The sequence below is a fragment of the Ensifer sp. 22521 genome, from assembly GCF_052044795.1.
Lineage (GTDB): Bacteria > Pseudomonadota > Alphaproteobacteria > Rhizobiales > Rhizobiaceae > Ensifer.
Genome location: NZ_JBQENM010000013.1, coordinates 162,308 through 208,013, shown reverse-complemented (window position 1 = coordinate 208,013; position 45,706 = coordinate 162,308). Strand labels below are relative to the sequence as shown.

The window sequence follows — 45,706 nt, the reverse complement described above, 5'->3', positions numbered from 1 at the left end:
GACGCCGATATCCTTGCAGGTGGCTTCGGCACAATTTCGCGGACAGCCGGAGACCGCCATCTTCAGCTTGGCCGGCGTCCACGAGCCCCACATGAACTTTTCGATGCGGATGCCGAGCCCCGTCGAATCCTGGGTACCGAAGCGGCACCAGTCGGAGCCGACGCAGGTCTTCACCGTGCGCAGCCCCTTGGCATAGGCCTGGCCGGAGACGAAGCCGGCCTTGCCGAGATCCGCCCAGACCGCCGGCAGGTCTTCCTTCTCGATGCCGAGCAGGTCGATGCGCTGGCCTCCCGTCACCTTGACCAGGGGGATATCGAACTTGTCGACCACGTCGGCGATCGCCCGCAATTCCCCGGAATTGGTGACGCCGCCCCACATGCGCGGCACCACCGAATAGGTGCCGTCCTTCTGGATATTGGCGTGGACGCGCTCGTTGATGAAGCGCGACTGGTAATCGTCGGCATATTCGTCCGGCCAGTCGCAGACGAGATAGTAGTTGAGCGCCGGGCGGCACTTGGCGCAGCCGCAGGAGGTCTTCCACTCCAGCTCCTGCATCACGGCGGGAATGGTCTTCAGCCCCTTGGCCTTGATCAGCCGGCGCACGTCGTCATGGCCGAGCTCGGTGCAGGTGCACATCGGCTGGACGGCAGCGGGATTGTAGGTGTCTCCGAGCGTCAGCGACATCAGTTGCTCGACGAGGCCGGTACAGGAGCCGCATGAGGCGGACGCCTTGGTATGGGCGCGCACGTCGTCGAGCGAGGTCAGGCTCTTGGTCCCGATCGTCGAGACAATCTTGCCCTTGCAGACGCCGTTGCAGCCGCAGATTTCCGCATCATCCGGCAAGGCTGCAACGGCCGCCATAGGGTCCAGCGGCGACCCTCCCTGATAGGCCTGGCCAAAGATCAGCGTGTCGCGCATTTCGGTAATGTCGGTGCCACGCTTCATCAGATCGTTGAACCAGGCGCCGTCGCCGGTCTCGCCGTAGAGTACCGTGCCGATGATGCGGTTCTCCTTGAGCACCAGCCGCTTGTAGATGCCGGCGGTAGCATCGCGAAGGACGATCTCCTCGCGTCCGTCGCCGTCGGCGAAATCGCCGACCGAATAGAGGTTGATGCCGGTCACCTTCAGTTTTGTCGGCGTATCGGAATGGACAAAGGCGGCGCTGCGATCGCCGGCCAGGTGACGCGCGGCAACCCGCGCCATCTCATACAGCGGCGCCACCAGGCCATAGACCATGCCGCCGACCTCGGCGCATTCGCCGAGCGCCATGATGTGGCCGTCGGACGTCTGCATACCGGCGTCGACGACGATGCCGCGGTTGGTGGCAAGCCCCGCCTCCTTGGCAAGGCCGACATTCGGTCGGATGCCGACCGCCATCACGACCAGTGTCGCCGGGATGATCCGGCCGTCGTCGAGTTCAATGCCCTCGACCTTCTCCTCGCCGACGATCCGCTTGGTATTCGCTTTGGTGATGACCTTGATGCCACGCTCTTCGACCGCCCTCTGCAGCAGGTAGCCGGCGGACGGGTCGAGCTGCCGCTCCATCAGCGTCGGCATGACGTGCAGGACGGTGACGTCCATGCCGCGTGCATTGAGACCGGCTGCCGCTTCGAGGCCGAGAAGACCGCCACCGATGACGACAGCCTTTTCGCGCGACTGGGCCGCAAGCAGCATCGCCTGCACATCGTCGAGATCGCGATAGGTGATGACACCGCGCAGGTCCTTGCCCGGTACCGGAATGATGAATGGCACCGAACCGGTCGCGATCACGAGCTTGTCGTAACTCTCGGTGACGCCATGGTCGGAGGTGACGGTCTTGGCGTCACGGTCGATGGCGATGATCTTGTGGCCCTTGTAGAGCGTGATCTCGTGCTTGATGTACCATCCGTCGCCGTGGATGATGATCTGCTCGTAGTCCTTCTCGCCCGAAAGCACCGGCGACAGCATGATGCGGTCGTAGTTGACGCGCGGCTCGGCGTTGAAGATCGTCACCGCGTATCGGCCCGAGGCCTTCTCGAAGAGTTCTTCCAGCATGCGGCCCGGCGCCATGCCGTTGCCGATGATCACGAGCTTTTCAGTGGTGTGTTCAGCCATGGGATCACTCCGCAGCTTCGACGAAGCGGTGGCGCTCGTAGAGGAACTTGAGCACGGCTTCGCGGCATTTGAGGTAGGTTCGGTCGCCGGCAAGCTCGATGCGGCGGCGCGGTCGGGCGAGCGGCACGTCGAGGATTTCGCCGATGCGGGCTGATGGGCCATTGGTCATCATCACGATGCGATCGGAAAGCAGCACCGCCTCATCCACGTCATGGGTGATCATCAGCACCGTGTTGCCGAGCTCGGCATGGATCTGCATCACCTGGTCCTGCAGATGCGCGCGGGTCAGCGCGTCCAGCGCACCGAAAGGCTCGTCGAGCAGCAGCACCTTCGGCTCCATGGCAAGCGCGCGGGCGATGCCGACGCGCTGCTTCATGCCGCCGGAGATTTCGGACGGGCGCTTGTCCGTCGCATGCGCCATCTGCACGAGTTCAAGATTGCGCATCGTCCAGTCGTGGCGCTCGGCCTTGCTCTTGGTGCGCGAGAAGACCTTGTCGACGCCGAGGCGGACGTTCTCGTAGACGGTCAGCCAGGGCAGCAACGAGTGGTTCTGGAAGACGACGGCGCGATCCGGCCCCGGCTCGTCGGCAACGCGGCCGTCGAGCAGCACGACGCCGGTCGTCGCCAGCGTCAGGCCGGCGACGATGTTGAGCAAAGTCGACTTGCCGCAGCCGGAATGGCCGATGATGGAGATGAACTCGCCCCTGTCCACCGACAGCGACACCTGCTTCAGCACGTCGGTGCGCACGCCGCCGCGTTCAAAACTCTTGTCGATCAGTTCCAGCGAAAGATAGCTCTTGGTCATGGCTTTCCCCTCTCTCAAGCGGTTGCGGTGCCGCGGGTGACAACGCGGCCGACGAGGGCGATGAGGCGATCGAGCAGGAAGCCGACGATGCCGACATAGATCAGCGCGACGATGATGTCGCTGATCAGCGAGGAGTTCCAAGCGTCCCAGATGAAGAAACCGATGCCCACGCCGCCGATCAGCATCTCAGCCGCGACGATCGCCAGCCAGGAGAGGCCGATCCCGATGCGCAGGCCCGTGAAGATGTAGGGCGCCGCGGCTGGCAGCATGATCTTGGCAAAATATTCAAAGGCGTTGAGGCGCAGCACCCTCGCGACGTTCTGATAATCCTGCGGGATGTTGCGGATGCCGACAGCGGTATTGATGATGATCGGCCAGATGGCGGTGATGAAGATCACGAAGATCGCCGAGGGGTTGCCGTCTTGGAAAGCAGCCAGCGACAAAGGCAGCCACGCAAGCGGCGGCACAGTGCGCAACACCTGGAAGATCGGATCGAGCCCGCGCATGGCAAGCTGGCTCTGGCCAACCAGTGCGCCGAGCGCGATGCCGACGACCGCCGCGAGCGCATAGCCGACCGCGACGCGCTGAAGGCTCGCCGCGATGTGCCAGAAGAGCCCCTGGTCGACGCCCTGGCCGATATAGAAGGGGTGGGCGATCAGCTCCCAGCTTTCCTCCAGCACCCCGGTCGGCGACGGCAGGCTGGAATCGGGCGCCGAACAGACGACCTGCCAGGTGATGAGGATCAGCGACAGCGTGACGATGAGCGGCGCGATGTTCGCGGCACCGGCGGCGAGTCTTTCGAGCAGCGGACGACTGCTTCCGGGTTTCGCCGAGCGGGTAAAGGCGATCACGCGCGCGGCAGGTCGCGGCGCCGACGGGCCCTTGAGTTTGAGGTTGGTGACGGTCATGCCGTTCTCCTTGGTATTCGAAAGCGGATGCTGGCGGCCGGCCAGCATCGGCGATGGCTCAGGCGACGCGCGAGATCGAAAGGCTCTTGAGGTAGGCTTGCGGATCCGCGGGATCGAAGATCTTGCCGTCGAAGAATTTTTCGACGCCACGCGAGGTGGATGCCGGCACGTCGGTGACACCCAGATCCTTGGCGGCCTCACGCCAGATATCCTCGCGGTTGACCTTGGCGACGAGCGCCTTGACGTCGGTATCGGGCGCGAACTTGCCCCAGCGGATATTCTCGGTGAGGAACCAGGTATCGTGGCTCTGGAAGGGATAGGAGGCGTGATCGCGCCAGAACTTCATGAAGTGCGGGCTCTGTTCGACGACCTTGCCATTGCCGTAGTCGTATTCGCCCTTGAGGCGATCAACGATGTCCTTCGGCGGCACGTTGAACCAGCTGCGCTTGCCGACGATCTTCGCCAGTTCGTCCTTGTTCGCCATGTCGTCGCACCATTGCGCCGCCTCCTGGATCGCCATGGTAAGCGCCTTGGCAGCACGCGGATTCTTCTCCACCCAGTCGGCGCGCATGGCGAAGGACTTTTCCGGATGCTCGTTCCAGATTTCGGCGGTGTTGACGGCGGTGTAGCCGATCTTCTGGTTGACGAGCTGCTCGTTCCAGGGCTCGCCGACGCAGAAACAGTCCATGGTGCCCACCTTCATGTTGGCGACCATCTGCGGCGGCGGCACGACGATGGTTTCGACATCGCTATCGGGATCAATGCCACTGGCGGCGAGCCAGTAGCGGATCCAGAGATCGTGGGTGCCGCCGGGGAAGGTCATAGCCACCTTGGCGGCGGCACCTTCGGCCTTCTTTTTGGCGAAAGCTTCCTTGAGCGCGGATGCATCGAGGCCGACCTTGAGGTCGGCATAGGCCTGGCCGACCGAGATTGCCTGGGCATCGAGGTTGAGGCGCGCAAGGATCGCCATCGGCAGCGGCTGGTTGTTCTGAGTAACCTTGCCGGTCGAGATCAGATAGGGCATCGGCGTCAGGATATGGGCGCCGTCGATGCCGGCGCCGGCGGAGCCGAGCACCAGGTTGTCGCGGGTCGTGCCCCAGGAGGCCTGCTTGACCACCTCGACTTCGGTCATGCCGTATTTGTCGAAGAGGCCCTTCTCCTTGGCGATGATCAGCGGTGCCGAGTCGGTGAGCGCGATGAAGCCGAGCACGGCCTTGGTGGTTTCCGGCCCGGAGCCTTGCGCAAAGGCACCGGATGGGAAGGCCGACTTGACCGCGCCGAAGAGCGCAACGGTCGCGGTGGTCTTCAGCAGGCTTCGGCGGGTCAGACCGCCGGTCGAAAACTTGGTCATGCGCAGGTTCCTCTGCTGGCCGGATAACGGACATAAAAAAACGCCGCTCGGTGCTTGCGTCCGGGATCGGGAGGAACCCTCGGAAAACAAAAACCTTGCGACGTCGGTGTCGTTGGCAAACGCGATCTGGCGTTTGAGATAGCTTCAATCGCCGTTGACCGAAGCATTTCTAGAAAAGCAAGGGCCGTGCCAGTTCGCCGCCACGCCCCTTAGTGGTTTGAATTCAAATCGTAATTTCCGGATGCAGATGCGGCGCCCATAAATGCGCCTATTGTAGACTCTGCTGAATTATTGTGCGGTGCACATATTCCGCATCGGGATTCTGCACAAACATGGTGCGCCATCCTCAACCCTCCTGCTCGACCGAAACGCTCTCCGCCAAAGCGCGAACGGGGAAAGTGCGAACATAGGCCCCGATATCTGCGGGATCGAAAACGTGCCCATCCATGAAGCGTTCGCCCGGCCTCTCGCCTTCGACACGAATAGCGGGAGCGGCGGGAGCGGCGGCCCCGCCGAGCGCCTGGCGATAGAGGTCGGGGCGATAGGCGGCAGCCGCCAGCGCCTGCATCTCGGGCGATAGCCGCACTTGCCCCCAGCGCGCCATCTGGCTGTAGATCCACAGTGCCTGGACGGGACGAGGGTAGTTGGCGTGGTCGCGATGAAAAACGAAGTAGTCGTCGATCACTCGCCTGTTGCCGGCCGCATCGATGGCGAACTCTCCGGCGAGAACCCGGCGGATGATTTCGACCGGGGCACCGATGTAACGGGGGGCGGCAAGCAGTTCGGCAAGCGTGCCGCGATTGTCCGGCTCATCACACCAGCGCGCCGCCTGGTCGAGCGCCACGAGCAGGCGCGATACGGTCTCGGCATTGCTGTCCGCCCACTCCGGCCGCATGCCGATCACCTTTTCCGGCGCCAATGGCCAAATGTCCTGCTTGGCGGCGACGATGCGCCCGAGCCCACGCTCGGAGGCCACCATGTTCCAGGGCGCGCCGACGCAGAAACCATCGATGGCGCCGGCGGCAAGGGCATCCGAGGTTAACGGCGGCGGTACCACCACAAGCTTGACGTCGCGGTCCGGATCGATGCCGCCTGCGGCAAGCCAGTAGCGGACCTCGTAATTGTGCGAGGAGAAGGGATAGGTGACGCCGAGCCTTGGCGCCGCCTCGCCGCTTTGGCGCATGCGGGCAAGCACCGCGGCGAGCGCACGCGCATGGGCGAGCGCATCCTCTACTTCGCCAAGGGCGCCTTCCTCCTGCATGCGGGCGAAGAGCCGATTGGAAAGCGTGATCGCATTGCCGCCACGCCCGAGCGAGAAAGGGGCGATCGTCGGCGAGGGATTGGAGCCGAGGCCGAGCATGGCGGCCACCGGCATCGGCGAGAGCATGTGGGCTATGTCGAACTGACGAAAGGCGAGGCGGTCGCGCACATTGGCCCAGGAGACGTCCTTGACGAGATCGAGCGTCAGCCCCTCCTTGCGAGCGAAGCCGAGTTCCGCCGCCACGATCAGCACGGCGGCATCGACCAGCGGAATGAAGCCGGCTCGGATCGTCCGTGCCCCCTCGCCGCCCAGTCTCACCGGCGCCGGCAGCCCGTCGCCCACCGCCGCGCCGGGTCGCGAATTGTCGATGGTCGTCATGATGTTCACTCCGGTGTCTCCTTCCGACAGCATCGGAAACCGCGCTCTCACATCAGCAGGCCCGCGGCCGTGACCACGCTCTGCGCGATCTCCGACATCTTCTTCTTTTCGTTCATCGCCGTCTGGCGCAGCAGCGCGAAGGCCTCGTCTTCCGAAAGTCCGCGCATCTTCATCAGGATGCCCTTGGCGCGCTCGATCACCTTTCGCTCTTCCAGCGCCGATTTCGCGTCGGCGAGCTCGCGCTGCAGCCGGCTGAAGGCGTTGAAGCGGCTGACGGCCATGTCGAGGATCGGTTTGACGCGTTCCTTCTTCAGCCCGTCGACCACATAGGCGGAGACGCCCGCCTCCACCGCCGCCTCTATCGACGCCGTATCGGAGCGGTCGACGAACATGGCGATCGGCCGCCCGACGGTGCGGGTGAGCTGGAACAGATGCTCCATCATGTCGCGGTTGGGGTTTTCGATATCGATGACGATGACATCGGGCCTGAGCGTGTCGATGGTGCGCGCGACGCCCTGGACCTCGTGAATGACCGTGACCTTGCGATGGCCGGCCTCATGCAAGCCTTCCTCGATGATCGAGGCGCGGATGGCGTTCTCGTCAATCACGAGAATGGTGAGGTCCCGGTGTGTCATCGCTCGATCATGATGCAGCGCAGCATTTTTCGCAACAGGATTTGCCTATTGTTTTGACATTTGTATTATATGCATAAAATTTAGGCGAATCGCCAATCGATTGGGCGAGGTTCGCGACGATAGCGGGATGCGGTCGGACGATGTAAAAGACGTGGGAGCAAAAGGATCGGCGCGCGGATGGCAAAGGGTCAGTTCAGGATGCTGCGCAGCGCTACCGCGGGCATTGACGCGGTGGAGGCGGAAACGCGCCATTCCTTCGCCCGCCATACCCACGAGCAATTCGGCATCGGCCTCATCTACCAGGGCGCCCAGAAATCGCTCAGCGGCCGCGGCATGGTCGAGGCCGGCGCCGGCGACCTGATCACCGTCAACCCCGGCGAGGTGCACGACGGCGCACCGATCGGTGACGCCGGCCGTTCCTGGCGCATGCTCTATTTCGATCCTTCCGTCATTGCCACCGCCGCCGAGGATATCAGCCAGGGCCGCTCGGACGCTGGAGAATTTGCCTTACCGGCTTTTAAGGACGCCGAAGCGGCAAACCAATTCCGGGCACTGTTCACGGCGATCACCGGTCCCAAAGCACAGGATGAGACGATCCGGCGCGAGGAGCGGCTTCTGCTGCTGCTTGCGAGCGTTCTTGCCACCGGCAGACCCCAGCACCACGAAAGACCGGCAACCGTCACCGCTGCAAAAACGATGATCGACGACGATCCGACGGCGACGATCACGCTTACCGACCTCGCCGTCGAAGCAAAGCTCAGCCGCTTCCAGCTCGTGCGCAACTTCGCGAGAGCGGTCGGCCTGACGCCGCATGCCTATATCGTCCAGCGCCGCATCGATCTCGCCCGCCGACTGATCGGCGCAGGCACACCGCTGGCAGAGGCCGCATTCGCGGCCGGCTTTGCCGACCAGAGCCACATGACGCGCGTCTTCGTCAGTAAATACGGCCTTTCGCCCGGCATCTATGCCGAGGCCAGGCGGTAGCACCCGCAATTCCGTTCAAGACCCGCCTCCACCTCCGGCGCATTGCTCGACCTGCGCATCGACAAGCGCGGCACTGCAACGGAGAACGGACATGTCGGAAAAATTTCAGGGCTATCTCTATCTGTCGCTGGCGATGATCCTCGTCGGCAGCACGGTGATCGCCAGCAAGATCATCGCCGCCGGGCTTGCGCCCTTCACCGCGACGGCCATGCGCTTCGCCATCGCCTTCCCGCTGTTCCTGCTGCTGAAGTGGATCACCGAGACGCCGTGGCCGAAACTCGGGCGGCGCGACTGGCTGATCCTCATCGCCCAGGCGGGTGCCGGTAGCGTCGGCTACACCACCCTGCTGATCGCCGGTCTCAGCCTGACGTCCGCAACCGACGCAGGCGTGGTGATCGGGACCCTGCCGATCGTTTCCGCCGCAATCGCCATCCTGCTTCTCGGCGAGCGCCCCGACCGCCGGATGCTTGCGGCGATCGCGCTCGCCGCTGTCGGCGTGCTGACCATCGTCTTCAAGCCCGGCGAAGGCGCCGCGCACTCCCCGTTCGGCATCGCCCTCATCTTCGGCGCCGTCATCTGCGAGGGCCTGTTCATCCTCATCAACAAGCGCGTCAGGGCCGAGATCTCTCCGCTTGCCCTTTCGACGCTGATGGCAGGTCTCGGCCTCGCCGTCGCCCTCATCCCCGCGCTCTTCGAGGCACCTTCGGCCGCACGGATCGACAAGGGCGCGATCGTTGCGGTTCTCTACTATGCGCTCATTCCGACGGTGGCGGGCTTCGTGCTCTGGTATGCCGGCTCCGCACGGGTGAGCGGCACCGAGGCTTCCGTCTTCACAGCGCTGGCGCCCGTCTCCGCCGTGCTCTTTGCCTTTCTTCTGCTCGGCGAGCCGGTCGGCACTCACCAGTTGCTTGGGATCGGCTGCGTGCTCGCCGCCGTACTTGGCCTGACCGTGCCCCAGATCCGCGCCAGCCGAAGGACAGCGCGCGCCTTTCAGGCAGGGAAGGCTTGAGCCAGAATGAACGCATCTAATCCGAGGGCCTCCATGCACTTCCAACACGCAGACGATATCTGGCGCGACTTCCCGGAGCTCAACGTCGGCGCACTCTTCATCGACAACGTACGCAGCGAAGTTTCGGTCGAGGACCATGTTCGCCGCTTCCAGGCGATCGCAGAGGACCGCCTCGGCGCCGGATCGGAAAGCGATCTGCCGGAAATCCAGGCATGGCGCCGAACCTTTGCCAGGATGGGGCTGAAGCCGACACAGTATCGCTCCGCCTCCGAGGCGCTGCTCCGGCGCTTCCGGAAAGAAGGCAGCCTGCCGGCGATCCATCCGCTGATCGATCTGTGCAACGCCGCCTCGCTCGCCTCCGCGATTCCCATCGCGGTCTTCGACCTTTCGAACGTCAGCGATTTTCTGCACGTCCGCCGCGCGGTCGGCAACGAGACCTATCTGACCTTCGCAGACGAAACGGAAAACCCGGAACCCGGCGAAGTGATCTTCGCGGATGCCGAAGGACGGGCCCATGCCCGGCGCTGGACCAACCGGCAGAGCGGCCATTCGGCGATCCGGCCGCAGACGGCGCATGCGCTGATCGTTGCCGAAGCCATGCACGAAACGGCGCGAGAGGACGTCGCGCGTTTGATGACTGCGCTTTCGGAAGCGATCTCTGCAGCTTGGAGCACTCGCCCGAGCATGGCCATGCTGGATCGCTCGTCACGGCGTTTCGATTTTTCGATTTAGGGAAGTCGTTCCGACACGGCGCGGCAGGCGCCGGAAAACCGGCCGATGCCTCAGGCACCGGCCGGACGAGAAATCGATCACGCCGCCTTGGCGACGTGATACTCCTTGATCGCGACCATCTTAATCGCCGGATAGCGTTCCGCCTCGTAGCGCAGCGAGAAGCTGTCCTGCGCCAGGAACACCGGGTCGCCATCGAGGTCGCGGGCGATGTCGCCGCGACGGGCCGTGACGAACTTGTCGAGTTCGGCAGGCTGATCAGCCGAGATCCAGCGGCAGACCGAGAAGCGCGACATTTCGAAGGAAACCGGCAGGCCGTATTCGGCGCTGAGGCGCTCCTTCAACACGTCGAGCTGCAGCGCGCCGACGACGCCGACGATTGCCGGCGAGCCGTCTTCGGGCGAGAAGAGCTGCACGACGCCCTCTTCCGCCATCTGCTGCAGCGCTTCCTTCAGCTTCTTGGCCTTCATTGCATCTTCCAGACGCACGCGGCGCAGGATTTCCGGCGAAAAATTCGGCACGCCCTGGAACACCAGCGACTCGCCCTCGGTCAGCGTGTCGCCGATCCGGAGCGTGCCGTGGTTGGGGATACCGACGACGTCGCCGGCATAGGCGGTGTCGGCGAGCTGGCGCTGCGACGCGAAGAAGAACTGCGGGGCACTGAGGCCCAGCTGCTTGCCGGTGCGCGACAGCCGCGCCTTCATGCCGCGCTCCAGCTTGCCGGAGCAGACGCGGGCAAAGGCGATGCGGTCGCGATGGTTCGGGTCCATGTTGGCCTGGATCTTGAAGACGAAGGCCGTCATCTTGTCGTCGGTGGCGTGCACCGTGCGGATATCCGCCACCTGGTCACGCGGCGGCGGCGCGATGTCGCCGAGCGCGTTGATGAGATCGCGCACACCGAAGTTGCGCAGCGCCGAACCGAAGAAGACCGGCGTCAGGTGGCCTTCGAGGAAAGCCTTCTTGTCGAAGGGCTTGCAGGCCTCGATCGCCAGCGTCAGCTCGTCGGTGAAGGCGTCGCGCTCGTTCTCAGGCAGCCGGTGGGAAGCCATTTCCGGACCGTTGACCTTGGTCGGGATTTCCTGCGTGTCGGAGCCGCGCACGGTGTCGTGGGCGAGATTGTAGGAGCCGCAGAAGGTCTTCGAGCGGCCGATCGGCCAGGTCACCGGCGCGCAGTCGAGCGCCAGCTTTTCCTCGACCTCGTCCAGGATCTCGAAGGGATCGCGGCTTTCGCGGTCCATCTTGTTGACGAAGGTGATGATCGGGATGTCGCGCATGCGGCAGACTTCGAAGAGCTTCAGCGTGCGCGGCTCGATACCCTTGGCGGCGTCGATGACCATGACAGCGGCATCGACCGCCGTCAGCGTGCGGTAGGTGTCGTCAGCGAAGTCTTCGTGACCGGGTGTGTCGAGAATGTTGAAGACGTTGCCGCCATATTCGAAGGTCATCACCGAGGTGACGACCGAGATGCCGCGCTCGCGCTCGATCTTCATCCAGTCCGAACGGGTCTGGATGCGATCCTTCTTGGCCTTGACCTCGCCGGCGAGCTGGATGGCGCCGCCGAACAGCAGCAGCTTTTCGGTGAGAGTGGTCTTACCGGCGTCCGGGTGGGCGATAATCGCAAATGTGCGGCGGCGGGAGACCGCCTCGGCGAGAGTTTCAGCCATGTCGTAGAATCCTGTGAGTTGCCGCGTCCTTTACAGGCTCGGCCCCGATTATGCAATTGACCGAGGCGCCCGCCGCCCGGCTTATGCGGTCATGAGCACGCACCCCTCCGTTTCCCGCCCGACCCTCAACCTCGTTCGCCTGCCGCATGGCGAAGGCCTCGAGCTGCCCGCCTATGAGACGGCAGGCGCCGCCGGCATGGATTTGCGCGCAGCCGTTCCCGGCGATCGGCCGCTCATGCTCACCCCGGGCAAACGCGCCCTCGTTCCGACCGGCTTCATCTTCGAGGTCCCCGTGGGCTATGAAGCGCAGATCCGCCCGCGCTCGGGCCTTGCCTTCAAGCACGGCATCACCTGCCTCAACACCCCCGGCACCATCGACAGCGACTATCGCGGCGAGGTGAAGGTGCTGCTCATCAATCTCGGTGACGAAGACTTCCTCATCGAGCGCGGCATGCGCATTGCCCAGATGGTGATCGCGCCGGTCACGCAGGTCACCGTTCGCGAGAGCGACAATGCCAGCGAGACGACGCGCGGCGCCGGCGGCTTCGGCTCGACCGGGGTTTAATCTACGCAATTCCGGACGGAAAACCGCTTCACACTTTTCCTGGAATTGCTCTCTTAAATTAACGGCGGCAAGCGGCGCTTGACCGGCGAAGACTTGACGATCGAGGTGTTGGTTTGCGCCTTCTCGGCGATCCGGTCGAGGATCGTGTCCAACTGCGCCATGTCGCGCACGAAGAGCTTGGCGATGAAGCAATCGTCGCCGGTGACCTTGTCGCATTCAACGATTTCGGGCGTGTCCTGGATTAGCCGCTCGACGATGTGCAGCATGCCCGGCATCGGCCGCACGCGGATGACCGCCTGCAGGGGATAGCCGACTTTCTGGGGATTGAGAGCGATGGTGAAGCCATCGAGAACGCCGCGCTCTTCCAGCTTGCGCAGACGATCCGCAGCACTCGGCGAGGAAAGGCCTGCCTCCTGCGCCAGCTCCTTCAGCGATACCCGGGCATTGGCTGCCAGAATGTCTAGGATCCGTCGGTCAATCTCGTCCAGCATCACGGCACCATAAGTCATTGCAACAAACAGAACTTCGATAATTAGGCAATCTAACACAATTGCCTTCGTTCATCCATGGGAAAGGCTGCAAGCACCGGCTATTCTCCGATCACCAACATGGAGCGGCGAACATGAATACCGAACTCAAACGCGGCAGCATCGAGATGACAGCCGCGATGCTGATTTCCGGAACCATCGGCTGGTTCGTGCTGAAGTCGGGGCAGCCGGTGACGAGCGTCGTCTTCTGGCGCTGCGTCTTCGGCGCCGTGACACTCGTCGGCATTGCCTGGTTTCTCGGTCTGTTCGACCGCCGCCACTTCAGCCGACGGATGCTGCTGCTTTCGATCGTCGGCGGCGTCGCAATCGTCGTCAACTGGCTGCTGCTCTTCGCCGCCTATTCCCACGCGTCGATCTCGATCGCGACGATGGTCTACAACACCCAGCCCTTCATGCTCTTGGGGCTCGGCGCGCTGTTCCTCGGCGAGAAGATCACGGCCACCAAGATCTTTTGGCTGTCGGTCTCGTTTGCCGGCATGCTGGCGATCATTTCGGCCAAACCCGGCCACGGCTTCGCGCCGGAAAGCTATCTGATCGGCGTAGCACTTTCGATCGGCGCGGCCTTCTTCTACGCGATCGCAGCGATCGCGACGAAGCTGCTCAAGGGCACGCCGCCGCACCTGATCGCGCTGATCCAGGTGATCACAGGCACCCTGATGCTGGCGCCGATGGCGCTCGCAGCGCCCGCCCCGTCTGGTACCGGGCAATGGACGATCCTGGTCACGGTCGGCATCGTCCACACGGGACTGATGTATGTGCTGCTCTATGGCGCGATCCAGCGGCTGCCGACGCATATGACCGGCGCGCTCTCCTTCGTCTATCCGATTGCCGCCATCGTCGTCGATCGCATCGCCTTCGGCCATCAGTTGCAACCGATCCAGATCCTCGGCTCGATCGCCATCCTCATTGCCGCCGCCGGCATGAATCTCGGCTGGAAACTTCGCCTGCCCTCTTCTATCAAGCGGGAGCGCGAAGGGAGAGCCGCATGATCACCTGCTATCTGAAATACGTCATCGACCCTTACAAGGCCGCCGAGTTCGAGCACTATGCCAAGCTCTGGATTCCGCTCGTCAATCGCCTCGGCGGCACGCATCACGGCTATTTCATGCCGCATGAAGGGGCGAACAACATCGCGCTCGCGCTCTTCAGTTTTCCGAGCCTTGCGGCCTATGAAAGCTACCGCCAGGAAATGGCCGCGGATCCGGAATGCCAGGAAGCCTTCGCCTATGCCGAGAAGACGCGCTGCATCGTCAGCTATGAGCGCAGCTTCATGCGGCCGGTTTTCGAGTGAGCAGTTCCAGGAAAAGTGTGAAGCGGTTTTCCGTCCGGAATTGCGTCACCTGAAAGAACGTGAGCGCGGATTAACGCCGCGCCTCCGATGCCATGCTCAGCGCAAAGCCGAAAAGCGCCGTACCCATGGCCCAGCGCTGCACCACCATGAACAGCGGCCGCCCGGCGAGGAAGGCCGCGATGCCGCTGGCGGCAAGCGCGATCATCGCGTTGACGGTAACGCTGGTCATGATCTGGATCGACCCGAAGACCAGCGACTGGCCGAGCACATTGCCGAGTTCCGGCCGGATGAACTGCGGCAGCAACGAGAGATAGAGCACCGCCACCTTGGGATTGAGCAGGCTCGTCAGAAACCCCATGACGAACAGCTTCTTCGGCCCGTCCTTCGGCAGATGGCGGACCTGAAACGGCGAGCGGCCACCCGGCCGCACAGCCTGCCAGGCGAGATAAAGAAGGTAGCCGGCGCCGGCAATTCTCAGCGCATCATAGGCAAAGGGAACGGCGAGAAGCAGCGCGGTGATGCCGAGTGCGGCCGAAATCATGTAGACGACGAAACCGAGCGCCACGCCGCCGAGCGAGATCAATCCGGCGCCCGGCCCCTGGCTGATCGAACGCGAGATCAGGTAGATCATGTTCGGCCCCGGCGTCAGCACCATGCCGAGTGCAAGGAGGGCAAAGCCGATGATATCTTTCAACTCGGGCATTGAGAGGCGCCTTTCGCTCGTTTTCTGCAAGCTCTACCGATCCCGCGTCGGCGGACAACGCCAGACTTGTCACCCGATCAATTTTGTCGTCAGGCGCCCATCGGTCGTCGTTCCTTGATTTCCCTTTTTTGTCCGTCTGCGCTAGAAATCGGCATCGCCACCGGAAGGAATGCCCATGACGCTCGCGGCTCTCATCGCCTATAGCGGCGCACTCTTCATCGCTGCGGCCATACCGGGTCCCGGCGTGACGGCGCTCGTCGCCCGCGCGCTGGGCTCCGGTTTCCGCGAAACCTTCTTCATGGGTCTTGGCATCGTGCTCGGCGACATGATCTACCTGACGGCTGTCGTGCTCGGGCTGGCGTTGATCGCCCAGACCTTCACCACGGTCTTCCTGGTGGTGAAATTCGCAGGCGTCCTCTATCTCGGCTACATCGCCTGGAAACTCTGGACCGCGGGGCTGCTGCCCGAGGACATCAAGGCGAAACCGTCGACGAGTGCCGCCATGTCCTTCCTCTCCGGCCTGCTCGTCACCCTCGGCAACCCGAAGACGATGCTGTTCTATGTGGCGCTGGTGCCGACGCTGATCGACATCGCAGACATCGGCCCCCGCGACTACGGCCTTTTGCTGGCGGCAACCTTCCTGGTGCTGTTGGCCGTGCTGGTTCCCTATATGCTGCTCGCGGCGCGCGCACGGCTGCTGCTCAAGCAGCCAAAGGCGCTGCAAGCACTGAACCGGGTCGCAGCCAGCGTGTTGGCGGGAACGGCCGCCTATATCGCCGTCCGCGCGAGCTGAAAAAACTTTTCCTGAACAACAACTTCGCCGGTGCTTTTTCCTCCGGCGGATCGTCGCTGCGTCTTTGTCGTGCTGGAATTGAGCAGTCATTGTTCCTATTCTCATAGCTGACAGTTCACGCCCAAGGGAGAAACCCATGTCCGACACACGCAAGCCCGGCCGCGGCCGCGTCTATTCCTCGATCACGGAGACGATCGGCGATACGCCCATCGTGCGGCTGGACAAGCTTGCCAAGGAGAAGGGCGTCAAGGCGAACCTGCTCGCCAAGCTCGAATTCTTCAACCCGATCGCCTCGGTCAAGGACCGCATCGGCGTGGCGATGATCGAGAGCCTGGAAGCCCAGGGCAAGATTACTCCCGGCCGCACGACCCTGATCGAGCCAACCTCGGGCAACACCGGCATCGCGCTCGCCTTCGTCGCCGCCGCCAAGGGCTACAAGCTGATCCTCACCATGCCGGAAACGATGTCGGTCGAGCGCCGCAAGATGCTGGCCCTCTTTGGCGCCGAGCTGGTGCTGACGGAAGGTGCCAAGGGCATGAAGGGCGCGATCGCCAAGGCGCAGGAACTGGTCGAGACGCTGCCCGACGCCATCATTCCGCAGCAGTTCGAGAACCCGGCCAACCCGGAAATCCACCGCAAGACGACCGCCGAGGAAATCTGGAACGACACCGAAGGTGCTGTCGACATCTTCGTGTCCGGCATCGGCACCGGCGGCACGATTACCGGTGCCGGCCAGGTGCTGAAGGCGCGCAAACCCTCGATCAAGGTGATCGCAGTCGAGCCGGAAGAGTCCCCTGTGCTTTCCGGCGGCAACCCGGGCCCGCACAAGATCCAGGGCATCGGCGCGGGCTTTGCGCCGGTGATCCTCGACACCTCCGTTTATGACGAGATCGTCACCGTCAACAGCGGCGAAGCGATCGAGGCTGCTCGCCTCGTCGCCAGGCTCGAAGGCGTGCCGGTCGGCATCTCCGCCGGCGCAGCACTGACGGCGGCGATCGAGGTTGGCCAGCGCGAAGAAAACGCCGGCAAGACCATCGTCGTCATCATCCCGTCGTTTGCCGAACGCTATCTCTCGACCGCGCTGTTTGAAGGCCTCGGCGGCTGATCGACAAGCCTTCTCCCACGAAAGGAAAGGGCGCCTCGCGGCGCCCTTTTGTTTCGAACCGACCGCTACGCCGCCGCCTGCAGCCTCTCGCCGGCAATGCGGTAGGAAATCGCTTCGGCCAGATGGATGCGGCCGACGGTCTGCGCGCCATCGAGATCGGCGAGCGTGCGTGCGACCTTCAGCACGCGGTGGTAACCGCGGGCGGAGAATTTCATTTTCTCGGCAGCGTCCCGGAGGAGTTGCAGGCCCGCTGCGTCGGGCTCGGCGATCTTCTCGATCATCGATGTCGAACACCGGGCGTTGCTCGTCAACTCCGGATGACCGAGGGCGGCGAAGCGGTCGGTCTGCAGGGCACGGGCGCGGGCAACACGACGGGCGACGACTTCGCTGCTTTCGGCTGCGGCCGGCTTCAACAGATCGGCGGCGCTGACGGCCGGAACGTCGATGCGGATATCGATACGGTCCATCAGCGGGCCGGAGATGCGCGCCTGGTAATCGGTCATGCAGCGCGGGCCGCGGGCGCAGCTGCGCCCGGGTTCACCGGCCATGCCGCAGCGGCAGGGGTTCATGGCGGCGACGAGCTGGATGGCGGCGGGATAGCTCACCCGGTGATTGGCGCGGGCGATAATGCATTCCGCCGTTTCGAGCGGCTGGCGCAGTGCGTCGAGCACCTGCGGCGTGAACTCCGGAAACTCGTCCAGGAACAAGACGCCATGATGGGCGAGCGAGGCCTCGCCGGGCTTGGCGCGTAAGCCGCCACCGACCATGGCGGCCATGGTTGCGGAATGGTGCGGCGTGCGGAACGGCCGCCGATCCGAGAGTTTGCCGCCCGGCAACTGCCCGGCGATCGAGTGGATCATCGACACTTCGAGCAGCTCGGCCGGATTGAGCGGCGGCAGGATCGACGGCAGCCGCGCGGCGAGCATCGATTTCCCCGACCCCGGCGGTCCCACCATCAGCAGATTGTGGTTGCCAGCAGCAGCCACCTCCAGCGCCCGCTTGGCGCTTTCCTGTCCCTTGATGTCGGCGAGATCGGGCAGGTTGGCAGCGCCCGAGCGGATCGCGGCTTGAGGCCGCGAAAGCACCTGCGTGCCGCGGAAATGGTTGGCGATCGCGATCAGGCTGCGCGGTGCGAGAATGTCGATCTCCGCACCTGCCCAGGCAGCCTCCGCCCCGCTTTCGGCCGGGCAGATCAGCCCCTTGCCGAGCGCATTGGCGCCGATCGCGGCGGGAAGGGCGCCGGCAACGGCGGCAATGGTGCCGTCGAGATTGAGCTCGCCGATCACGACATAGGGTGAGAGCGCATCGCCGGGAATGGCGCCGAGCGCCGCCATCAGGCCCAGCGCGATCGCAAGATCGAAGTGGCTGCCTTCCTTCGGCAGATCGGCGGGGGCGAGATTGACGGTGACGCGCTTGGCCGGCAGCGCCAGACCCGAAGCATGAAGCGCTGCCTGCACCCGCTCGCGGCTTTCGGCCACTGCCTTGTCCGGCAGGCCGACGATCTGCATGCCGACTTTGCCCGGCGCGACCATCACCTGAACGTCGACCGGCAGACCCTCGATACCCTGAAATGCGACCGTGCTGACGCGCGCGACCATGGTTGCTCCCTCGCCCGGGCGGCCCGTCATTACGGGCGCCGCAACCGCCTTGGGTTGCAAGACGGAGCCTTGCACGGTTCACGCACAAAAACAAGAACAATTACGGAACATCTGAGGCAAGACCTACGCGCTGTCGTTGGCAAGGGCACAACCCCGCAGCCGCGGGCGGAAGCCCGCGGCAATCTCCGTCATCTGGAGACAGGTTCTACCGGAAGCGCCGGATCAGGCGCGTTTGCGCTCGATCGCGTCCCAGAGCAGGCTCGCAACATCGGCGCCGCCAAACTTCTTGACTTCGCGAATGCCGGTCGGCGACGTGACGTTGATCTCGGTCATGTAGTCGCCGATGACGTCGATGCCGACGAAGAGGAAGCCGCGGGCTTTCAGCGCCGGAGCGATGCGGGCGCAGATTTCCTTTTCGCGCGCCGTAAGCTCGGTCGCCTCCGGCCGACCGCCGGCATGCATGTTGGAGCGCGCATCATGTTCGGCCGGAACGCGGTTGATGGCGCCGACCGGCTCACCATCGACGAGCAGGATGCGCTTGTCGCCCTTGCGCACCGCCGGCAGGTATTCCTGGGCGATGAAGGGCTCACGGAACATCTGGCCGAACATTTCCAGAAGGGAAGACAGGTTGCGGTCGTCACGGGTCGAATGGAAGACACCGGCGCCGCCATTGCCGTAGAGCGGCTTCAGGATGATGTCGCCCATCTCCTGGCGGAAGCTGGCGATCTCCTGGGGGTCGCGGGTGATCAGCGTCTTCGGCATCAGGTCGGCGAATTCGGTGACGAAGATCTTCTCCGGCGAATTGCGCACCCAGGCCGGATCGTTGACGACCAGCGTCTTCGGATGCAGGCGTTCCAGAAGATGCGTCGAGGTGATGTAGCCCATGTCGAAGGGCGGATCCTGGCGGAGCAGGATGACGTCCATGGTCGACAGATCGACGCGTTCGGCTTCGCCAAGCGTGAAGTGATCGCCCTTGACGTCGCGCAGCGTCATCTGCTGCACGCTCGCATAGACCTTGCCGTCGCGCAGCGACAGTTTTTCGGGCGTGTAGTGGAAAAGGCGGTAGCCGCGCGACTGTGCCTCGAGGCTCATGGCGAAGGTAGAATCACCCGCAATATTGATGCCCGACACATGGTCCATCTGGACCCCGACATTGACGATTTTCGCCATCTTCCCGTCCCCTGTGGATCACGCCAAGCGTGATCGATTTCAAATCGTCAGAACGGAAGAGGACGAGAAAACCGCTGCCCTCTCCCGCACTGGAAAAGCCCTCGACATGTAGAATGCGGGCGTGCCTTAGGCAAGGAGAGCTGAGCCTATTCGAAGCCTTCGACCACGCAGGTGATGAGATCGTGATCCGAAAGCGGCCGGCCGGTTTCATCGAGCGAGGGAATGATCCTGGTTTCGCCGATCTTCAGGCCGCGCGCGAGGAACCAGTCGAGCTTCATCGCGCGCTCCGGCCAACGGGTGATCAGGCTCGGCCGGGTGGTCATCACCTCAAGTGGTCCACCGTGACGGGTGAAGCCGCGGGCAGCGCTCATCGCAAAGAGCCCTTCGGCTTCGAAGTCGCCGCCAGCATGGTTGCCGGTGTTGAGATCGCCGCCGATCAGCACCGGCAGACCGGGAAAGGCTTCGTCGAGCGCATCGATCAATTCCCTGACCTGGCGTTCGCGGTAGGCCGCGGTCGTCGCGCTTTCAAGATGGGTGGAGACGGCGACGAAGGGGCCTGACTCGGTCTCGATAACGGCACCGATCGCGAAACGCTCGCCGAGACGCGGCTGTTCGCCATCGGTGAACCAGAGACGCTCGCCCCAGAGGCGCAGCATGAAGGGCCGGCCGAGCGGCACCGAAGCCATCAGCGCATTGCCGTGAAAGCCCCTGGCGTTGAAATCATCCTCGCAGAACGCGCGCTCGGTATCGGAGCCGAGGCCCATCTCAATGAATTCGATGCCATAGGCATATTGCATGCCGAGTATAGCAGCGACTTCGGCGGTCGGATGGCGCTGGCCGGTGCGGGCCATGCCGTTGTCCATTTCCGATAGCAGCACGACTGGGGCCCTGGTTGCTGCGAGATGTCCAGCACTTTCCGGTGCGAACAGGCAGCGCTCCAGGTTCCAGGCAGCGACGGTGAAGGGAAAGGCGAGCGGCGCGGTCGAGGACGGCGCGGCGCCGACCTCGATGCTGTTCATTTCCGGTCGCGCGGCCATGGCGGCGTCATGGGCCGCAATGGTGCGCAGCATCGAAGCAAATCCTGCACGCAGTTCGAGCGATGGAACGGCAAGCTGCTCAACGGCTTCATGGATCACGATGCCGTCTCCAGCCGAAGGTTCTGCGCCGGTGCATCACCGGCAAAAGACGTGCCCCGTTCCAGCCGCTTGCCGGTTTCGGGCGAGAAGAAGTGCAGGCGGTCGACGGCAATCGTCACGGCGAGATCACCGGAAAGCGGCATTTCCGGAGAGAGCGCTATCGTCAGAGGTTGGCCCTCGATGGTGCCGTGCACGAGCCGCTGAGCACCGAGCTCCTCGACATAGTCGACCTGGAACAGCATCGCATCCTCGCCGACACCGGCAAGCCGGAGGTCCTCGGCGCGCAGGCCGACGGTCACAGCGCCTTCGACCGGGGCGCGGCTGCCAAGCTCAATCCTGTAGAGGCCGATCTGCAGGCTGCCGCCCTCGATCTGGCCCTTGATCAGGTTCATCGCCGGCGAGCCGATGAAGCTCGCGACGAAGGTCGAGGCCGGACGGTGGTAGACGTCGAGCGGACGGCCGATCTGCTCGATCCGGCCGCCGTTCAGCACCACCAGCCGGTCGGCGAGCGTCATCGCTTCGAGCTGGTCGTGGGTGACGTAGAGCGAGGTCGTGCCGAGGCGCTTCTGCAGGCGCTTGATCTCGCCGCGCATCGAGACGCGCAGCTTGGCGTCGAGGTTGGAGAGCGGCTCGTCGAACAGGAAGGCCGCCGGCTTGCGCACGATCGCGCGGCCCATGGCGACGCGCTGACGCTGGCCACCGGAAAGGGCGCGCGGCTTGCGCGCGAGATAGGGCTCGATTTCCAGCATCCGCGCGGCTTCGGCGACGCGGGCATCGATCTCGGCCTTGGGCGTCTTGCGGTTCTTCAGGCCATAGGCGAGGTTGTCGTAGACGGTCATGTGCGGATAGAGCGCATAGTTCTGGAAGACCATGGCGATGTCGCGCTCGGCCGGATCGACGTCGTTGATGACGCGCGAACCGATGGTCACCGTGCCCTTCGAAATCGTCTCGAGCCCGGCGACCATGCGCAAAAGCGTGGACTTGCCGCAGCCGGACGGGCCGACCAGCACGATGAACTCGCCGTCCTCGATATCGATCGAGACGGATTTCACCGCCTCGACATTGCCGTGATAGATCTTCGAGACCTCGGCGATGGTAATGGCCGCCATGGCTGCCTCCGTTAAAATGGTACCGTTTCAGAAGCGGGCGGGACAGTTGTCCCGCCTCCACTCCGCTTACTTGTCGCTTTCGGTCAGGCCCTTGATGAACCAGCGCTGGAAGATCACGACGATCATCACAGGCGGCAGCATGGCGAGGATCGCCAGTGCAAAGGCCTCGTTGTAGTCGGGGATGTTCGAGCCGACCCAGACAAGCAGGATCTGCTTGATGCCGCGAACCAGGGTGAAGAAGCCTTCGTCGGTGGTCATCAATGTGGGCCAGAGGTACTGGTTCCAGCCGTAGACGAACATGATGATGAAGATCGCCGCCATCATGGTGCGCGACAGTGGCACGAGCACGTCGATGAAGAACTTGAACGGCCCGGCGCCATCGATGCGCGCCGCCTCAAGCAGCTCGTCCGGCACCGACTTGAAGAACTGCCGGAAGTAGAACGTACCCGTCGCCGAGGCGAGCAGCGGCACGATCAGGCCGGTGTAGGTGTTGGTCAGCTTCAGCGTGTTCATCACTTCGTAGGACGGAAGGATGCGCACTTCGAGCGGAAGCAACAGCGTGGTGAAGATTACCCAGAAGAAGAAGGTCGCCAGCGGAAAGCGGAAATAGACCAGCGCATAGGCCGCGAGCATCGAGAGCACGATCTTGCCGACGGCGAAACCTAAGCCGAGGATCATCGAGTTCAGCATCATGTTGAAGCCGGTGATCTTGCCGGTGAAGCCGCCTTGACGGGTCAAGACCGTCTGGTAGGTCTCGACGAAATGGCCGCCCCAGGTGAGGCTGAGGCCATTGCGGTGGATATCGGCTGCCTCGTGCGTCGAGGTCATGAAGGCGACGACGACCGGCGCCACCATGATGAAGACGCCGAAGAGCAGGATGACGTGGTCGAAAATCTTGGTGCGATACATCGGCGCCGCCTCAGTTGTAGTGCACGCGCCGCTCGATGAAGCGGAACTGGAAGATGGTGAGAACGAAGACGATCAGCATCAGGATCACCGACTGGGCCGAAGAGCCGCCGAGATCGTTGCCGCGGAAACCGTCCATGTAGACCTTGTAGACAAGGGTGATCGGGTTGTTGGCGGCCTTGTCCTTCACCATCACGTCGATGACGCCGAAGGTATCGAACAGCGCATAGGTGACATTGATGATCAACAGGAAGAAGGCGGTCGGCGCCAAGAGCGGCAGGATCACCGTCCAGAAGCGGCGGAAGCCGGAGCGGCAATCGATCGCCGCCGCCTCGCGCACCGAGACCGGGATGCCCTGCAGGCCCGAGAGGAAGAAGATGAAGTTATACGGGATCTGCTTCCAGACGGAGACGACCACCATGGAAAAGGCGGTGTCGAAGTAATTCAGACCGACCTTGATGTCCCAGCCGAACCAGCGGGCGAGTTCGACGATCGGGCCGATATGCTGGTCGAAGAACATCATGCCGATGAGGCCGGCGACCGGCGGCGCGATGGCATAGACCCATATGAGCAGCGTCTTGTAGGCGGCGTTGCCGCGGATGACGCCATCGGCCTTGACGGCGAGCAGCAAGCCGATCGACAGCGCGAAGAAGGTGACGAGCGCCGTGAAGACGGCAGTGAAGCGGGCGATTCCGAGATACTCGCCCGATTTCAGCACGTCGGTATAGTTCGTCATGCCGACGAAGGTCGAGCCGAAGCCGAAGGGGTCTTCCAGATAGAAGGACGACTGGATCGCCTGAACCGACGGCCAGTAGAAGAAGATGAAGATGATCGCGAGCTGTGGCGCGAGGAAGAGGTAGGGCAGGAACGGCGAGGAGAACTGAACGCGCTTGGCAACGCCTTCTCCTCCGCTCTTCGACTGGCCACCGAAAAACCGGAAGGCGCCGAAGCGACGCCCGCCGGTTTGGGTTCCGGTTCCTCCCCGCGAGGCGGGGAGGAGATCTGTCGCGGTCGACATGGAGATCAGCCGGCCGTCTTGGCGAAGCGAGCGAGCAGCTCGTTGCCTTCCTTTTCGATCGTGTCGAAAGCGTCCTTGACGGTCGTTTCGCCCGAGAAGATGCGGCCGTATTCGCGTTCCATGATTTCGCGGATCTGCGGGTAGAAGCCGAGGCGGTAGCCCTTCGACCAGTCACCGGCCGGCAGCAGCAGCTGCTTGATGCCGACTTCAGCAACCGGCTTTTCCTTGTAGTAGCCGTCCTTCTGGGCGAGCTCGTAGGCTGCCTTGGTGATGGCAACGTAACCGGTGGCCTTGTGGTAGAAGTACTGGATTTCCGGCGAGGTCAGGAACTGGAAGAAGTCGGCAACGCAGTTGTTCTCTTCATCCGACTTGCCGGACATGGCAAACAGTGCCGCGCCGCCGATGAAAGAATTGGTGCCGGCACCCTTGATCGAGCCCCAATAGGGCAGGAAGGTTGCCGAGAACGGCATCTGCGCCGTCTTCTGCAGGCCGCCGAAGGAGCCCGACGAACCGATCCAGAACGCAGCCTTGCCTTCTTCGAAGACCTTCTGGTTGTCGTTCCAGCCGGCGCCGTAGAAAGCGAAGTAGCCTTCGTCCTTCCAGGCCTTGAGCTTGTCGAACATCATGATGAGGTTCGGGTCGGTGACCTTCAGCTGCGTGTCGACGACGGCGTCATAGCCGTTGTTGTTGGTGGCGAACTGGATGTTGTTGCGGGAGAAGAAGTTCTCCGTGAACTGCCAGGTGAGCTGCGACTGGACGAGCGGGATGTAGCCGGCTTCCTTCAGCTTCGGGGCAACCGCTTCAAACTCTTCCCAGGTCTTCGGCGCTTCGACGCCGGCCTTCTTCAGGGCCTCGTCGTTGATGTACATGATCGGCGCGGAGGAATTGAACGGCATGCCGACGAACTTGCCCTCGCTGTCGGCGTAAAAGTAGCGCACGCCGTCAATGAAGGCGTTGCGGTCGAAGTTGTGGCCAGCCTTGATGATCAGGTCTTCGGCCGGAATGACCGCGCCCTTGGCGTTGATGATCGTGGCGGCGCCGGCGTCGAAGACCTGCAGGATGTTCGGCTGTTCGCCCGAACGGAATGCGGCGATGCCGGAAGCGAGCGCTTCCTCGTAAGTGCCCTTGGAAACCGGGGTCAGCGCGCAGGCGCTTTGGGCTTCGTTGAACTTCTTGGAAACTTCATTGATGACTTCGCCGTTGCGGCCGGCCATGCCGTGCCACCAGGTGATATTGGTCGCGGCAAATGATGACGTCGCGGAAAAAGCGAAGCTAAGGGCTGCGAATGAAAACTTCTTGAACATGACTTGGTCCCTCTCCACCGGGTTGCGGATGGCTTGGACTAGTGACGTTCAATGACAGGCCCGTAACGCTTTTATGTCGGAACGATTACAAATTCGCGATTTTGTTCCAAGGCGGGATGCGGGCGGAACACCGCAATCATTTTCCCTCATCCCGCGCCGGTTCAGAAGGCATCCGGCAGATGCCGCGGCCAGCCCCAAGGGGTCACCGTGATGATGTCGTAGCGCACGGAAAGCCTGTTGAAGTCCGGTTGCCTGGCCAGCCAGAGATCGCTCGCAGCGCGAATGCGTTTTTGCGCCGTGGCCGTCACCGCGAATACGCCGTCCTCGGCCGAGCGGCGCGCCTTGACCTCGACGCAGGCAATGAGATCGCCGCGCCGGGCGATGATGTCGATCTCGCCGAGCTTGGTGCGATGGCGCATGGCGACGATGCGGTAGCCCTTCAGCAGCAGGCAGAGCGCCGCGCGGTATTCGGCGAGTTGCCCCCGCCTCAGCGCTTTCAGCTTCCGCCGGTCGCTGCCGTCAGCCGTCATGGCGCTTCTTCAGCTGCAGCAGCCGGTCATAGAGCTCCTTGCGCGGCACGCCCGTCTGGCGGGCGGCTTCGGTCGCCGCCTTGCCGGCCGGCATGTCGGCGACAAGGCTCAGCAGCAGGGCGTCGACATCGGCCGCTTCCGGCTCGGGTGCGGCATCCGGCGGCCCGATGACGAGCACGATCTCGCCTTTGACGGCGCCAGCTTCTCCATAATGTGCAGCAAGCTCGCCGAGCGTGCCGCGGCGGAACTCCTCGAAGGTCTTGGTGAGCTCGCGGCAGACGGCAGCCCGCCTACCCTCGCCCAGCACCTCGGCTGCGGCCGCCACTGTCGCGGCGATGCGGTGCGGCGATTCAAAGAACATGATTGTCGCCGGCACGGCCGCTAATTCCCTGAGGCGATCGCGTTTCGCCTTGTCCTTGGTCGGCAGGAAACCGGCAAAGAGGAAGGCATCGTTTGGCAGGCCGGAGCCGACGAGTGCTGCAAGCGGCGCCGAGGCGCCCGGGATCGGCACGACGCGATGACCGGCTTCGATCGCAAGCTGCCCCAGCCGGTAGCCCGGGTCGGAAACCAGCGGTGTTCCGGCGTCGGAAACGAGCGCCACCGATCGCCCTTCGGCGAGTGCTGCAAGCAGCCGGGGGCCGGCTTCGTCGGCATTGTGCTCGTGATAGGCGTAGGGCCGGTTCACGATGCCATAGCGGTCGAGCAGCACGCGCGTAACCCTCGTGTCCTCGCAGGCGAGCACATCGGCGCCGGCAAGCGTTTCCAGTGCGCGCAGCGTAATGTCGCCGAGATTGCCGATCGGGGTCGCCACCAGATAGAGCGCCGCATCGAGGGGCCGGGCCGGAACGCTGACATTGTGCAGGCGATAGCTACGCTCTCTCTGCCCGCCCGATGCTTCCGATGTCTTCTGCTTTTCCACCTGTAACGTCCTGATCGTGCTCACCGATGCGTCGGTCCGGTCTTTATGAGTGAGCCGGCAGGGCAGGGCAAGGGCAAGGCAATGGTCCAGCGCGCTGCATCTGGGGACAGAAGCCCTTAAACCCCTTGCGTTCCGGGCGCTGTTTCTGCCATTTTGCCGGTCCACATATTTCCGGTCGGTCGGCCGGGACACTCGCAGTTGACGCTCAGGCGGACGCCTCGTCTGCCGGGCAATGGTTGAAAGCGGCATCCCATGCGCATTACTCTCGAGCGGTCCAACCTCCTGAAATCGCTGAACCACGTGCACCGCGTGGTCGAGCGGCGAAACACGATCCCGATCCTCTCGAACGTGCTCTTGCGTTCCGACGGTGCGAGCCTCGAAATGAAGGCGACCGACCTCGACCTCGAAATCACCGAGGCGACACCGGCGCAGGTGGAACAGTCGGGCGCCACCACGGTGCCGGCGCATCTGCTCTACGACATCGTGCGCAAGCTGCCTGACGGTTCGGAAGTGCTGCTCGCCACCAATGCCGAGGGCACGGCGATGACCGTTGCCTCGGGCCGTTCGAAATTCTCGCTGCAGTGCCTGCCGCAGTCCGACTTCCCGGATCTCACCGCCGGCAGCTTCTCGCACTCCTTCCGCCTCAAGGCGACCGACCTCAAGATGTTGATCGATCGCACCCAGTTTGCGATCTCAACCGAGGAAACCCGCTACTATCTCAACGGCATTTTCGTGCACACCGTCGAGAGCAAGGGCGAACTGAAGCTGCGCGCCGTCGCCACGGACGGTCACCGCCTCGCCCGCGCTGACGTTGAAGCCCCGTCCGGCTCCGAAGGCATGCCGGGCATCATCATCCCGCGCAAGACCGTCAGCGAACTGCAGAAGCTGCTCGACAACCCGGACCTCGTCGTCACCGTCGAAGTCTCGGACGCCAAGATCCGACTGACGATGGGTTCGATCGTCATGACCTCGAAGCTGATCGACGGCACCTTCCCGGATTACCAGCGCGTGATCCCGGCCAACAACGACAAGGAACTGCGCGTCGATTGCCAGTCCTTCGCCCAGGCCGTCGACCGCGTTTCGACGATCTCGTCGGAGCGCGGCCGCGCCGTCAAGCTGGCGCTGAACGAAGGCCAGATGACGCTGACGGTCAACAATCCGGATTCGGGTAGTGCCACGGAAGAACTGCCCGTTGGCTACGACCACGACCCGCTCGAAATCGGCTTCAACGCCAAGTATCTGCTCGACATCACCTCGCAGCTGACCGGCACCGATGCGATTTTCATGCTGGCCGATCCGGGCTCGCCGACGCTCGTTCGCGATCTTGCTGCCGAGGATGCGCTTTACGTGCTGATGCCGATGCGCGTGTAACGCGGGCCTGACGCGGTGCGAAATACCAACCCGTCACGCCCGCTCGTGACGGGTTTTTTGTTGATCGATCCATCCGGCGTCTGTTGATAAGGCGACGCTTTCAGGCGCAGACAGACTTGTTTTTGCCGCAGATGGGGACACATTATGATTGCCGCCGCCCGGATCGGCTCGAATCAACGAGCCGGGATCACAGCGGGCGGCCCGAATGAGGAGAGGACGACGGTTTTGAGGGGTTCAATGAATTTGCGCGTGAAGGTGAAGGAACGGCTCGGACGGAAGTTCGATGAGGAAATTCGCTTTTTCAAGGGATGGATGAGCAATGCCAAGGCTGTCGGCGCAATCCTGCCGACCTCTTCCATAACCGCGCGCCGAATGGCGAGCGTCATCAATCCTGCTTCGGGCCTGCCGGTTCTTGAGCTGGGCCCGGGCACGGGTGTCATCACGAAGGCAATTCTGGAACGCGGCCTGCCCGCATCGAGCCTTGTCTCGGTCGAATATTCGACCGACTTCTATAACCAGCTCAGGGCCAACTTCGCCGGCGTCAATTTCGTCAATGGCGATGCTTTCGATCTGGAACATACGCTCGGCGAGCTGAAGGGACAGACCTTCGACAGTGTCGTCTCGGCAGTGCCGCTCTTGAACTTCCCGATGCATCGGCGCGTCGAGCTGATCGACGACCTGCTCTCGCGCATTCCGGCCGGCCGGCCGGTCGTGCAGATTTCCTATGGGCCGCTCTCGCCCGTCGTCGCCATGCCGGACCGCTACAGCATCCAGCATCTCGACTTCGTCGTGCGCAACATCCCGCCGGCACAGCTTTGGGTCTATCGTCGGGCGCACTGACGGGATGTTCGGCGTCTACGTCACCCATCCGCAGGTCTGGATCGATCCGGACGTGCCCGTCCCGCAATGGGAACTTTCCGCTGTTGGCCGCGATCGTGCGGCCCTGACGGCGGCGTTGCCGTGGGTGCGCTCGCTCGGGAGGATCGTCTCGAGCGACGAAACCAAGGCGATCGAAACGGCCCAGCTGCTTGCCGATGCCGCCGGCCTGACGGTCGAAATTCACCATGACATGGGCGAGAACGATCGCTCCGCCACCGGCTTCCTACCGCCGCCGGAATTCGAGAAAGCGGCCGACTGGTTCTTCGCCCATCCGGCGGAAAGTTTTAAGGGCTGGGAGCGCGCGATCGACGCCCAGACGCGGATCTCGGACGCAGTGTTCCGTGTCCTCGAAGGGCACGACACCAAGATCCCAATCGCCTTCGTCGGCCATGGCGGCGTCGGCACCCTTTTGAAGTGCCGGCTGCTTGGCGCGCCGATTGCCCGCAGTTCCGACCAGAAGGGCGGTGGCGGCGGCAACGTCTTCGCTTTCCGCCTTGCGGATCGCGCCGTCGCATGCGACTGGACCCCGATGGAAAACTGGCAGGGGATCTAGACGATGACCGAAACCGCGCGCGACAGATTGATCGTAGGCCTCGACCTTCCGACGATCGCCGATGCCGAGAGGATCGTGTCGACGCTCGGGAACGACGTCTCCTTCTACAAGATCGGCTATCAGCTGGTCTTTGCCGGCGGGCTTGAATTCGCGCGCGACCTTGCCGCCAGCGGCAAGAACGTCTTCCTCGACATGAAGCTGCTCGATATCGACAACACGGTTGCCAAGGGTGTCGAGAACATCGTCAAGATGGGCATGTCGATGTTGACCCTGCACGCCTATCCGAAGGCGATGAAGGCGGCCGTCGAAGCCGCTAGAGGTTCCGATCTCTGCCTCCTCGGCGTCACCGTGCTCACCTCGATGGACGAGCAGGACGTGATCGATGCCGGCTACGAATACGACCCGCACACGCTGGTGCTGCGCCGGGCCGAACAGGCGCGCGCCGCCGGCATGGGCGGCATCGTCTGCTCGGCGGAAGAATCCGCAGCGGTCCGCAAGATCATCGGACCGAACATGGCGCTGGTGACGCCGGGTATCCGCCCTGCCGGCGCCGACAAGGGCGACCAGAAGCGGGTGATGACGCCGGCCGAAGCCTTGAAGGCCGGATCCAGCCACCTCGTCGTCGCGCGCCCAATCGTCGCAGCCGCCGAGCCGCTTGCGGCCGCCCGCGCCATTCTCGCGGAAATGAACGGCGCGCTTGCCCGCTGATGCGGGCGGCGCCAGGAACCCATCGCGATCCGCTTGACCTCAATCAAAATTTGCCGGAAGTAAGTCTCCCGTCAGCCTTCAGCGGTGCAAGACGAGGAGTTCACTATGGCCAAGGGATACTGGATCGCACGGGTCGATGTCCGCGACCCCGAGCGCTACAAGGATTATGTGACGGCAGCAAAGCCGGCCTTCGAGAAATACGGCGCGAATTTTCTCGCGCGCGGCGGCGAACATCATCGCCTTGAGGGCGGCGTGCGCGCGCGCAACGTCGTCATCGAATTTCCGTCGCTGCAGGCAGCGGTCGACTGTTACAACTCGCCCGAATACCAGATTGCCGCCGCGATCCGCCAGGAAGTCGCCGACGCGGAGATGGTCGTCGTCGAAGGCGTCTGACGACCCGGCATCCCCATCTTCCGACAGACCCGACAAGCCGCGTGGATTGGCCTTCACCTCTCGCGGCTGTTGGGCTATGTAGCAATCAATTCTTTCCTCTGCGATCAGGAGTGCGTTTCCCATGACCTTGTCCAACCTTCCGCCGCTGGTGACGATTTTCGGCGGATCCGGGTTCGTCGGCCGTCATGTCGTGCGCGCACTCGCCAAGCGCGGCTACCGCATTCGCGTTGCCGTTCGCCGGCCCGACCTTGCCGGCCACCTGCAGCCGCTCGGCAATGTCGGCCAGATCTCCTTTGTCCAGGCGAACCTGCGGTACCGGAAATCCGTCGATCGCGCCGTCGAAGGCTCCGACCACGTCATCAACTGCGTCGGCGTGCTGTTTGAAAAAGGCCGCAACACGTTTGACGCCGTCCAGGATTTCGGCGCGCGCGCGGTGGCAGAAGCGGCACGTAGCGTCGGCGCCACGCTGACGCACATTTCGGCGATCGGCGCGGACGCTTCCTCGCCGTCGCAATACGCCCGCAGCAAGGGCCGCGCCGAGGCGGCGATCCTGGAAACGAAGCCTGACGCGATCATCCTGCGTCCGTCGATCGTCTTCGGTCCCGAGGACGGCTTCTTCAACAAGTTCGCCAACATGGCCCGCTTCTCGCCGGTCCTGCCGCTGATCGGCGGCGGCCACACCAAGTTCCAGCCCGTCTACGTGACCGATGTCGCCGAGGCCGTGGCGCGCGCCGTCGACGGCAAGATCACCAAGGGCAAGATCTACGAACTCGGCGGCCCGGATGTCTTAAGCTTCCGCGACTGTCTCGAGATCATGCTGAACACGATCGACCGCAAGCGCACGCTCGTCTCGCTGCCCTTCGGCGTCGCATCCTTCATCGGCAGCATCGCGTCGATGGTCCCCTTCATCACGCCGCCGCTCACCCCCGACCAGGTGGTGTTGCTGAAATCCGACAATGTCGTCTCGGCAAAGGCGGTTTCCGAGGGACGTACGTTCGCCGGCATTGGCATCGATCCGACCATGCTGGAGTCGATCCTGCCGACCTATCTGGTGCGCTATCGCCCGCAGGGCCAGTACACGCGCAGCGGCCGCGGCGCCTGATCGCCGCAAAGCCCATCTTATTTTGAACGGCCGCCGGTACCCACGGGCGGCCGTTTGCTGTGGTATCCAGGCAACAGCGTTGCAGTTCTGCCGCAGTTAAGAAAGCGAATGGCATTTACCGCAAATTCAACATGTCCTGATATTGATCATGTCATATCCAGCGACTAAACACCGCCTCGCGCCCCGATCGCAAGGCATGACGGCGGGCGGCAGCAGCAATCTCGAAAGGCATAGCGTCCATGGGCAAGTCGATCGCAATCTTTTTTGCGTCTGCGGCACTGATCATTCTGGCTGGCTCATTCATCGCGCCGAACACGGTCGCGAGCAGCGGCAAGGGTTGCGCGCCGGCCTATGGCGTCGATCCGTGCACGACGGCATCGATCGATCTTTCCGGCAACTAAGGCCGGCGCCCTTTAGATCAGGCAATTCCGGACGGAAAGCGGCTTCGCGCTTTTCCTGGAATTGCTTTGGAAGGGCATAGTTAGAGTTATTGGCGGGGGCCAGTGGCCGCGTGCGTTTCACCTTGAGACGCACGCGGCTTTGTTTTTGAGGCCTTATCCGAGTTCGAAGAAGACTGAGGTCAAAGAAAAAGGCGCGTCCAGAACGCGCCTTTTTCATTTGAGATCGTTGATCCCGAGATCAGCCGAGCAACCAGAGGCCGATCAGGCCGGCCGTGCCGACGACGATGCGCCAGATGGCGAAGGGCGTGAAACCGCGCCGCGAGACGAAATCGAGCAACGAACGCACGACGAAGATGCCGGCGACGAACGCCGCGATGAAGCCGACGGCGATCAGGGTGAAATCGTCGAAGGAGAGCGCGTCGCGGTTCTTATAGAGGTCCAGCGTGAAGGCGCCGAGCATGGTCGGCATCGCCAGGAAGAACGAGAACTCCGCGGCCGAGCGCTTGTCGGTCCCCATCAGCAGGGCGCCGGCGATCGTGGCACCGGAACGCGAGGTGCCGGGGATCATCGCCAGGCACTGGAACAGGCCGATCTTCAGCGCCAGCGACGGCGGATAGTCCATGACGTCAGTGTAGCGCGGCTTCAGCGGCAGGTGGTCGATCGCGTAGAGGATGAAGCCGCCGACGATCAGCACGACACAGATGAGCATCGGCGTTTCGAACAGCACCGTCTTGATGAAATCATGGGCGATTGCGCCGATGACGGCCGCCGGCAGGAAGGCGATCAAAACGGACAGGACGAAGCGGCGCGCCTTGATGCTCGTCGGCAGCGCCAGCGCGATCGACAGAAGCTTCTGGAAATAGACGAGCAGGATGGCCAGAATGGCGCCGAGCTGGATGAGGACGGCGAAGGTGTTGCCCGGCGACCTGAAGCCGAGGAAGTGGCCGGCAAGGAGGACGTGCGCCGTCGACGAAACAGGGATAAACTCCGTCAAGCCCTCGATGAGTCCGAGGACAAGCGCGCTGATGATCGATTGATCCGCCATATATGAGATTTTCCTGACAAGTTTTGGAGTGGGAGGAAAAGGCTGATTCGCTTGTGTTTGCCACCACAAATTTCTATAGCTCTATCACAGGAGCCGTGGCCAGACGCTTGCGCCGCCACGCTGACGCCCCCAGCAAAAAGACTCTGAGAAGCCAGATCATCGATGCCGACACTGTATCATCACCCCATGTCCTCCGCTTCACGGTTCGTTCGCCTTATCCTCTCGGAATATGGCTATCAGACGGAATTGTCCGAGGAACAGCCCTGGGAGAACCGGCGCGACTTCCTGGCCTTGAACCCGGCCGGGACGCTACCGGTCTATGTTGACGACAGTATGAGAGCGCTCTGTGGCGCCACGATCATCTCGGAATATCTCGACGAAACGAACGGAATCATGAAGCGGGATCGCCGGCTTCTGGCCGAGGACCCGTTCCAGCGGGCGGAAATCCGCCGCCTGGTCGAGTGGTTCCTGCACAAGATGGAAGCGGACGTGACGCGGCCGCTGGTGCGCGAGCGGATCTTCAAGCTGCAAATGACACCGGACCAGGGCGGCGGCGCGCCCGACAGCAAGGTCCTGCGCACCTCGCGCGCCAATATCCGCCAGCATATGAAGTATCTCTCCTGGCTCGCCGGTTCGCGCACCTGGCTTGCCGGCGACCGCATCTCCTATGCGGATCTCGCCGCGGCCGCGACGGTGTCCGTGCTCGACTATCTCGGCGAGATCGACTGGTCGGATGCCCCGACCGCCAAGGAGTGGTACCAGCGGCTGAAGTCCCGCCCCTCCTTCCGCCCGCTGCTTGCCGAGCGTGTGCGCGGCGTGACTCCGGTTCCGCACTATGCGGACCTCGACTTCTGAGGATGAATCCGTGCCCGGCATCGCTGCCAAGGCTGACAATGGGGATCGACGGCGGCTGAAGCTGACCGAATTCCTGAAAGCCGAGGCGGCAGACAAGGGCTTCGATCTCTGTCGCATCACCCGCCCGGACGCCATTCCCGAGGCGCCGGCTCGGCTCCAGGACTTCCTCGACGACGGCTTCCACGGCACGATGGACTGGCTGGCCGAGACTGCCGAGCGACGCTCCGATCCGCGCACGCTCTGGAGCGACGTGCGCTCGGTGGTGATGTTCGCGATGAATTACGGGCCGGAAGACGATCCGCGCGGGATTCTCGAAAAGACCGATCGCGGCGCGATCTCGGTCTATGCCCAGAACCGCGACTATCATGACATCATCAAAGGCAAGCTCAAGGAAGTCGCGACCCGCTTCGCCGCGCGCGCCGGCGAGGACGTCAAGGTCTTTGTCGACACCGCCCCGGTGATGGAGAAACCACTCTCGGAGAAGGCCGGCCTCGGCTGGCAGGGCAAGCACACCAATCTCGTCAGTCGCGAATTCGGCTCCTGGCTGTTTCTCGGCAGCCTGTTCACCACGGCGGACCTCGTCATCGACGAGCCGGAGCGCGACCATTGCGGCTCCTGCCGCGCCTGCCTCGATGCCTGCCCGACCGGCGCTTTTCCTGCGCCCTATCAGATCGACGCGCGGCGCTGCATTTCCTACCTGACCATCGAGCACAAGGGTCCAATCGACCCGGAGCTGCGCCCGTTGATGGGCAACCGCATCTATGGCTGCGACGACTGTCTCGCCGCCTGCCCCTGGAACAAGTTCGCGCAGGCAGCCTCCGAAATGAAGCTGAAGGCGCGCGAGGACCTGAAGGCGCCATCGCTGGAAGCTTTGCTCGGCCTCGACGACCCGGCCTTCCGCAGCCTGTTCTCGGGCTCGCCGGTCAAGCGCATCGGCCGCGACCGTTTCGTGCGCAACGTGCTGATCGCGGCCGGCAACTCCGGCAACCAGGCGCTCGTGCCTGCCGTCAAGGCGCGCGTCGGCGATGCCTCGCCCGTGGTGCGGGCGATGGCGGTCTGGGCGCTGTCACGATTGGTCGCGCCGGTGGCGCTTGCGCAATTTGCCGAACAATGCGAGCCAGAGACGGACGAAGACGTCCTCAACGAATGGCAAATGGCGGGAGTGAGCCGATGCATGTCCTGATCCTTGGCGCCGGTTACTCCGGTATGGCAATCGCGCGGACCATGGCCCCGACGGCGACAAGCGTTGTCGGCACCACCCGCACCGAGGAGAAGGCAGCGAAGCTCGAAAAGGCCGGCATCCGTCCGATCCTCTTCGACGGTGAGACCATATCCGATGACCTCGCTGCCGCGCTTGGCCAGGCGACGCACCTGATCCAGTCGATCGCGCCCGGCCGCGACGGCGATCCGATGTTTCGCACTTCCAGCCCGGATCTCGCGCAGCTGGCGCCGAACCTCAAGTGGATCGGTTATCTCTCGACCGTCGGCGTCTATGGCGACCACGGCGGCGAATGGGTCACCGAGGACATGCTGCGCAAACCGGTCTTGGCCCGCTCGGTCGAGCGGGTGGAGGCGGAGGATGCCTGGATCGCCTTCGGCGCGAAGCAGGGCATTCCGGTTGCCGTGTTGAGGCTTGCCGGCATCTACGGCCCCGGACGCAACGCCTTCTGCAATCTCGCAAACGGCACGGCCCGGCGCCTGATCAAGCCTGGGCAGGTGTTCAACCGCATCCGGGTCGAAGATATCGGCGCGGCCACCCTGTTCCTCGCCAACAACGGCACGAGCGGCGTCTTCAACATCACCGACAACGAGCCGGCGCCACCACAGGACGTGGTGCTTGAGGCCGCGCGGCTGATGGGCGTCGAACCGCCGCCGGAAATTCCCTTCGAGCAGGCGGAGCTGTCACCGATGGCCCGCTCCTTCTATGGCGAGAACAAGCGGGTATCGAACGCCCGCATGCGCGCCACCGGTTTCGAGTTCGCGTATCCGGATTATCGCGTTTCGCTTGCGCAGCTCTGGCAATCCGGCACATGGCGCAACGCCTGAAACGCAACTCGGCGCTCAATCAATAACATAACCCGAAATGCTTATAGAAAGCCGATAGTCAGTCCATCAGTAATGGCGGCGGCAGCGCCGCCAGAATTGTGACTTTCTCTGGATATTCATTCGATACTTGACGAATTGAATACAACCTGTGCGCTAGTAACGAGTTTTCGACCATCCGGATTCCGGAAATTTCGTCCAATTCGAAATTTTTAATGAAATTTTTCGTTTACCACTGAGTTGCGCCTGCGTGCGGAAGGCTGTGAGCGTTCAACCGCTGATTCCAAAGAACTTCCTGGCTCCATTTAAACTATTTCAAACAATCTTCGTTTTTGAATTTTCGTCATTTTTTAATAAATCCTAATAGATCGTAAATGGTTGAAGCACGTTTTCGCCATTTTTCGCCCCAATTAGCGGTTCCCAGAAGATTTTTATTCAACCATTTGACCGAGGGGATCGCCAGTTGACGCCAGCGAAGATCAAGGCTGCTGCCGCTGCAGCGCTGTTCACGACCGCTATCGGTCTCGTTTCCGTTTCCGATAGCCATGCAGCCGGCGCCGGCTGCGGCGGCGCGTCCTGGTACGCGCTGAGCTCCAAGACCGCCTCCGGCGAGCGCATGAATGCCGCCCGCCTGACCGCCGCCCACCGCAGCCTGAAGTTCGGAACCAAGGTTCAGGTCACCAACAAGCGCAACGGCAAGAGCGTGATCGTTCGGATCAACGACCGTGGGCCATTCATTCGTGGCCGCGTGATCGACCTTTCCAAGGCTGCAGCCTCGCAGATCGGCATGATCCGCTCCGGCCACGCCAGCATCTGTTATCGCGTCATCAATTCCTGATTTTTGAAATACTGCCATCCGACCGATCGTCAGGTGGGTTTACTTGAGAAAGACCATTCTCGGCGGTTAATCTTCTCCGCCGTCTTGCTCTTCGATGCCATCGCCGTTACCACGGCGAAAAAGGAGTTGATCGAAGATGCGTTTGGGCGGCAGGCTCGCTGGAGCCATTGAGGTTCTTGAGGATATCGAAAAGCGGAAGCGCCCGGTCGCCGACGCGCTCAAGGATTGGGGCCTCTCCCATCGCTTCGCCGGATCCGGCGATCGCTCGGCGATCGGCAACATCGTCTACGACGCCCTTCGCATGAAACTCTCGCACGCCTTCCTGATGGACAGCGACAGCGCGTCGGCGCTCGGCCATGCCGTCATGTACCGGCAATGGGGCTTCACCCCGGAAGCGCTCGCTGCCGAACTCGACGGCGACAAATTTGCGCCTGAGATGCCGTCAGCCGAGATGGCGCAAGCCTTCGCCACGCGCCGCCTCGAAGACGCCGCAGCCCACATCCAGGGCGACATTCCCGAATGGGTCCAGGCCTCCTTCGAGGAAAACTTCTCCGACGATTGGCTCGATGAAGCGAAGGCCCTCGCCGGCCGGCCGACGCTCGACCTGCGTGCCAATACGCTGAAGGCCTCGCGCGCCAAGGTGCTGAAGGCGCTGGAGCGCAGCGGTGCCGAACCGGCGACGATCGCCCGCAACGGCATTCGCATTCCGGCCGGCGAAGGCGCCTCGCGCCTGCCGAACGTGACGGCGGAGCTTTCCTTTCAGAAGGGCTGGTTCGAAGTCCAGGACGAAGGCTCGCAGATCGTTGCCGATCTCGCCTTTCCGCAGGAAGGCGAACAGGTGCTCGACTATTGCGCCGGCGGTGGCGGCAAGACGCTCGCCATGTCGGCGGCGATGAACAACAAGGGCCAGGTGCACGCCTACGACACCGACCGCAAACGCCTCGCGCCGATCATCGAACGGCTGAAGCGCGCCGGCACCCGCAATGTCCAGGTGCATGAATCCACTGACAGCCTCGCGCCGCTCGCCGGCCGCTTCGACCGCGTACTGGTCGATGCGCCCTGCACCGGCACCGGCACCTGGCGCCGCCGGCCCGACACGAAATGGCGCCTCAATCAGAAGAATCTTGAAGAGCGCATCTCCCAGCAGGAGGAAGCGCTGGCGAGCGCTGCCCAGTTCGTCCGCCCGGGCGGCCACCTCATCTATGTCACCTGCTCGGTACTGCCTGAGGAAAACGAGGCCCAGGTCTACGGCTTCTGCGAAGACAACCCGGAATTCGAGATCCTGTCGGCAGCCGACATCTGGGCGACGCTCTTTGGAACCGACAAGCCGCAACCCTGGTCGGCCGACATGAAGACGGTGACGCTGACGCCCGCCTCGACCGGCACGGACGGCTTCTTCTTCTGCCTGATGCAACGCAAGGGTTGACGCCTTTTGACAATGGTCAGAACACGCGCATCAGATTGAAAACGTTCTAAACTATACACTTTGACACAAGTTTGCTTTTGGTTCATGAGAGGCGGGCCCGGCCGGGCCCTTTCTCATGGCCCGACGCCTGAACGATGCCGCGTTTGCGCACTCGCTCGGCTGCGCCGAAGGAAGCAACAGGAGAGGGTCATGACCAAGAAATTCATCCGCGGCGCCGCGCTGGCGTTCATGACGGCAACGTCGGCGTTGGCCCTGCAGCCGGCCCACGCCGCAACCGATGCCGCCGCCGTGGTGAAGCATTACACCGCCGTCGCCCATGCCAAATTCGAAGATGCGCTGACGACGGCCGAGGCACTCGACAAGGCGGTCGACGCGCTGATCGCGACGCCGAGCGAAGAAACGCTGAAGGCCGCGCGCGACGCCTGGCGGAAGGCCCGCAACCCCTACCAGGAGACCGAAGTCTACCGCTTCGGCAACGCGATCGTCGACGAGTGGGAAGGCAAGGTCAACGCCTGGCCGCTGGACGAAGGCCTGATCGACTATGTCGACCCGAGCTACGGCAGCGAAAGCGACGAGAACGCGCTGTTCACCGCCAACGTCATCGCCAACAAGACGATTAAGATCGACGGCAAGGACGTCGATGCCAGCAACATCACGCCGGAATTCCTGGCGGGCACGCTGCAGGAAGCCGGCGGCATCGAGGCGAACGTCGCCACCGGCTACCATGCGATCGAATTCCTGCTCTGGGGCCAGGACCTGAACGGCACCAAGGCTGGCGCCGGAAACCGCCCCTATACCGACTATGACACCAAGGCCTGCACCGGCGGCAATTGCGACCGCCGCGCCGCCTATCTGAAGGCCGCGACCGAGCTCCTGGTTTCCGACCTCAAGGAAATGGTTGCCAACTGGACACCGGACGGTGCCGCAACCAAGGCCGTCGAGGCTGACCCGAAGGCTGGCCTCGTCGCCATCCTCACCGGCATGGGTTCACTCTCCTATGGCGAACTGGCCGGCGAGCGCATGAAGCTCGGCCTGCTGCTGCACGATCCGGAAGAAGAGCATGACTGCTTCTCCGACAACACGCACAACTCGCATCTGCACGACGCGATCGGCATCCAGTCGGCCTATAGGGGCGAGTACACCCGCGTCGACGGTACGAAGATGACCGGCCCGTCGCTTTCGGAACTCGTTGCCGCCAAGGACGCAGCACTCGACAAGGAAATGACCGGCAACCTTTCGACCACAGTCGAGAAGATGCAGGCAATGGCCAAGCGCGCGGAAACCACCGAGGCCTACGACCAGATGATCGGCGAAGGCAATGCCGAGGGCAACGCCACCGTGCAGGCGGCGATCGACGGCCTGATCGCCCAGGCAAAGACCGTTCAGCGCGTCATTGCGTCACTGGATCTCGGCACGATCGAGCTTGAAGGTTCCGACAGCCTGGACAATCCTAACGCCGTCTTCCAATAAGCTGAAAAGGCGGGCCGCGCCGGCACCGGTGCGGCCCGATCCTCTACTGATGAAAACTGGCGCTCCTCGCCTTCTCGCGCTTCTTTTTGCGCAGGCGCTCTTTACCGCCTTGCCCGCCCTTGCCGGCGACGGCCTTCCGATCGAACGCACTGACCTCGACATCAAGGACCGCCAGCGCGTCCTGACGGTCACACGGCCGACCGATGACTTCTCGAAGGCGGAAAGCTTCGAGGCCATGTCCGGTGGTGCTGCGACCTCGATCGCGCCCGTCAATGCCGACAGCTTCTCGCAGTTTTCGGCCAATCTCACCTTCCAGGAAGAGGGAGGCTTCAAGCTCGGCAACGCGCTGTTCCGCAAGCTCTGGGTCTCCTCGCCCTCCTCGACCCAAGCCTCCGACGGCCTTGGCCCGCTCTACAACGCCCGCGCCTGCCAGAGCTGTCACCTGAAGGACGGACGCGGACGCCCGCCGGAGGGCTCCACCGATGCGACTTCGATGTTCTTCCGTCTGGCGCGCCCTTCGCGCGACGACGACGAGCGACGGTTGATCGAGACGCATCAGGTCGTCAACTTCCCGGACCCAGTCTATGGTGCCCAGCTTCAGGATAGCGCCGTGCCGGGCCTTGCTGCCGAAGGGCATCTGAAGGTCAGTTACACCGAGCAGCCGTTCACCTTCCCCGACGGCGAGACCGTTTCGCTGCGCCGGCCAAGTTATTCGGTGGCCGATCTTGCCTACGGGCCGCTCGATCCGGCAACGACGCTCTCGCCGCGCGTGGCCCAGCCGATGATCGGGCTTGGCCTCATCGAGGCGATCCATGAGGCGGACATCCTCGCGCTTGCCGATCCTGACGACGCCGACGGCGACGGGATCAGCGGCCGCCCGGCGCTCAGACGTGACGCGAAGACCGGCAGGCTGACCATCGGACGTTTCGGCTGGAAGGCACAGAATGCCACCGTGCGGCAGCAGAGTGCCGATGCCTTTGCCACCGATATCGGCATCTCCTCCCCCGACGCCGACCGGCCGCATGGCGACTGCACTGCCGCCCAAGCGAAATGCCTCACCATGGCGACCGGTGTGCAGGAACGGCTTGGTCCGACCGAAGCGCCCGATCCGGTGCTTAACCTCGTGACCTTCTATTCGGAGAACCTTGCCGTTCCGGCGCGTCGCAAGGCGAGCTTTGCCGAAACGCTTCGCGGCAAGAAGGTCCTCTACGACCTTGGCTGCACGAGCTGCCACACGCCGAAATTCGTCACCCGCCGGGATGCAACAAACAAGGCGCAGTCCTTCCAGCTCATCTGGCCCTATTCCGATTTCCTGCTGCACGACATGGGCGAAGGTCTCGCGGACGGCCAGGAAGTGGGCGTCGCCACCGGCCGCGAATGGCGCACCCCGCCGCTCTGGGGCATCGGCTTGACGAAGACCGTCAGCGGGCACACTTTCCTGCTGCACGACGGACGCGCCCGCAATTTCACCGAAGCGATCCTCTGGCATGGCGGCGAAGGGCAGACGGCCCGCGATGCTTTCGCCGCCCTTGCCGCAAGCGATCGCCACGATCTCCTTGCCTTCCTGGAGTCACTCTGATGCCCTCTACGCATACGCTCACCCTCGCATTCTCCCTGGCGCTGACGACCGCATTGCCCGCAATGGCTCAGGAGGGGAGCGCGCTCTCGCCGCGTGTCGTCAACGAGGCCGCCGTGCCCGCCGTCATGGCCAAGGCCGTCGACGACTTCATCATTCCCGGCTACCGCAATCTGTCGGAAAAGACCGCCGCTGCAAGGCAAGCGACCGCGAAGCTCTGCGAGGCGCCGTCGCAGCCGGCACTCAAGAACGCGCAGAGTGCGTTCTCCGACCTGGTCGGCGCCTGGTCGGCGATCGAGGTCGTGAGGCTTGGTCCGGCTCTCGAACAGAACCGCTTCGAACGCTTCCTCTTCTACCCCGATCGCAAGAGCACCGGGCTCAAGCAGGTGCAGGCGATCCTTTCGAAGGCGGACGAAAGCGCAACGGACGAAGCCAAGCTCAAGGGCAAGAGCGTCGCGGCGCAAGGGCTGGGCGCACTCGAATATGTTCTCTATGGCACGGGCGCCGAGGTGCTTTCGGGCAAGGACGGCGACTTCCGCTGCCGCTATGGCCTGGCGATCACTGGGAACCTCGATGACATCGCCAACGAATTCCTGGCCGCATGGCAGAAGCCCGACGGCATCCAGGCCGCCTGGAAAAACCCAGGCCCCGACAATCCCGAATTCCGCGACAATCGCGAGGCGGCCACCGAACTGCTCGGCATTCTCGTCCATGGCGTCGAGACGGTGAAGGACCAGCGGCTGAAGCCGTTCTACGAAGGCAAGGACGACAAGGGGCATCCGAAGCTTGCGATCTACTGGCGTTCCGGCAACACCATGGCCTCGATCGCCGGCAACGTGCGCGGGCTGAAGACGCTGTTCGACGTCGCCGACATGCAAAGCCTGCTGCCGGAAGACAGCCGCTCCGTGGCGGGTTCGGCCGACTTCGTCTTCAAGTCGGTGATCAGCATGGCCGGCAACATCGATGGACCGATCGACACCGCGCTCACTGACGACGACAAGCGCGCCAAGCTCGCCTTCCTGTCGCTCAACACCAATGACCTCCTCAACCGCCTGAACAGGGATTTCGGCGGCGCGATCGGGCTTGGCGCCGGCTTCTCCTTCGCCGACGGCGACTAGAGCATCCCGCTCGCAGGTGTAGGCACCGGAGCGGAAAAGATGCTCTCGCATCAAAGTGCGTTCAATTGAACGCACGCGCTCCAGAGCGGGATGAGGAAAAGTGTGCGCGGTTTTCCACCCGCATCCCGCTCAAACTCAGAGTGTTGACAATCAAGGCTTTTAGGCGCAAAGCGCTTCCCGTGTCCGCTCTCGCGGGCACGTTTCACCACAAGGACCAACTCACAATGAACCCCGACAGTCGAAGTCGAGCCTTCACGCTCACGGCCGTCCGGTCCTGATTTGATCAGGGCTCCGTGGCGGTCGGATGACTCGCCCTATGGAGCCCAATATGCTGCGCATCTACAAAAGCCAGAACAGCCACCTCGTGCTCGTCGACATGCTTGACGGCATCGCATCGCCGACGCCCGCCATCTGGTTCGACCTCTTCAATCCGTCCGTTGAGGAAACGCGCCTGGTCGAGGGCCAGCTCGGCATCGAGATCCCGACCCGTGACGAGATGCAGGAAATCGAGCTTTCCGACCGCCTCTACCAGGAGAACGGTGCCGAGTTCATGACGATGACGGCGACCGCCAAGCTTGACAGCGAGTATCCGGTCAAGGTGCCGGTGACCTTCATCCTCAAGGGCGCGACGCTGGTCACCGTACGCCATGCCGACCCCAAGCCGTTTCAGACCTTTTCCAACCGCATCCAGAAGGCGAACGGCCAGATCTGCGAGACCGGCGAACTGGTGATGCTCGGTCTTCTCGAGGCGATCATCGACCGCACGGCAGACGCGCTGGAGCGTGCCGGCAGCGAGGTCGATGCGATTTCTCGCGAGGTGTTCCGCAAGACGAATGCCAGCGCCACCAAGAAGACACGCGACCTGCAGTCACTGATCGAGCAGATCGGCCAGAAGGGCGACCTCCTGACGGTCATCCGCGAAAGCCTCGTCAGCATCGGTCGGCTCGTCGCCTATCATGTGGCGCTCGAAGGCATGGGGCCACGCAAGGCGGGAAAGGAAAGCCGGCAGCGGATCAAGCTGATCCAGCGGGATGCAACTTCGCTTGGCGACCACGCGCTGTTCCTGTCGAACAAGATCAACTTCCTGCTCGACGCGACGCTCGGCCTCATCAATCTCGAGCAGAACCAGATCATCAAGATCTTCTCGGTCGCCGCCGTCGTCTTCCTGCCGCCGACGCTGGTCGCCTCGATCTACGGCATGAACTTCGGCGTGATGCCGGAGCTGCAGTGGGAGTTCGGCTATCCTGCGGCACTGATGCTGATGGTGATGTCGGCGATCGTGCCCTATTTCTACTTCAAGCGCCGGGGCTGGCTCTGACCCGGCAACCTGCTATATCGCAGCCCTGAGCGGCCCCCCCGTTCAGGGCCGCAGATTTCCACGACGAGCGAGGATGGCATGACAGCCGCCACGGGTCTGATCGACCGGCGCAGTTTCCTGAAAATGGCAGGCGCAGCCTGGGTGGCAAGCCTGGCGCCCGACCGGGCTTTCGCCCTAGGCAGAGCCGATGCCGTCTTTGCCTCGGCCTTCATGGCGCCGGATGGAAGCTATGGCGTTGCAACGCTGACGGAAGCCGGCGAGATCATCGACCGCACGGCGCTGCCGGCGCGCGCGCACGGCATGGCCTATTCAGCGGTCAGCCGCCGCGCCGTCGCCTTCGCCCGCCGGCCCGGCACCTATGCGATGATCCTTCCGACCGACGGCTCAGCGGAACCAGTGGTCATCGCTGCAGCAGAAGGCCGGCACTTTTACGGTCACGGTTGTTTCTCGGCGGACGGCAAGCTGCTCTATGCCACCGAGAACGACTTTGCCGGCAATCGCGGCATGGTCGGCATCTATGACGGCACCGACAACTTCACCCGCATCGGCGAATTCCCGACCTACGGCATCGGTCCGCACGACATGACACTTGCTGCCGACGGACGCCTGCTTGCGATAGCCAATGGCGGCATCGAGACCCACCCGGACTTCGGCCGCACCAAGCTCAATCTCGACCATATGGAGCCGAGCCTGACGCTGGTGGACACGAAAACCGGTGCGCTCGTGCAGAGGCACGGGTTACCTGCTGACCTCAGCCGTCTTTCGACGCGGCACGTCGATATCGGCCCAAAGGGCGAGATCTGGTTTGCCTGCCAGTACGAAGGCGCGCGCAACGATCTGCCGCCGCTCGTCGGATCCTTCTCCAAGGGCGAAGACCTGAAATTCCTGTCGTTACCCGAGCGCACGACGGAAGCGCTGGCGAACTATGTCGGCGCGATCGCGGTCAACCGGCACGAAGGGCTTGTTGGCCTGACCTCGCCGAAGGGCGGCGTGGCCGTGACGCTCGATGCCCGAACCGGCACGGTGCTGAAGGAAGAGCGCGTCGTCGATGCAGCAGGGGTCGCCACCGCGGAGCACGGCTTTGCCGTTTCGTCCTATGACGGCCACTTCAAGGCGCGCGAAAGCCGCGTCGCCTGGGATCAGCACATCGTTCGTTTGGCATAGGCCGGAGACATGCCTCAGGCCGAAAAGCGGCCCGCGCCGGAGAGCTTTGCCAAATCGTCCCAGCGATAGGCGGTCTGGTCGTGGTTTTCGCCGCCGAGGCTTACCTGGCCCTGGCCGACGGCAACCGCACCCAGGTGCTCATAGAACGCCCTGTTCGGATTGCTGGAAAGCACCCAGGCAAACAGAGACTTGCCGCCCAGTTCCCGGCAATGGGCGGCAACGCTGCGCACTAGTGCCGAGCCGATGCCGGCGCCTTGGAATTCCTTGAGGATATAGAGCGCATAGAGCTCGCGATCGAAACGCGGCGGCATCGATCGGGCTTTTCCATAATTGGCAAAACCGATCACCTTGTTCGTGCTCATGTCGACCGCGACCAGATGAAAGACATCGGCGACGCGCATGCGCCTTGCGTGGCGCAGCGCCTGCTCTTCGACGCTCATCCCATCGAGGAAGGCGTCGGAAATCAGTCCGCGGAACGTCGATCGCCAGCTTTCGACGATGACGGAGGCGATCATCATGATGTCATCCGGACCGGCCGGCCGGATGTCGATGCGTCTGAAGCTCTTCATGGCACATGATATAGGTGGCAGATCACGGCTTCAAAACGGCAGCCCCCATGGAAAGCCAGAAAGTCTGTTTTATCTGTCGAGGCCATGAACAGAACGATCGTGTACGCAGTCCTATTCGCCACTGGTCTCGGTCTCGCGCCGCCATGCGATTGTGGCTGGCGCAGATGTTCCTCAACGTCCTCTGGTCGCCGCTGTTCTTCGGGATTGAGGACATCTCCTCGGCCCTGATCATCGCGCTATTGATTGCAGTCGCCGGTTTCGTCGTCGCAAGCCGGCGGCGGGATCGCGTTTCGGCCCTGCTGTTCCTGGTCCTATCTCGCCTGGGTTGCGTTTGCGACGACGCTCAACAGCTCGATTTTGCTCA

46 protein-coding genes (1 of these 46 only partly in view) are annotated in these 45,706 nt (G+C 63.2%); 26 read left to right on the top strand and 20 right to left on the bottom strand.

Annotated elements, in window-relative coordinates; all coding sequences use genetic code 11:
- From nirB to ACTJKE_RS21630, 6 genes are all read right to left on the bottom strand, one after another.
- A partial coding sequence (gene nirB / locus ACTJKE_RS21655; RefSeq protein ID WP_440660557.1) for a nitrite reductase large subunit NirB occupies positions 1-2,094 on the bottom strand: 2,094 nt, incomplete at its 3' end.
- Between the two features lie 4 nt (positions 2,095-2,098).
- Positions 2,099-2,899 carry an ABC transporter ATP-binding protein gene (locus ACTJKE_RS21650; protein ID WP_058326260.1) on the bottom strand — a complete coding sequence of 267 codons (801 nt, stop codon included), beginning with the start codon at positions 2,897-2,899 and terminating at the stop codon, positions 2,099-2,101.
- A gap of 14 nt (positions 2,900-2,913) precedes the next feature.
- Entirely contained in the window at positions 2,914-3,807 is an 894-nt protein-coding gene (gene ntrB, locus ACTJKE_RS21645) for a nitrate ABC transporter permease (RefSeq protein WP_082663437.1), read from the bottom strand.
- Between the two features lie 58 nt (positions 3,808-3,865).
- A complete protein-coding gene (locus tag ACTJKE_RS21640) occupies positions 3,866-5,158 on the bottom strand; it encodes a CmpA/NrtA family ABC transporter substrate-binding protein (RefSeq protein ID WP_058326259.1) in 1,293 nt (430 codons plus the stop codon).
- A gap of 346 nt (positions 5,159-5,504) precedes the next feature.
- Positions 5,505-6,806, bottom strand: a complete 1,302-nt coding sequence (locus tag ACTJKE_RS21635; RefSeq protein ID WP_425986052.1) for a CmpA/NrtA family ABC transporter substrate-binding protein — start codon at positions 6,804-6,806, stop codon at positions 5,505-5,507.
- Between the two features lie 38 nt (positions 6,807-6,844).
- Positions 6,845-7,432 (bottom strand): ANTAR domain-containing response regulator, encoded by a 588-nt coding sequence (locus ACTJKE_RS21630; protein WP_058324614.1) that lies wholly within the window; start codon positions 7,430-7,432, stop codon positions 6,845-6,847.
- A gap of 177 nt (positions 7,433-7,609) precedes the next feature.
- Here ACTJKE_RS21630 and ACTJKE_RS21625 point away from each other — a divergent pair, with 177 nt between their 5' ends.
- From ACTJKE_RS21625 to ACTJKE_RS21615, 3 genes are all read left to right on the top strand, one after another.
- A complete protein-coding gene (locus tag ACTJKE_RS21625; protein ID WP_058324613.1) occupies positions 7,610-8,416 on the top strand; it encodes an AraC family transcriptional regulator in 807 nt (268 codons plus the stop codon).
- A 91-nt stretch (positions 8,417-8,507) separates the two neighbouring features.
- Complete coding sequence (locus ACTJKE_RS21620) at positions 8,508-9,425, top strand: DMT family transporter (protein WP_058326258.1); 918 nt, start codon at positions 8,508-8,510, stop codon at positions 9,423-9,425.
- A 33-nt stretch (positions 9,426-9,458) separates the two neighbouring features.
- Positions 9,459-10,157: a B3/B4 domain-containing protein gene (locus tag ACTJKE_RS21615; RefSeq protein WP_058326257.1), complete on the top strand. Its 699-nt coding sequence runs from the start codon at positions 9,459-9,461 to the stop codon at positions 10,155-10,157.
- A 77-nt stretch (positions 10,158-10,234) separates the two neighbouring features.
- Here the strand turns inward: ACTJKE_RS21615 and ACTJKE_RS21610 are convergent, their stop codons facing one another.
- Positions 10,235-11,818, bottom strand: a complete 1,584-nt coding sequence (locus ACTJKE_RS21610; protein WP_058324610.1) for a peptide chain release factor 3 — start codon at positions 11,816-11,818, stop codon at positions 10,235-10,237.
- A gap of 91 nt (positions 11,819-11,909) precedes the next feature.
- Here ACTJKE_RS21610 and dut point away from each other — a divergent pair, with 91 nt between their 5' ends.
- Positions 11,910-12,383, top strand: coding sequence for a dUTP diphosphatase (gene dut / locus ACTJKE_RS21605; protein ID WP_058324609.1), 474 nt, complete (start codon positions 11,910-11,912; stop codon positions 12,381-12,383).
- Between the two features lie 53 nt (positions 12,384-12,436).
- Here dut and ACTJKE_RS21600 read toward each other — a convergent pair whose 3' ends face one another.
- Positions 12,437-12,874, bottom strand: coding sequence for an Lrp/AsnC family transcriptional regulator (locus ACTJKE_RS21600; protein WP_057248242.1), 438 nt, complete (start codon positions 12,872-12,874; stop codon positions 12,437-12,439).
- Positions 12,875-13,005: 131 nt separating this feature from the next.
- Here ACTJKE_RS21600 and ACTJKE_RS21595 point away from each other — a divergent pair, with 131 nt between their 5' ends.
- Positions 13,006-13,920, top strand: coding sequence for a DMT family transporter (locus ACTJKE_RS21595; RefSeq protein ID WP_058326256.1), 915 nt, complete (start codon positions 13,006-13,008; stop codon positions 13,918-13,920).
- Positions 13,917-14,222 (top strand): NIPSNAP family protein, encoded by a 306-nt coding sequence (locus tag ACTJKE_RS21590; protein ID WP_057247940.1) that lies wholly within the window; start codon positions 13,917-13,919, stop codon positions 14,220-14,222. The genes ACTJKE_RS21595 and ACTJKE_RS21590 overlap by 4 nt, the downstream gene beginning before the upstream one ends.
- Positions 14,223-14,292: 70 nt before the next feature.
- Here ACTJKE_RS21590 and ACTJKE_RS21585 read toward each other — a convergent pair whose 3' ends face one another.
- Positions 14,293-14,925 carry a LysE family translocator gene (locus ACTJKE_RS21585; protein WP_058324607.1) on the bottom strand — a complete coding sequence of 211 codons (633 nt, stop codon included), beginning with the start codon at positions 14,923-14,925 and terminating at the stop codon, positions 14,293-14,295.
- Between the two features lie 175 nt (positions 14,926-15,100).
- Here ACTJKE_RS21585 and ACTJKE_RS21580 point away from each other — a divergent pair, with 175 nt between their 5' ends.
- Together ACTJKE_RS21580 and cysK are read left to right on the top strand one after the other, a co-directional pair.
- A complete protein-coding gene (locus ACTJKE_RS21580; RefSeq protein WP_058326255.1) occupies positions 15,101-15,718 on the top strand; it encodes a LysE family translocator in 618 nt (205 codons plus the stop codon).
- Positions 15,719-15,854: 136 nt separating this feature from the next.
- Positions 15,855-16,823, top strand: coding sequence for a cysteine synthase A (gene cysK, locus ACTJKE_RS21575; protein WP_058326254.1), 969 nt, complete (start codon positions 15,855-15,857; stop codon positions 16,821-16,823).
- Positions 16,824-16,888: 65 nt separating this feature from the next.
- Here the strand turns inward: cysK and ACTJKE_RS21570 are convergent, their stop codons facing one another.
- The 9 genes from ACTJKE_RS21570 to rsmI form a co-directional block, all read right to left on the bottom strand.
- Positions 16,889-18,421, bottom strand: coding sequence for a YifB family Mg chelatase-like AAA ATPase (locus ACTJKE_RS21570; RefSeq protein WP_058326253.1), 1,533 nt, complete (start codon positions 18,419-18,421; stop codon positions 16,889-16,891).
- A gap of 222 nt (positions 18,422-18,643) precedes the next feature.
- The gene (gene gshB / locus ACTJKE_RS21565; RefSeq protein ID WP_058326252.1) at positions 18,644-19,591 is read right to left on the bottom strand and encodes a glutathione synthase; all 948 of its coding nucleotides are present in this window, start codon (positions 19,589-19,591) and stop codon (positions 18,644-18,646) included.
- Between the two features lie 146 nt (positions 19,592-19,737).
- On the bottom strand, positions 19,738-20,727 hold the full coding sequence (locus ACTJKE_RS21560; RefSeq protein WP_058326251.1) for an endonuclease: 990 nt from the start codon (positions 20,725-20,727) through the stop codon (positions 19,738-19,740).
- A complete protein-coding gene (locus tag ACTJKE_RS21555; RefSeq protein ID WP_057247933.1) occupies positions 20,724-21,836 on the bottom strand; it encodes a sn-glycerol-3-phosphate import ATP-binding protein UgpC in 1,113 nt (370 codons plus the stop codon). Before ACTJKE_RS21555 ends, ACTJKE_RS21560 begins: the two co-directional genes overlap by 4 nt.
- A 66-nt stretch (positions 21,837-21,902) precedes the next feature.
- Positions 21,903-22,745 carry a sn-glycerol-3-phosphate ABC transporter permease UgpE gene (gene ugpE / locus ACTJKE_RS21550; RefSeq protein ID WP_057247932.1) on the bottom strand — a complete coding sequence of 281 codons (843 nt, stop codon included), beginning with the start codon at positions 22,743-22,745 and terminating at the stop codon, positions 21,903-21,905.
- A 10-nt stretch (positions 22,746-22,755) separates the two neighbouring features.
- Positions 22,756-23,760, bottom strand: coding sequence for an ABC transporter permease subunit (locus ACTJKE_RS21545; RefSeq protein ID WP_244495502.1), 1,005 nt, complete (start codon positions 23,758-23,760; stop codon positions 22,756-22,758).
- A 5-nt stretch (positions 23,761-23,765) separates the two neighbouring features.
- Complete coding sequence (locus ACTJKE_RS21540) at positions 23,766-25,064, bottom strand: extracellular solute-binding protein (RefSeq protein ID WP_057247931.1); 1,299 nt, start codon at positions 25,062-25,064, stop codon at positions 23,766-23,768.
- A 161-nt stretch (positions 25,065-25,225) separates the two neighbouring features.
- The gene (locus tag ACTJKE_RS21535; protein WP_057247930.1) at positions 25,226-25,594 is read right to left on the bottom strand and encodes a YraN family protein; all 369 of its coding nucleotides are present in this window, start codon (positions 25,592-25,594) and stop codon (positions 25,226-25,228) included.
- Entirely contained in the window at positions 25,584-26,513 is a 930-nt protein-coding gene (gene rsmI / locus ACTJKE_RS21530) for a 16S rRNA (cytidine(1402)-2'-O)-methyltransferase (RefSeq protein ID WP_057247929.1), read from the bottom strand. The genes ACTJKE_RS21535 and rsmI overlap by 11 nt, the downstream gene beginning before the upstream one ends.
- 252 nt (positions 26,514-26,765) lie before the next feature.
- Here rsmI and dnaN point away from each other — a divergent pair, with 252 nt between their 5' ends.
- The 7 genes from dnaN (at position 26,766) to ACTJKE_RS21495 (ending at position 31,920) form a co-directional block, all read left to right on the top strand.
- Positions 26,766-27,884 carry a DNA polymerase III subunit beta gene (dnaN, locus tag ACTJKE_RS21525; RefSeq protein WP_057247928.1) on the top strand — a complete coding sequence of 373 codons (1,119 nt, stop codon included), beginning with the start codon at positions 26,766-26,768 and terminating at the stop codon, positions 27,882-27,884.
- A gap of 237 nt (positions 27,885-28,121) precedes the next feature.
- The gene (gene pmtA, locus ACTJKE_RS21520) at positions 28,122-28,724 is read left to right on the top strand and encodes a phospholipid N-methyltransferase PmtA (protein WP_082615696.1); all 603 of its coding nucleotides are present in this window, start codon (positions 28,122-28,124) and stop codon (positions 28,722-28,724) included.
- 4 nt (positions 28,725-28,728) lie between these two features.
- Complete coding sequence (locus tag ACTJKE_RS21515) at positions 28,729-29,316, top strand: histidine phosphatase family protein (RefSeq protein ID WP_058324596.1); 588 nt, start codon at positions 28,729-28,731, stop codon at positions 29,314-29,316.
- A gap of 3 nt (positions 29,317-29,319) precedes the next feature.
- Positions 29,320-30,024: an orotidine-5'-phosphate decarboxylase gene (gene pyrF, locus ACTJKE_RS21510; RefSeq protein ID WP_058324595.1), complete on the top strand. Its 705-nt coding sequence runs from the start codon at positions 29,320-29,322 to the stop codon at positions 30,022-30,024.
- 105 nt (positions 30,025-30,129) lie between these two features.
- Complete coding sequence (locus tag ACTJKE_RS21505; RefSeq protein ID WP_057247925.1) at positions 30,130-30,417, top strand: DUF1330 domain-containing protein; 288 nt, start codon at positions 30,130-30,132, stop codon at positions 30,415-30,417.
- A gap of 121 nt (positions 30,418-30,538) precedes the next feature.
- Positions 30,539-31,519 carry a complex I NDUFA9 subunit family protein gene (locus ACTJKE_RS21500; protein ID WP_057247924.1) on the top strand — a complete coding sequence of 327 codons (981 nt, stop codon included), beginning with the start codon at positions 30,539-30,541 and terminating at the stop codon, positions 31,517-31,519.
- A 239-nt stretch (positions 31,520-31,758) separates the two neighbouring features.
- Positions 31,759-31,920: a hypothetical protein gene (locus ACTJKE_RS21495; protein ID WP_093236169.1), complete on the top strand. Its 162-nt coding sequence runs from the start codon at positions 31,759-31,761 to the stop codon at positions 31,918-31,920.
- A 238-nt stretch (positions 31,921-32,158) separates the two neighbouring features.
- On the opposite strand, the gene ACTJKE_RS21490 is transcribed toward ACTJKE_RS21495, so the two are convergent.
- Positions 32,159-32,965 (bottom strand): undecaprenyl-diphosphate phosphatase, encoded by an 807-nt coding sequence (locus tag ACTJKE_RS21490; protein WP_057247923.1) that lies wholly within the window; start codon positions 32,963-32,965, stop codon positions 32,159-32,161.
- Between the two features lie 162 nt (positions 32,966-33,127).
- Here ACTJKE_RS21490 and ACTJKE_RS21485 point away from each other — a divergent pair, with 162 nt between their 5' ends.
- The 10 genes from ACTJKE_RS21485 to ACTJKE_RS21440 all read left to right on the top strand — a co-directional run bounded on the left by ACTJKE_RS21485 (position 33,128) and on the right by ACTJKE_RS21440 (position 44,773).
- Positions 33,128-33,820, top strand: coding sequence for a glutathione S-transferase family protein (locus ACTJKE_RS21485; RefSeq protein ID WP_057247922.1), 693 nt, complete (start codon positions 33,128-33,130; stop codon positions 33,818-33,820).
- Positions 33,801-35,003, top strand: a complete 1,203-nt coding sequence (gene queG / locus ACTJKE_RS21480) for a tRNA epoxyqueuosine(34) reductase QueG (RefSeq protein WP_058326250.1) — start codon at positions 33,801-33,803, stop codon at positions 35,001-35,003. Before ACTJKE_RS21485 ends, queG begins: the two co-directional genes overlap by 20 nt.
- Complete coding sequence (locus ACTJKE_RS21475; RefSeq protein WP_058326249.1) at positions 34,991-35,866, top strand: SDR family oxidoreductase; 876 nt, start codon at positions 34,991-34,993, stop codon at positions 35,864-35,866. Before queG ends, ACTJKE_RS21475 begins: the two co-directional genes overlap by 13 nt.
- 460 nt (positions 35,867-36,326) lie before the next feature.
- Positions 36,327-36,701 (top strand): septal ring lytic transglycosylase RlpA family protein, encoded by a 375-nt coding sequence (locus ACTJKE_RS21470; protein ID WP_057247919.1) that lies wholly within the window; start codon positions 36,327-36,329, stop codon positions 36,699-36,701.
- A 136-nt stretch (positions 36,702-36,837) separates the two neighbouring features.
- On the top strand, positions 36,838-38,127 hold the full coding sequence (locus tag ACTJKE_RS21465; RefSeq protein WP_057247918.1) for an RsmB/NOP family class I SAM-dependent RNA methyltransferase: 1,290 nt from the start codon (positions 36,838-36,840) through the stop codon (positions 38,125-38,127).
- 189 nt (positions 38,128-38,316) lie between these two features.
- Positions 38,317-39,597, top strand: a complete 1,281-nt coding sequence (locus ACTJKE_RS21460) for an imelysin family protein (RefSeq protein WP_058326248.1) — start codon at positions 38,317-38,319, stop codon at positions 39,595-39,597.
- Between the two features lie 46 nt (positions 39,598-39,643).
- Positions 39,644-41,176 carry a di-heme oxidoreductase family protein gene (locus tag ACTJKE_RS21455; protein ID WP_440637215.1) on the top strand — a complete coding sequence of 511 codons (1,533 nt, stop codon included), beginning with the start codon at positions 39,644-39,646 and terminating at the stop codon, positions 41,174-41,176.
- A complete protein-coding gene (locus ACTJKE_RS21450) occupies positions 41,176-42,291 on the top strand; it encodes an imelysin family protein (protein ID WP_058326247.1) in 1,116 nt (371 codons plus the stop codon). Before ACTJKE_RS21455 ends, ACTJKE_RS21450 begins: the two co-directional genes overlap by 1 nt.
- A gap of 328 nt (positions 42,292-42,619) precedes the next feature.
- Entirely contained in the window at positions 42,620-43,609 is a 990-nt protein-coding gene (locus tag ACTJKE_RS21445) for a magnesium transporter CorA family protein (RefSeq protein WP_110878108.1), read from the top strand.
- Between the two features lie 78 nt (positions 43,610-43,687).
- Positions 43,688-44,773: a DUF1513 domain-containing protein gene (locus tag ACTJKE_RS21440; protein ID WP_058326246.1), complete on the top strand. Its 1,086-nt coding sequence runs from the start codon at positions 43,688-43,690 to the stop codon at positions 44,771-44,773.
- 14 nt (positions 44,774-44,787) lie between these two features.
- Here the strand turns inward: ACTJKE_RS21440 and ACTJKE_RS21435 are convergent, their stop codons facing one another.
- The gene (locus ACTJKE_RS21435) at positions 44,788-45,342 is read right to left on the bottom strand and encodes a GNAT family N-acetyltransferase (RefSeq protein WP_058326245.1); all 555 of its coding nucleotides are present in this window, start codon (positions 45,340-45,342) and stop codon (positions 44,788-44,790) included.
- 47 nt (positions 45,343-45,389) lie between these two features.
- On the opposite strand from ACTJKE_RS21435, the gene ACTJKE_RS21430 reads away from it, so the two are divergent.
- Positions 45,390-45,706: the 5' portion of a TspO/MBR family protein gene (locus ACTJKE_RS21430; RefSeq protein ID WP_245296031.1), read on the top strand. 52 nt of this gene lie beyond the right edge of the window; 317 of the gene's 369 nt are visible here — the first part of the coding sequence; it begins with the start codon at positions 45,390-45,392; its stop codon lies beyond the right edge, outside the window.

Coding starts and splice junctions, on each gene's coding strand:
- ACTJKE_RS21650 (WP_058326260.1), bottom strand. CDS start 2,899: ATGACCAAGAGCTATCTTTCGCTGGAACTGATCGACAAGAGTTTTGAA.
- ntrB (WP_082663437.1), bottom strand. CDS start 3,807: ATGACCGTCACCAACCTCAAACTCAAGGGCCCGTCGGCGCCGCGACCT.
- ACTJKE_RS21640 (WP_058326259.1), bottom strand. CDS start 5,158: ATGACCAAGTTTTCGACCGGCGGTCTGACCCGCCGAAGCCTGCTGAAG.
- ACTJKE_RS21630 (WP_058324614.1), bottom strand. CDS start 7,432: ATGACACACCGGGACCTCACCATTCTCGTGATTGACGAGAACGCCATC.
- ACTJKE_RS21625 (WP_058324613.1), top strand. CDS start 7,610: ATGGCAAAGGGTCAGTTCAGGATGCTGCGCAGCGCTACCGCGGGCATT.
- ACTJKE_RS21620 (WP_058326258.1), top strand. CDS start 8,508: ATGTCGGAAAAATTTCAGGGCTATCTCTATCTGTCGCTGGCGATGATC.
- ACTJKE_RS21615 (WP_058326257.1), top strand. CDS start 9,459: ATGCACTTCCAACACGCAGACGATATCTGGCGCGACTTCCCGGAGCTC.
- ACTJKE_RS21610 (WP_058324610.1), bottom strand. CDS start 11,818: ATGGCTGAAACTCTCGCCGAGGCGGTCTCCCGCCGCCGCACATTTGCG.
- dut (WP_058324609.1), top strand. CDS start 11,910: ATGAGCACGCACCCCTCCGTTTCCCGCCCGACCCTCAACCTCGTTCGC.
- ACTJKE_RS21600 (WP_057248242.1), bottom strand. CDS start 12,874: ATGCTGGACGAGATTGACCGACGGATCCTAGACATTCTGGCAGCCAAT.
- ACTJKE_RS21595 (WP_058326256.1), top strand. CDS start 13,006: ATGAATACCGAACTCAAACGCGGCAGCATCGAGATGACAGCCGCGATG.
- ACTJKE_RS21590 (WP_057247940.1), top strand. CDS start 13,917: ATGATCACCTGCTATCTGAAATACGTCATCGACCCTTACAAGGCCGCC.
- ACTJKE_RS21585 (WP_058324607.1), bottom strand. CDS start 14,925: ATGCCCGAGTTGAAAGATATCATCGGCTTTGCCCTCCTTGCACTCGGC.
- ACTJKE_RS21580 (WP_058326255.1), top strand. CDS start 15,101: ATGACGCTCGCGGCTCTCATCGCCTATAGCGGCGCACTCTTCATCGCT.
- cysK (WP_058326254.1), top strand. CDS start 15,855: ATGTCCGACACACGCAAGCCCGGCCGCGGCCGCGTCTATTCCTCGATC.
- ACTJKE_RS21570 (WP_058326253.1), bottom strand. CDS start 18,421: ATGGTCGCGCGCGTCAGCACGGTCGCATTTCAGGGTATCGAGGGTCTG.
- gshB (WP_058326252.1), bottom strand. CDS start 19,591: ATGGCGAAAATCGTCAATGTCGGGGTCCAGATGGACCATGTGTCGGGC.
- ACTJKE_RS21555 (WP_057247933.1), bottom strand. CDS start 21,836: ATGGCGGCCATTACCATCGCCGAGGTCTCGAAGATCTATCACGGCAAT.
- ugpE (WP_057247932.1), bottom strand. CDS start 22,745: ATGTATCGCACCAAGATTTTCGACCACGTCATCCTGCTCTTCGGCGTC.
- ACTJKE_RS21545 (WP_244495502.1), bottom strand. CDS start 23,760: ATGTCGACCGCGACAGATCTCCTCCCCGCCTCGCGGGGAGGAACCGGA.
- ACTJKE_RS21540 (WP_057247931.1), bottom strand. CDS start 25,064: ATGTTCAAGAAGTTTTCATTCGCAGCCCTTAGCTTCGCTTTTTCCGCG.
- ACTJKE_RS21535 (WP_057247930.1), bottom strand. CDS start 25,594: ATGACGGCTGACGGCAGCGACCGGCGGAAGCTGAAAGCGCTGAGGCGG.
- dnaN (WP_057247928.1), top strand. CDS start 26,766: ATGCGCATTACTCTCGAGCGGTCCAACCTCCTGAAATCGCTGAACCAC.
- pmtA (WP_082615696.1), top strand. CDS start 28,122: ATGAATTTGCGCGTGAAGGTGAAGGAACGGCTCGGACGGAAGTTCGAT.
- ACTJKE_RS21515 (WP_058324596.1), top strand. CDS start 28,729: ATGTTCGGCGTCTACGTCACCCATCCGCAGGTCTGGATCGATCCGGAC.
- pyrF (WP_058324595.1), top strand. CDS start 29,320: ATGACCGAAACCGCGCGCGACAGATTGATCGTAGGCCTCGACCTTCCG.
- ACTJKE_RS21505 (WP_057247925.1), top strand. CDS start 30,130: ATGGCCAAGGGATACTGGATCGCACGGGTCGATGTCCGCGACCCCGAG.
- ACTJKE_RS21500 (WP_057247924.1), top strand. CDS start 30,539: ATGACCTTGTCCAACCTTCCGCCGCTGGTGACGATTTTCGGCGGATCC.
- ACTJKE_RS21495 (WP_093236169.1), top strand. CDS start 31,759: ATGGGCAAGTCGATCGCAATCTTTTTTGCGTCTGCGGCACTGATCATT.
- ACTJKE_RS21490 (WP_057247923.1), bottom strand. CDS start 32,965: ATGGCGGATCAATCGATCATCAGCGCGCTTGTCCTCGGACTCATCGAG.
- ACTJKE_RS21485 (WP_057247922.1), top strand. CDS start 33,128: ATGCCGACACTGTATCATCACCCCATGTCCTCCGCTTCACGGTTCGTT.
- queG (WP_058326250.1), top strand. CDS start 33,801: ATGCGGACCTCGACTTCTGAGGATGAATCCGTGCCCGGCATCGCTGCC.
- ACTJKE_RS21475 (WP_058326249.1), top strand. CDS start 34,991: ATGCATGTCCTGATCCTTGGCGCCGGTTACTCCGGTATGGCAATCGCG.
- ACTJKE_RS21465 (WP_057247918.1), top strand. CDS start 36,838: ATGCGTTTGGGCGGCAGGCTCGCTGGAGCCATTGAGGTTCTTGAGGAT.
- ACTJKE_RS21460 (WP_058326248.1), top strand. CDS start 38,317: ATGACCAAGAAATTCATCCGCGGCGCCGCGCTGGCGTTCATGACGGCA.
- ACTJKE_RS21450 (WP_058326247.1), top strand. CDS start 41,176: ATGCCCTCTACGCATACGCTCACCCTCGCATTCTCCCTGGCGCTGACG.
- ACTJKE_RS21445 (WP_110878108.1), top strand. CDS start 42,620: ATGCTGCGCATCTACAAAAGCCAGAACAGCCACCTCGTGCTCGTCGAC.
- ACTJKE_RS21440 (WP_058326246.1), top strand. CDS start 43,688: ATGACAGCCGCCACGGGTCTGATCGACCGGCGCAGTTTCCTGAAAATG.
- ACTJKE_RS21435 (WP_058326245.1), bottom strand. CDS start 45,342: ATGAAGAGCTTCAGACGCATCGACATCCGGCCGGCCGGTCCGGATGAC.